The organism is Massiliimalia timonensis (assembly GCF_900186585.1).
In the GTDB taxonomy this organism is placed as follows: domain Bacteria; phylum Bacillota; class Clostridia; order Oscillospirales; family Ruminococcaceae; genus Massiliimalia; species Massiliimalia timonensis.
In genome coordinates this window covers 978,554-1,035,454 of record NZ_FYDD01000003.1, presented here as the reverse complement: position 1 = coordinate 1,035,454, position 56,901 = coordinate 978,554, and the positions used below count along the sequence as shown (strand labels likewise).

At 45.6% G+C, this 56,901-nt stretch carries 61 protein-coding genes, 1 tRNA gene and 2 pseudogenes (2 of these 64 only partly in view); 50 read left to right on the top strand and 14 right to left on the bottom strand.

Going from position 1 to position 56,901, the window contains the following annotated elements:
• The 6 genes in view from CIB36_RS07130 to CIB36_RS07110 are tightly spaced (at most 17 nt apart) and all read left to right on the top strand, a layout consistent with a single transcriptional unit that may run on beyond the window.
• Positions 1-223, top strand: the 3' portion of a protein-coding gene (locus CIB36_RS07130; protein WP_093988817.1) for a DUF551 domain-containing protein. It extends 125 nt beyond the left edge of the window; the window shows 223 of its 348 coding nt (coding positions 126-348); the start codon falls outside the window, past its left edge; the stop codon is at positions 221-223.
• Positions 216-659: a coiled-coil domain-containing protein gene (locus CIB36_RS07125; RefSeq protein ID WP_093988816.1), complete on the top strand. Its 444-nt coding sequence runs from the start codon at positions 216-218 to the stop codon at positions 657-659. The genes CIB36_RS07130 and CIB36_RS07125 overlap by 8 nt, the downstream gene beginning before the upstream one ends.
• A 17-nt stretch (positions 660-676) precedes the next feature.
• A complete protein-coding gene (locus tag CIB36_RS07120; protein ID WP_093988815.1) occupies positions 677-1,018 on the top strand; it encodes a hypothetical protein in 342 nt (113 codons plus the stop codon).
• Positions 1,015-1,410, top strand: a complete 396-nt coding sequence (locus tag CIB36_RS07115) for a hypothetical protein (protein WP_093988814.1) — start codon at positions 1,015-1,017, stop codon at positions 1,408-1,410. Before CIB36_RS07120 ends, CIB36_RS07115 begins: the two co-directional genes overlap by 4 nt.
• On the top strand, positions 1,397-1,519 hold the full coding sequence (locus CIB36_RS13610; RefSeq protein ID WP_267872657.1) for a hypothetical protein: 123 nt from the start codon (positions 1,397-1,399) through the stop codon (positions 1,517-1,519). The genes CIB36_RS07115 and CIB36_RS13610 overlap by 14 nt, the downstream gene beginning before the upstream one ends.
• A complete protein-coding gene (locus CIB36_RS07110; protein ID WP_093988813.1) occupies positions 1,519-1,917 on the top strand; it encodes a hypothetical protein in 399 nt (132 codons plus the stop codon). The genes CIB36_RS13610 and CIB36_RS07110 overlap by 1 nt, the downstream gene beginning before the upstream one ends.
• A 195-nt stretch (positions 1,918-2,112) precedes the next feature.
• On the opposite strand, the gene CIB36_RS07105 is transcribed toward CIB36_RS07110, so the two are convergent.
• On the bottom strand, positions 2,113-2,511 hold the full coding sequence (locus CIB36_RS07105) for a type II toxin-antitoxin system HicB family antitoxin (RefSeq protein WP_093988812.1): 399 nt from the start codon (positions 2,509-2,511) through the stop codon (positions 2,113-2,115).
• A 45-nt stretch (positions 2,512-2,556) separates the two neighbouring features.
• On the bottom strand, positions 2,557-2,745 hold the full coding sequence (locus tag CIB36_RS07100; RefSeq protein WP_093988811.1) for a type II toxin-antitoxin system HicA family toxin: 189 nt from the start codon (positions 2,743-2,745) through the stop codon (positions 2,557-2,559).
• A gap of 196 nt (positions 2,746-2,941) precedes the next feature.
• Here CIB36_RS07100 and CIB36_RS07095 point away from each other — a divergent pair, with 196 nt between their 5' ends.
• The 26 genes from CIB36_RS07095 to CIB36_RS06970 all read left to right on the top strand — a co-directional run bounded on the left by CIB36_RS07095 (position 2,942) and on the right by CIB36_RS06970 (position 26,123).
• Positions 2,942-3,343 (top strand): transposase, encoded by a 402-nt coding sequence (locus CIB36_RS07095; protein ID WP_407657458.1) that lies wholly within the window; start codon positions 2,942-2,944, stop codon positions 3,341-3,343.
• A complete protein-coding gene (locus CIB36_RS07090; protein ID WP_093988809.1) occupies positions 3,340-4,569 on the top strand; it encodes a PBSX family phage terminase large subunit in 1,230 nt (409 codons plus the stop codon). The genes CIB36_RS07095 and CIB36_RS07090 overlap by 4 nt, the downstream gene beginning before the upstream one ends.
• A gap of 4 nt (positions 4,570-4,573) precedes the next feature.
• Entirely contained in the window at positions 4,574-6,001 is a 1,428-nt protein-coding gene (locus tag CIB36_RS07085) for a phage portal protein (RefSeq protein WP_158662618.1), read from the top strand.
• Complete coding sequence (locus CIB36_RS07080; RefSeq protein ID WP_093988807.1) at positions 6,001-7,599, top strand: hypothetical protein; 1,599 nt, start codon at positions 6,001-6,003, stop codon at positions 7,597-7,599. The genes CIB36_RS07085 and CIB36_RS07080 overlap by 1 nt, the downstream gene beginning before the upstream one ends.
• 277 nt (positions 7,600-7,876) lie before the next feature.
• Entirely contained in the window at positions 7,877-8,041 is a 165-nt protein-coding gene (locus tag CIB36_RS07070; RefSeq protein ID WP_158662617.1) for a hypothetical protein, read from the top strand.
• The gene (locus CIB36_RS07065; protein ID WP_093988804.1) at positions 8,031-8,411 is read left to right on the top strand and encodes a YjcQ family protein; all 381 of its coding nucleotides are present in this window, start codon (positions 8,031-8,033) and stop codon (positions 8,409-8,411) included. The genes CIB36_RS07070 and CIB36_RS07065 overlap by 11 nt, the downstream gene beginning before the upstream one ends.
• Positions 8,412-8,587: 176 nt before the next feature.
• Positions 8,588-9,160, top strand: a complete 573-nt coding sequence (locus CIB36_RS07060) for a phage scaffolding protein (protein WP_093988803.1) — start codon at positions 8,588-8,590, stop codon at positions 9,158-9,160.
• Positions 9,161-9,163: 3 nt separating this feature from the next.
• Positions 9,164-10,108 (top strand): SU10 major capsid protein, encoded by a 945-nt coding sequence (locus CIB36_RS07055; protein WP_093988802.1) that lies wholly within the window; start codon positions 9,164-9,166, stop codon positions 10,106-10,108.
• Positions 10,109-10,127: 19 nt separating this feature from the next.
• Positions 10,128-10,502 (top strand): head fiber protein, encoded by a 375-nt coding sequence (locus tag CIB36_RS07050; protein WP_093988801.1) that lies wholly within the window; start codon positions 10,128-10,130, stop codon positions 10,500-10,502.
• Positions 10,503-10,515: 13 nt separating this feature from the next.
• Entirely contained in the window at positions 10,516-10,770 is a 255-nt protein-coding gene (locus tag CIB36_RS07045; RefSeq protein WP_093988800.1) for a hypothetical protein, read from the top strand.
• Between the two features lie 4 nt (positions 10,771-10,774).
• Entirely contained in the window at positions 10,775-11,134 is a 360-nt protein-coding gene (locus CIB36_RS07040; protein ID WP_093988799.1) for a head-tail adaptor protein, read from the top strand.
• Entirely contained in the window at positions 11,127-11,465 is a 339-nt protein-coding gene (locus CIB36_RS07035) for a hypothetical protein (RefSeq protein ID WP_093988798.1), read from the top strand. Before CIB36_RS07040 ends, CIB36_RS07035 begins: the two co-directional genes overlap by 8 nt.
• A complete protein-coding gene (locus CIB36_RS07030) occupies positions 11,462-11,824 on the top strand; it encodes a hypothetical protein (RefSeq protein ID WP_093988797.1) in 363 nt (120 codons plus the stop codon). The genes CIB36_RS07035 and CIB36_RS07030 overlap by 4 nt, the downstream gene beginning before the upstream one ends.
• A 4-nt stretch (positions 11,825-11,828) precedes the next feature.
• A complete protein-coding gene (locus tag CIB36_RS07025; RefSeq protein WP_093988796.1) occupies positions 11,829-12,401 on the top strand; it encodes a hypothetical protein in 573 nt (190 codons plus the stop codon).
• Positions 12,402-12,419: 18 nt separating this feature from the next.
• Positions 12,420-12,806, top strand: a complete 387-nt coding sequence (locus CIB36_RS07020; RefSeq protein ID WP_093988795.1) for a hypothetical protein — start codon at positions 12,420-12,422, stop codon at positions 12,804-12,806.
• Positions 12,807-12,828: 22 nt separating this feature from the next.
• Positions 12,829-13,032 (top strand): hypothetical protein, encoded by a 204-nt coding sequence (locus CIB36_RS13270; protein WP_158662616.1) that lies wholly within the window; start codon positions 12,829-12,831, stop codon positions 13,030-13,032.
• A complete protein-coding gene (locus CIB36_RS07015; protein ID WP_093988794.1) occupies positions 13,017-17,516 on the top strand; it encodes a phage tail tape measure protein in 4,500 nt (1,499 codons plus the stop codon). Before CIB36_RS13270 ends, CIB36_RS07015 begins: the two co-directional genes overlap by 16 nt.
• Positions 17,517-17,574: 58 nt before the next feature.
• Complete coding sequence (locus CIB36_RS07010; protein WP_093988793.1) at positions 17,575-18,546, top strand: hypothetical protein; 972 nt, start codon at positions 17,575-17,577, stop codon at positions 18,544-18,546.
• Positions 18,547-18,613: 67 nt separating this feature from the next.
• A complete protein-coding gene (locus CIB36_RS07005; protein WP_093988792.1) occupies positions 18,614-19,267 on the top strand; it encodes a phage tail family protein in 654 nt (217 codons plus the stop codon).
• Positions 19,267-20,907, top strand: coding sequence for a phage tail spike protein (locus CIB36_RS07000; protein WP_093988791.1), 1,641 nt, complete (start codon positions 19,267-19,269; stop codon positions 20,905-20,907). The genes CIB36_RS07005 and CIB36_RS07000 overlap by 1 nt, the downstream gene beginning before the upstream one ends.
• A complete protein-coding gene (locus CIB36_RS06995; RefSeq protein WP_158662615.1) occupies positions 20,907-22,892 on the top strand; it encodes a DUF859 family phage minor structural protein in 1,986 nt (661 codons plus the stop codon). The genes CIB36_RS07000 and CIB36_RS06995 overlap by 1 nt, the downstream gene beginning before the upstream one ends.
• A 12-nt stretch (positions 22,893-22,904) precedes the next feature.
• Positions 22,905-23,537, top strand: a complete 633-nt coding sequence (locus CIB36_RS06990) for a hypothetical protein (protein WP_093988789.1) — start codon at positions 22,905-22,907, stop codon at positions 23,535-23,537.
• A 6-nt stretch (positions 23,538-23,543) separates the two neighbouring features.
• Complete coding sequence (locus tag CIB36_RS06985; RefSeq protein ID WP_093988788.1) at positions 23,544-23,888, top strand: hypothetical protein; 345 nt, start codon at positions 23,544-23,546, stop codon at positions 23,886-23,888.
• Positions 23,889-23,901: 13 nt separating this feature from the next.
• Positions 23,902-24,162, top strand: coding sequence for a phage holin (locus CIB36_RS06980; protein ID WP_093988787.1), 261 nt, complete (start codon positions 23,902-23,904; stop codon positions 24,160-24,162).
• A gap of 3 nt (positions 24,163-24,165) precedes the next feature.
• On the top strand, positions 24,166-25,296 hold the full coding sequence (locus tag CIB36_RS06975; RefSeq protein ID WP_093988786.1) for a peptidoglycan recognition protein family protein: 1,131 nt from the start codon (positions 24,166-24,168) through the stop codon (positions 25,294-25,296).
• Positions 25,297-25,493: 197 nt separating this feature from the next.
• Positions 25,494-26,123, top strand: coding sequence for a hypothetical protein (locus CIB36_RS06970; protein ID WP_229408209.1), 630 nt, complete (start codon positions 25,494-25,496; stop codon positions 26,121-26,123).
• Between the two features lie 84 nt (positions 26,124-26,207).
• Here the strand turns inward: CIB36_RS06970 and CIB36_RS06965 are convergent, their stop codons facing one another.
• On the bottom strand, positions 26,208-27,041 hold the full coding sequence (locus CIB36_RS06965) for a DUF368 domain-containing protein (protein ID WP_093988785.1): 834 nt from the start codon (positions 27,039-27,041) through the stop codon (positions 26,208-26,210).
• 231 nt (positions 27,042-27,272) lie between these two features.
• Between CIB36_RS06965 and CIB36_RS06960 the strand changes: the two genes are divergently transcribed.
• From CIB36_RS06960 to CIB36_RS06885, 17 genes and pseudogenes are all read left to right on the top strand, one after another.
• Positions 27,273-28,139, top strand: a complete 867-nt coding sequence (locus CIB36_RS06960) for a sigma-E processing peptidase SpoIIGA (protein WP_093988784.1) — start codon at positions 27,273-27,275, stop codon at positions 28,137-28,139.
• An 18-nt stretch (positions 28,140-28,157) separates the two neighbouring features.
• Positions 28,158-28,871 (top strand): RNA polymerase sporulation sigma factor SigE, encoded by a 714-nt coding sequence (gene sigE, locus CIB36_RS06955; protein ID WP_093988783.1) that lies wholly within the window; start codon positions 28,158-28,160, stop codon positions 28,869-28,871.
• Between the two features lie 75 nt (positions 28,872-28,946).
• Positions 28,947-29,022 (top strand) — tRNA-Thr (locus CIB36_RS06950).
• A gap of 580 nt (positions 29,023-29,602) precedes the next feature.
• Positions 29,603-29,905: pseudogene (locus CIB36_RS13760) on the top strand (hypothetical protein); the annotation flags it as partial.
• Between the two features lie 898 nt (positions 29,906-30,803).
• Positions 30,804-32,231 (top strand): sucrose phosphorylase, encoded by a 1,428-nt coding sequence (gene gtfA / locus CIB36_RS06940; protein WP_093988781.1) that lies wholly within the window; start codon positions 30,804-30,806, stop codon positions 32,229-32,231.
• Positions 32,232-32,315: 84 nt separating this feature from the next.
• A complete protein-coding gene (locus CIB36_RS06935; protein ID WP_093988780.1) occupies positions 32,316-33,641 on the top strand; it encodes an ABC transporter substrate-binding protein in 1,326 nt (441 codons plus the stop codon).
• Positions 33,642-33,867: 226 nt separating this feature from the next.
• Positions 33,868-34,749: a carbohydrate ABC transporter permease gene (locus CIB36_RS06930; RefSeq protein WP_203226437.1), complete on the top strand. Its 882-nt coding sequence runs from the start codon at positions 33,868-33,870 to the stop codon at positions 34,747-34,749.
• Positions 34,749-35,609, top strand: coding sequence for a carbohydrate ABC transporter permease (locus CIB36_RS06925; protein WP_093988779.1), 861 nt, complete (start codon positions 34,749-34,751; stop codon positions 35,607-35,609). Before CIB36_RS06930 ends, CIB36_RS06925 begins: the two co-directional genes overlap by 1 nt.
• Positions 35,610-35,813: 204 nt before the next feature.
• Positions 35,814-36,806 carry a LacI family DNA-binding transcriptional regulator gene (locus CIB36_RS06920; protein ID WP_093988778.1) on the top strand — a complete coding sequence of 331 codons (993 nt, stop codon included), beginning with the start codon at positions 35,814-35,816 and terminating at the stop codon, positions 36,804-36,806.
• 59 nt (positions 36,807-36,865) lie between these two features.
• On the top strand, positions 36,866-37,966 hold the full coding sequence (locus CIB36_RS06915) for an ADP-ribosylglycohydrolase family protein (protein WP_158662614.1): 1,101 nt from the start codon (positions 36,866-36,868) through the stop codon (positions 37,964-37,966).
• Between the two features lie 94 nt (positions 37,967-38,060).
• A complete protein-coding gene (locus tag CIB36_RS06910; RefSeq protein WP_093988776.1) occupies positions 38,061-39,716 on the top strand; it encodes an alpha-glucosidase in 1,656 nt (551 codons plus the stop codon).
• 52 nt (positions 39,717-39,768) lie between these two features.
• Positions 39,769-40,371: a hypothetical protein gene (locus CIB36_RS06905; RefSeq protein WP_203226436.1), complete on the top strand. Its 603-nt coding sequence runs from the start codon at positions 39,769-39,771 to the stop codon at positions 40,369-40,371.
• A 173-nt stretch (positions 40,372-40,544) separates the two neighbouring features.
• Positions 40,545-42,113 (top strand): IS21 family transposase, encoded by a 1,569-nt coding sequence (istA, locus tag CIB36_RS06900; RefSeq protein WP_093987658.1) that lies wholly within the window; start codon positions 40,545-40,547, stop codon positions 42,111-42,113.
• Positions 42,103-42,846, top strand: a complete 744-nt coding sequence (locus CIB36_RS06895) for an ATP-binding protein (protein ID WP_093987802.1) — start codon at positions 42,103-42,105, stop codon at positions 42,844-42,846. Before istA ends, CIB36_RS06895 begins: the two co-directional genes overlap by 11 nt.
• A 141-nt stretch (positions 42,847-42,987) precedes the next feature.
• Positions 42,988-43,239, top strand: a pseudogene (locus tag CIB36_RS13655) (alpha-galactosidase); the annotation flags it as partial.
• Positions 43,216-43,707 carry a hypothetical protein gene (locus CIB36_RS06890; RefSeq protein WP_324612368.1) on the top strand — a complete coding sequence of 164 codons (492 nt, stop codon included), beginning with the start codon at positions 43,216-43,218 and terminating at the stop codon, positions 43,705-43,707. The pseudogene CIB36_RS13655 and the gene CIB36_RS06890, both read left to right, overlap by 24 nt.
• Positions 43,708-43,827: 120 nt before the next feature.
• On the top strand, positions 43,828-44,367 hold the full coding sequence (locus CIB36_RS06885; RefSeq protein WP_093989021.1) for a methylated-DNA--[protein]-cysteine S-methyltransferase: 540 nt from the start codon (positions 43,828-43,830) through the stop codon (positions 44,365-44,367).
• 71 nt (positions 44,368-44,438) lie between these two features.
• Here CIB36_RS06885 and CIB36_RS06880 read toward each other — a convergent pair whose 3' ends face one another.
• From CIB36_RS06880 to acgA, 8 genes are all read right to left on the bottom strand, one after another.
• Complete coding sequence (locus CIB36_RS06880; protein ID WP_093988774.1) at positions 44,439-46,259, bottom strand: ABC transporter ATP-binding protein; 1,821 nt, start codon at positions 46,257-46,259, stop codon at positions 44,439-44,441.
• Positions 46,252-47,982, bottom strand: a complete 1,731-nt coding sequence (locus CIB36_RS06875) for an ABC transporter ATP-binding protein (protein WP_093988773.1) — start codon at positions 47,980-47,982, stop codon at positions 46,252-46,254. Before CIB36_RS06875 ends, CIB36_RS06880 begins: the two co-directional genes overlap by 8 nt.
• A gap of 31 nt (positions 47,983-48,013) precedes the next feature.
• Positions 48,014-48,457: a MarR family winged helix-turn-helix transcriptional regulator gene (locus CIB36_RS06870; protein WP_093988772.1), complete on the bottom strand. Its 444-nt coding sequence runs from the start codon at positions 48,455-48,457 to the stop codon at positions 48,014-48,016.
• A 176-nt stretch (positions 48,458-48,633) separates the two neighbouring features.
• Complete coding sequence (locus tag CIB36_RS06865; protein ID WP_154825642.1) at positions 48,634-50,157, bottom strand: response regulator; 1,524 nt, start codon at positions 50,155-50,157, stop codon at positions 48,634-48,636.
• A gap of 13 nt (positions 50,158-50,170) precedes the next feature.
• A complete protein-coding gene (locus tag CIB36_RS06860; protein WP_203226435.1) occupies positions 50,171-50,332 on the bottom strand; it encodes a hypothetical protein in 162 nt (53 codons plus the stop codon).
• 9 nt (positions 50,333-50,341) lie between these two features.
• Entirely contained in the window at positions 50,342-50,920 is a 579-nt protein-coding gene (locus CIB36_RS06855) for a nitroreductase family protein (protein ID WP_093988770.1), read from the bottom strand.
• A 2-nt stretch (positions 50,921-50,922) separates the two neighbouring features.
• Entirely contained in the window at positions 50,923-51,954 is a 1,032-nt protein-coding gene (gene acgM, locus CIB36_RS06850; RefSeq protein ID WP_093988769.1) for a radical SAM/SPASM domain protein, ACGX system, read from the bottom strand.
• A gap of 117 nt (positions 51,955-52,071) precedes the next feature.
• Positions 52,072-52,215 carry an ACGX-repeat peptide gene (gene acgA / locus CIB36_RS06845; RefSeq protein ID WP_093988768.1) on the bottom strand — a complete coding sequence of 48 codons (144 nt, stop codon included), beginning with the start codon at positions 52,213-52,215 and terminating at the stop codon, positions 52,072-52,074.
• Between the two features lie 197 nt (positions 52,216-52,412).
• Between acgA and CIB36_RS06840 the strand changes: the two genes are divergently transcribed.
• Positions 52,413-52,736, top strand: a complete 324-nt coding sequence (locus tag CIB36_RS06840) for a winged helix-turn-helix transcriptional regulator (protein WP_093988767.1) — start codon at positions 52,413-52,415, stop codon at positions 52,734-52,736.
• A 267-nt stretch (positions 52,737-53,003) separates the two neighbouring features.
• Here CIB36_RS06840 and CIB36_RS06830 read toward each other — a convergent pair whose 3' ends face one another.
• The 3 genes from CIB36_RS06830 to CIB36_RS06820 form a co-directional block, all read right to left on the bottom strand.
• On the bottom strand, positions 53,004-55,007 hold the full coding sequence (locus CIB36_RS06830) for an ABC transporter permease (RefSeq protein WP_093988765.1): 2,004 nt from the start codon (positions 55,005-55,007) through the stop codon (positions 53,004-53,006).
• Positions 54,997-55,761 (bottom strand): ABC transporter ATP-binding protein, encoded by a 765-nt coding sequence (locus CIB36_RS06825; protein ID WP_093988764.1) that lies wholly within the window; start codon positions 55,759-55,761, stop codon positions 54,997-54,999. The genes CIB36_RS06830 and CIB36_RS06825 overlap by 11 nt, the downstream gene beginning before the upstream one ends.
• Positions 55,762-55,922: 161 nt before the next feature.
• Positions 55,923-56,901, bottom strand: partial view of a sensor histidine kinase gene (locus tag CIB36_RS06820; RefSeq protein ID WP_093988763.1) — the 3' portion only. Its footprint extends 41 nt past the window's final position; 979 of the gene's 1,020 nt are visible here — the last part of the coding sequence; its start codon lies off the right edge, out of view — the gene reads right to left on this strand; its stop codon occupies positions 55,923-55,925.

The window sequence follows — 56,901 nt, the reverse complement described above, 5'->3', positions numbered from 1 at the left end:
TTGGGGTGAAAATCTTTGGAGTAAAAATTTTTGTGGAACAGTCACCCACTGGATGCCATTACCCCAGCCGCCGGAGGAGGGAAAGCTGATGGAAGAATGCGTCTATAAAACAACTGAGGGCTATTGCACCCTGCACAGTGATGGAATAGGTCATTTCGAATATTGTGTTGAGGGCCCTTGTGATGATGAAGAAGTGGAGAACAGGAGGGCTAGTGATGTATGAGAAATTATCAGTAAAAGACCTATGGAAATATTGTCATGTTTGGCCAGATGATAATCCATATGATGTTCATAAATTGGTAGCAGAAGCCGCCGAAGCGATTGAGAAGTTAGAAGCCAAAAACAAAGAACTAGAAAGCAAAATGCATGATTCGTTTACGGAACATTTATTGAACCAGATTTCTCGTAAAGAAAAGCAAATTGACAAATTAAAAGTGGAAAAAAGTAAGTTGGAAAAAGAACTAGAACTGGTTAAGGCTGAGATGGGAGAAGCTGTGAGAGATATGGAAGCTATTATGTGGGTTAGCGGAGAAGGCTGTCAGATTTGCAAGCACTGTATAGAAATACATAAAGAACCTTATGTTCAATATGCCTGTAAAATTGAAAGCAGAGGGTGCGACCCGAAATGGCGAGGCGTGCAGGGAGGGAAAGATGATTAAAAAGGAGTGTAAAAAGAATGACTGAAATCGAACAGGCAATAAAAGAATATGATATTTTGATTAAAGGCTATGAAGATGATCTGCTCTCTGACCGATATAGCGATATTGTTAAAGAAGAATTTAAAAGACAGCGTGATATTTTTTTAATAGGCAGAGAAGCCCTGAAAGAGAAAGCCGAGAGGGAGAAAGGGTGTGAATATTGCAATAAAAATTTTCAACATAATTATAACTGGCTAATACGAGATTATATGTTGAATGATAAAGAACGTCCAAGAATTGAAATAACAGGTGACGGAATAGCAGTTATAGAATGTGATTACTGTCCCAAATGCGGGAGAAAGCTGATGAGTGAGGAATGAAAAGAACATTAAGAAATGTTTTACCAGCAATTTTCGTTTTAACAATTATTCTATGTGGTTGTTCCGAAAAAATCACAAAAGGCGAAGTTGTTAGTAAAAAGTATTCTCCTGCATATACTCAAATGCAAATGATACCTGTCATTTATTCGGACGGAAAAACTAGCCATACGAGTTTTATTCCTTATACATATTATTATTCTGAAAAATGGGAAGTAACAATACAGCAATGGAATCAAGACGATCAGAACATTCAAAAAGCTACTTATCGCATAACGGAAGAAGTTTATAACAATATAGAAATTGGTGCAGAATTTGTTTATTCAAAAGAAATGGAGCCGAATTATCCTGAATATACAAGAGAGCAAAATGATACTAGCCGTGAGAAAAATTAAAAAACTGATCGCCATTCCCATTGGCTTTATCGGGATCGGGGTCATCGTTCTGGGCGTTTTGATCGAGGGGCTGGCGGAAATGATTTTGAGCGCGGGGGAGGACAAGTAGTGCCAAACAAAAGAGATTTAAAGCTGGACAAATACAACATTGATAAATACCAATACCGGGAATTACATAACTTTTGTTTGCAGTACAGCAAGAAAAAACAAAAGGCTGATTCATTGCTGGGAGCGAAAGGCGTTGCTTATACCGGAATGCCCGGAAGTACTGAGCCGGGGAATCCTACTGCAAAAGCTGCCGAAATCAGGGCACAGCTAATATCAGACTGTAAACTGATAGAAGAATCAGCAAAAGAAGCGGAGCCATCTCTGTATAAACAAATTATTGCCAATGTTACTGAATGTGTACCATATGAATTTATGGGTGTCCCGTGCGGAAGAAGACAGTTCTATGAGATTCGCAGAAAGTTTTTTTATATCCTTGCTCAAAAACGCCATATGGTGTAGATGCAAGAAAAGGGTAACACAGAGGACGTACTTCCGGTATAAAATAATATCATGGGAAAAGTGAAAAGACATTTGACACTCCTTTTCAAAGATTACGCGGTACAGCCGCCGGGATAATCCCGTAAACATTAAGGACGCGCCGAAACAGGCGCGAGAAAGAAAAAACGCAGGGGAATTAATCCTCTGCGTTATATTTTAGCGATCAATATTTAATTGTTGTTTTAAAGCCGATTGAAGCACGCCGGAAAAATTGATATGCTGTTCTTCTGCTAAGGTGTTCAGCCATGATGGAATTGTTAAGGTTTTTTTGACTGATTTAGTATCATGCTTTTTTTGATAAGCGATCCAATCAAATTCAATTAAAGCGATAAAATCCTCTGGCTCACAGGTCACATTCTTAGGATTAGACGGCTGTGGTACTTCTTCTTGTCTTTCTGAAAATTCTTCCAAACACAATCCGATTGCATCCGTAACCATTTCAATCGCTTCTTCCAAGGTGTCGCCTTGAGAAAAGCAACCATCAATATCTGGTACAAATACAGAGTAGCCGGTATCTTCCGGGTGAAACACTGCTGGATAGAATAACTTTTTCATGATGATCCTCCATTCTAATATATATTATGCCGGGAAGCACGGGGCTTATTTCAGCCCCGCTTGCTTTAGGATTGCTTTTTCAATTCCCGGCTTTAAATCTTTTGCGTGATAAGGAACTGTGGTAGTTTTTCCGGTGACGGGATTCCTGTAAAAATGATGAGAACCATTTGACCGAACACATTCAAAACCATTTTGTTCCAGCAATTTCATCATTTGCTTTGATGTCATTGGCATTTGAGTGAATCTCCTTTCCTTATCTTGATTATATTATAACACGTGTTATACGTATTGTCAATGCTTTTCTAAAACTTTTTTAAAATATTTTCTGCACTCAATCATTCGGTTGGGTGCTTTTATTATGCCAAAATTACGAAAGGACTGATCAGCGATTGCAAAAGGCAAATACGAATACTGGCTGACAGAGGAAGGCTTGACCCTTCTAGAGGGCTGGGCAAGAGACGGCTTGACCGACGAGCAGATAGCGCATAATTGCGGAATTAATCCGGATACCTTATATACCTGGAAAAAGAAATATTCCGAGATTTCCGAGGCCCTAAAAAAGGGAAAAGAAGTCGTTGATTTAGAAGTTGAAAACGCTTTGCTAAAACGAGCGTTAGGGTATGAATACACGGAAGAATCGATTGAAATTACCCCAAATGGAAGAAAAGTAAAGCAGACGATCAAACATATTGCTCCGGAAACAACGGCGATCATCTATTGGCTGAAAAACCGGAAACCGGATAAATGGCGGGATAAGCCGATAGAAAATAATTTGGATGCCATAGAGGACGATCCGCTGACAAAAAGCATAGAGAAAGTGATAAAAGAATGAGTATAGGTTTATCAGAAAAGCAGAATCAAATATTAGGATTTATCCATACAGACTATACAGCCCTGATCTGCGACGGGGCAATCAGAAGCGGGAAAACTTCAATTATGTCTTTTGTCTTTATTGTATGGGCAATGTGGAAATTTGACCAGCACAGCTTTGCGATCTGTGGAAAGACCGTACAGAGTGCATACCGGAATGTAATTACCCCGCTATTAGGAGTGCGGTATTTCCATAAGCATGGATACGCTATGCAATGGGCGTGGTCTAAGCATTGCCTGACCGTTACCAGGGGAGGGAAAACGAATTATTTCTATGTGTTTGGCGGGAAAGACGAAAGTTCAGCCGCTTTGATCCAAGGTATGACGTTGGCGGGAGTATTTCTCGATGAAGTAGCGTTAATGCCCCGGTCATTTGTCGAACAAGCTTTGGCAAGATGCTCTGTGAGCGGCTCCAGATTTTGGTTCAACTGTAACCCGGAATCACCGAATCATTGGTTCTATAACGAGTGGATCAAGAAGCGGGAAGAAAAAAACGCGATGTATCTCCATTTTGAGATGGAGGATAACCCTTCTCTTTCATCTGAAATATTAAAACGGTATCAAAGTCTTTATTCCGGCGTGTTTTATGACCGCTTTATCAAAGGCCTGTGGGTGTTAGCAGAAGGGCTTGTATACCCGATGTTCAATGAAAAAGAGCATGTTGTGAGGGAAGTCCCGGAAGCCGGGCGGTATTTCATTTCTATCGACTATGGGACGCTGAATCCGTGCAGTATGGGGCTGTGGTGCCTGAACGGGAAACAGGCGGTAAGGATTGCTGAGTATTACCATTCCGGGAGGGACACGCAAAGGCAGCTGACCGACGAGGAATACTATCAGGCTTTGGAGAAGCTGGCAGGAGAGCGGTACATTGAGTATGTGGTGGTCGACCCGTCGGCGGCGAGCTTTATCACCTGCATACAAAAACACAGAAAATTCCGGGTAAGGAAGGCAAAAAATGAGGTAGTCAATGGGATCAGGGTGACGACCACGATGCTGCAAAACAAAAATATCCTGTTCCATGAAAGCTGCAGGAACACCATCAAGGAATTTGGCCTTTACCGGTGGGACGATAAGGCGGCGGAGGACAGGGTGATCAAGGAAAATGACCATGCGATGGACGATATCCGCTATTTTTGCAACACGATCTTAAAAGACCAGATAAATCCAAGACAGAACTATTCGAGGTGATATTTTGATACCAACATTTATTTATCAGGAGCTGATCGGGCCATATGGCTATGATACGCTGAAAAGGATTGGGAAGATCGAGCGGTACTATCATATTTATGAGTACGGAGCCGGTTTTGAGGTGGAAGAAACTGAGGACTATACTCCGGCTTGCCTGAAGTCAAAGCAGATCCGGGCGTTGATCAGCAAGCAAGCGCAGTTTGCCTTTGGGAAAACCCCGGAGCACAAAGTGACCTGCCCCTCTGAGCCGCAGGACCCGGAAAAGGGAAAAGTCAATGAATCCGCGATACAGGACTATCTGAATAGCGTATTGCGGAAAAATCATTGGAGCGGAAAATTGATCAAAGGGGCAAAAGATTGCTTCATTGGCGGAAAGGTCGCGCTCAAAGCAACGGTTTCCAATGACCGGATCCATATTATGTTTGTCCCCGCAGATGGGTTTGTTTGTGAAACAGATATCGACGATGTGGACCGCTTGGAACGGATCGTATTTTTTTATACTGTGAGGGACGATGAAGAACGGGAACGGCAAAGGATCTGGGTACAAAAATACTGGCTTGAAAATGGCCGCTGCTATATGAGCGAGCGGATCACGGACGGAAACGGGAAAACAGTTTCAGGTTCGGAAACGATTGAAAAACAAGACACCCATTTGAACCAGATCCCCGCTTATGTCATTTTAAACGATGGCTTGTCCGGGGATACTGACGGGGAAAGCGACGTAGAAACAGTCATGGCGGAGGACAGCTGGTATAACCGGATGCGTTCCAACAATCTGGACAGCCTTCGCAAAGGAATGAACCAGATCACCTATGGGATCAACGTTGACCGGGATTCAATCCAGCACTTTCAAATTAAACCCGGTGCTTTTTGGGACGTGCAGGGCGAACCGGATAAAGAACCGTCTATCAATACGATTTCCAATGATTTTACATACAACTCGGCTTTTCAGGACACGTTGTCCAATCTAAAGCAAGGGATGCACGACAGCCTGAGCGTGCCGGACCTGAATCTGGAAAGCATGAAATCCATTATTACTTCTGGAAAGGCAATGAAAGCGGTTTATTGGCCGCTGATCTGCCGGTGCGAGGAAAAAATGACAGCATGGAAGCCCGCGCTTATCTGGCTGAGCGAGCTGGTCATCTCTGCTGCGGAGATCTACCCAGATTTGAAAAAAGTGTACGGGGACTTTCAAAAGGCAGACTATAGCGTCACGATCGATAACCAATACCCACTGCCGGAGGACGAGGACGAAGAACGAACCCTTGATATGCAGGAGGTCACAGCACAGAGCCGTTCCAGAAAGTCCTATTTGATGAAATGGGGCGGCACCGCGCACCAGGGCCTGACTGCGGAGGAGGCCGATGCGGAGCTTGCCCAGATCGCGAAAGAGCGGGAAATGCTGGAGGACAGCTATGAAGGTGATTTGTAATGCCTTACGGACATATCAAGCAGTACCGGGACCTGGTGAAAGAAGCACAGAAAAAGCGGATACAGGTTACTAAGGAACAGCAGAAGGAAATCCGGAGAATTTATGCAGAACTTGTTGATGATCTTTCCTCCCGGTTACCCCGTCATTCGGACAAAACGCTGACTTATCGCTGGCTAAAAGACTATGCAAAGGAACTTAAACGCGAAAGCAAAGGGGTTTATCAGACGGTTCGCAATTTGACCGAAAAGAACATGCTGGAAACAGCGAACGCGGTTACAGATGCGGAGAGGAGCTTTTGGGGCGGGATCATGCCGGAGTTATCAGAGAGGTTTTCCGATGTGTTTTCTTCTATTCCCAAGGAGGCGGTAGACGAACTTTTAAGCGGCGGAATCTACAAGGATTTTTCGGGCTTGTCAGAACGGATTTGGAACTATCGGAAAAAGTTTGACCGGGATATTCAGTACATCATCAATCAGGGAATCATTGCAAAGAAATCAGCGTATGATTTGGCAAAGGATTTGGAGATTTACCTGAATCCAAAGGCAAAGAAACCGTTTGACTGGTCAAGGGTTTATCCCGGCGTACGTAAATCGGTAGATTATAACGCCCAAAGGCTGGCGCGCACCGCTGTGACCCATGCCTACCAGATGTCCTTCCAGCGAAGCACGAAAGACAATCCATTTATTGAAAAATACAAGTGGCTTTCTTCCAACGGCGGGCGCACCTGCGAGCTGTGTCGGCAGCGGGACGGGCGGCTGTTTGAAAAGGACGAGCTTCCCCTAGACCACCCGAACGGAATGTGTACGGTAGCCGCCGTGATCCCGAAAAGCTATGAGGAGATCGCCGGGGAGCTGGCTGACTGGGCGAACAACGGCGAAAACATGTCAATTTCTCAATGGGTAGGGGCGAACCTAGAATCCGATACTGCATTAGACAAAATTAGGCGAAAGGCCAAGGGAAAGCTGTATGGTGAAAAATTGATTAGTTATCAGGAACTTCCGAAATCAATTAAAGATCAATACGAAAATGGGCTGAAAAGAGCAAATGAACACTGTCGTAGAGTATTAGAACACTTTGCGGAAAAAGTTGATTATGCAGTTGACGGCAATAAAAAATCATCTTATAATAAAGCTAAAAATCGTATATGTATTAATCCTAATACTGATATTTCTACCATAGCACACGAACTATTTCATAAGGCGGATCAGGGAATTGCTGAGAAATATCATTTTTATGAAGCCCTACAGGAAGATTATGTCGATTTGCTGAGGCGTGCCGATGATGATGTTTTGCGATATATAACACAACATTTTCCTGGTGGTTTAACATATGATATTACTGGCGAAGCCTGCATTTCTGAAAAATATAGAGGGATATCTGACATTTTAGATGGAGTAACAAATAAATCTGTTTCATTGGGATTTGGACATCAACAGTCCTACTGGAACAGCAATAAAATGAATTTGCCCAGAGAAGCATGGGCACAGTTCGGAAGAATTTTATATATAAATGATCCGCAGGTAATTGAGATGATGAAAGACCTATTTCCTAAGTTTACATTACAAGCGGTTAAAGCATTGAAAGGACTGGCGAAATAAAATGGATCCTTGGAAAATTGAGGATACAGAGCTACTTAATCCTCTGATACTAGAGTATTACCATATTTTTAAAGAGAGGCCGCATGTTTTTGAAGAAATTCCATATGAGATCATAGATGAGAACAAATATGCTGAAGTCCTTAGATGGTGTATCGAATATAAAAAGCCGATCTATTATTATCCGGATTGGGATATCCGGAGCTTTCCAGATGAAGTATATTGAATCGGCGCAGATATGATCCTTATGGTTCTTATCCGGGAGATCGGGGGATCCAATTTGAAAAGGAAGAAGACGGATAAAAATATTTTATATGTCCACGATTTTGATTCTTCGAAAAAATACCCACCGGGAACTGAGTTTGTATTAAATGACGATATGTCGTGGATATTGGACGATTTAAAAAAAGAGATGGAACAAGAGGGTGAGAACAATGACGATTGATACCAAACATCAGGTTTTGTATGCTTTGTATTCTGAATATCAGAAGGATATTCCAGATATGGAATCTATAAATGCTGCGGTTTTGGATATGGAAGTACCGGTGTTCAATGCCGCTTTATTAAAACTGCAAAACGAAGGATATATACAAGGTTTTGATTGGCGGCCTCCTGAAACAATGGACGCTCGTAAAATCATCTCTTCATATAGAAAAAACATCTATCTTACCAGAAAAGGAGTAGAATATGTAGAGAAACTAGCAAGCATTGCCGAGAGTATGCCTGCACGTAAAAAAATTGCCGAACTCGCAAAGCAAGTTGGATTATTCGGAATGGATATCCTAAAATCATTTATCCTATCACAAATTACCTAGCCGCCTATTAAGGCGGTATTTTTATGCCCAAATTTAATAAATCAAGACACGAAGCGAAAGCCTAGTGTCTTTTTTTATACCCATTTTTAAAAACAGATAACCGCAATCGTGAAAATGCGGCGCAGCATTGGAGTGACCCATGTACAAAAAACGTAAGCTGCGAAGAAAGGAGCACTATGGATAGAAAATTTTTATCCGATTTGGGATTGGAAAAAGAAGCGATCGATAAGATCCTAGATCAGAACGGGTCGGAGATCACCACTTTAAAAACCCAGATCAAAACAAAGGAAGTCGAAATCGGGACCCTGCGTGCTGATTTGACGGATGCAAACAACAAAGTCGCAGACCTTTCAAAAGTCGACGTGGAAGACCTGCAAACCCAGCTAGCCAATGAAAAGGCGGCAAGGGTAAAGGATCGGCAAATCTGGAACCTGTCAAGCGTGTTGACAAAAGCTGGCTGCAAGGACACTGACTATGTGATGTATAAGCTGGGAGACAACGTGGAATTTGATGAAAACGGGGCGGTAAAAGACCCGGAGGCATTGCTTTCCTCTGTCAAAGAGGCCTATGCGTCACAGTTTGAAGCCGAACAGCCAGGCGGCACTGGCAGCATCGGGAATTTCCAGCGGAGTCGTCAGAACAACCGAACAGAACGGGAAATGCTGGAAGAGGAAGCCAACAATTTGAAGCTTCCATTGGCACAGCGGATTTTTGCAAAAGAAAGGTTATTTAATTTCAAGGAGGACTAATTTATGGCAACAAATGTAACAGGACAGGGCAACACATGGAATTTACCAAATTACGCAGGAGAATTGTTTACTGCGGATAGCACAAACACACCATTTTTAAGCGCAATCGGGGGGCTCACAGGCGGGATGCAGACAACTGATTTTGAATTTCCGACTGATAGCCAATACTCTTTCCCACAGGCGGCGCAGCCGGCTATTTCTGAACAGGCTTCCACTACAGCTCCAGAAGCGACAAGCTTTGTTAGAGAGCAGAAAACCAATGTGACACAGATTTTTCAGGAAAAAGTATCCGTTACCTATGTCAAGCTTTCCAATAGTGGAAGAATGTCTGGCCTGAACACTGCGGGACAGCAGAACAACGTGCCGGATGAAAAATCCTGGCAGATTGCCCGGGCACTGGAAAAAATCGCTCGGGATGTAGAATACACGTTTATTAACGGGGTTTTTGCAAAATCGACCGGAGTGTCTGTGGCCAATAAGACAAGGGGAATGCTGGAACTGTGCGCAAACGGAAATACTATTGCCGCGGGAAGCAAAAAGTTGACCAAAGAAACTTTACAGTCATTGTTTAAAAAGATGTACGATAACGGGGCGGTATTTTCCAATATGGTTCTGTGGGTTAATTCTGCACAAAAGCAGATTATCACAGATATTTACAGTTATGCGCCAACCGACCGGAATTTGGGAGGTACCAATATCAAACAGTTAGAAACCGATTTTGGGAATATTGGAATTTCCCTAAACCGCTTCATGCCGCAGGATACCGTTCTGGCAGCGGAAATGAGTGCCATCGCTCCGGTGTTCCAGCCTGTACCAGGCAAAGGGAATTTCTTCTATGAAGAACTGTCAAAGACGGGAGCGGCAGAAGAAGGACAGATTTTTGGGCAGATTGGCTTGGACCATGGACCTGCATTCCTGCATGGAACTATTACTGGCTTGACAGCTTAATAGGGAAGGAGGAAAAAGTATGGCTTTGACATCAGAATATATTCAGTCACTTAGCGGATTGTCTCCGGAATTGAGAGCACTATTGCTCCAGATGCTGGCAGAAATCCAGACTTCCGGAAGGCTTGGAGATGGCTCAGTAACTCATGCCAAACTGGCCGCAAATGCTGTGGAAACAGATAACATTAAAGATGGAAACGTTACAGCCGCTAAGCTTGCGTCTGGAGTGCTTCCAGAGCCGTACACCCTCCCGACGGCAACAACTGCGGCGCTTGGCGGAGTAAGACAGGCGGCCAAGGTTACAGACCCGGCGGAAGGCGCGGATGCGGCGGCGATTGTTACGGCAGTGAAAGCGCTGACCGCATCACTGAGGGCAGCGGGAATCCTGCAATCGTAAGGGGGGAACACAGATGGAACCTCTGAAAGAGTTAAAACTGATCCTCCGGGAAGCAGAAGTTCCATTCTTCTCTGACGAAGAGATAGGCTACCATTTGGAACGGGCCGGGGGCGACGTGGATACCGCCGCCTACCGGCTTTTGCTGATCAAGGCGGAAAACAGTACCTTACAGCTTTCCGGCTTAACGGTCGCCGATACCTCCGCATACTGGAAAAGGCTGGCCGCTATGTACCGCCCAAACGGTTCCTGCGTGCTGAAAGGCGGGTGAGCAGATGGGACTGGTACATCAGCTGTATTCTATCAAGCGCGCGGTCGAAAGGCAGGGGCAAAAAGCCCAGGTGCGGCGGGAAGGAACGAACGGCTTTGGAGAACCGTCCGGGGAACCGGAAATTGTGTGCGACCTCCGGGGGCTGTTTCACACCACAAGCCCCTATTTTGCCCTTTCTCATTTAGAAGCAGGACAGGTGCGAGTGAAAAACCAGCCTCAGTTTTTGATCCTGTATCGGGAGGATATCAGGGAAAAGGATCTGCTTTATCTAGGGGAGAAGCTATATACCGTTACTGGAATTGACGATCCGGGAAATCTTCATCTATACCTAGACCTATCTTTAGAGGAGGGAAATCATGTTTGATTTTTCAAAGTTGGAGCAGAACATTATGTCCCTGCCCCAGAGGATAGAAAAAGCGGCGGAAGCTTATGGGAGGACTGTCTCAGTAAAGATGGAGGGAGAGGCAAAGGAAAACCGTCCGTGGCATGACCGCACCGCACAGGCCAGACAGCGGTTAAAAGGCCGCTGTGAAAAGGAGCCGGGCAAGTTAAGGATCTACCTTTCCCATGGGGTGGATTACGGGATATACCTAGAACTTGCCCATGAAAAACGGTATGCGATTATCTATCCCACCTTACGCAAGGAGGCACCGGAGGTCATAAGCGGAATGAGGGGGCTGCTTGATAAGATATGAATTACCAAGACATTTATACCCACCTGAAGACGGCTGGATTTGACGTGTATTCGCTGGGACAGCACCAGGGGGAATGTGTTTCCCCTTACATTGTCCTGCGCAATAACGGGAGTACAGACGTACTGAGCATGACCGGGACGGAATATGAGCTTCTGCTTTATTACCCGGTCAAGCAATATTCATTGTTTGAGGATCACATTGAATCTGTCAAACAGCATATGAACCGGTTATTTCCGGCATTACGACTTGTCGACGGCCCTTCCGCCCATTATTTGGACGATGATGTGAAAGGGTACATGACAAGCCTTATTTATGAGAATTTTAAATTATCAAAAATAAACCAAATAGAAAGGACTTGAAACAATGGCAGCAACACCAAAAAAGGGGACAGAACTCTCTACCATTGATGTGAATATGATCGTTTTAACGACTGAGGAGGATTCTCCAAAAAGCATTGCTTCTACTACGCAGACCAAAATTGAAGTAGAACCACAGATTGAAACGACTGAAGCAGTAAAAAATATTGTAAAGGGTCGTCTGCTTGCGCAGAAATCAGAGATTCAGACTATTACTGGAAACACAATCACCCTGACCGACAACACTACGATCTTGGAATTGATCGAGATTTTGCAGGGCGGAACGATTACAAAGGACGAAGATCAGACGACCATCACTGGATATACTCCGCCGGCAGTCGGCAGTGAATACAAACCGGTGAAGTTTTCCATGGACGTATATTCCGCAGTCATGGACGAGGGCGGAAATATTACAAAATACGAAAAGATCACCTATCCGGGCTGTAAAGGCGTTATGGTTGGGCTGGGAAGCGAGGACAATGTATTCCGGATCAATACATACACCATCAATTCAGCGCCTGCCAAAGGGGAATCCCCGTACACAATCTCTTATGTAGAGGCGCTTCCGTCCATATCCTAACAGAAAGGTGAAAGAACAATGGCAGTAACTACACTGGAACAGTTAAAACAGTATTCCGAGGGCTCCGAAGTGGAGCTCCCGGGATTCGATCCTGATACCCCGTTTATCGTCCGTCTGAAACGTCCGTCCTTGATGATCCTGGCGCAGTCTGGAAAGATCCCGAATGAGCTTTTGGACAGCGCGGCCGACCTGTTTAAAAGAGGCTTGGCCGATTCTGTAAAGGGCGGGGAATCGTTTCAGCGGACAGCGCAGACCTTAGTGCAGATCGCAAAGGCAAGCTTGGTTTCTCCCTCCTATGAGGAATTGGAGGAGGCGGGGATCGCTTTGACCGATATGCAGCTGATCTACATTTACAACTTTACACAGACGGGGGTAAATGCGCTGAAATCCTTTCGTAAAAAGTAAACAGGTGATCTGGCTTATCAACATGTCGAACCACTATAAGAAAAGGCCAAGCGAATTATTGGACGTCTGCGACTCCTATACTGCCTTTTGTTTGGACGAAGCGTGCGAATATATCGAAGGCCGGATCCAAAGCGGGGACACCCCCGTATACCGGAAAAAGGCCAGAAGTTTTCATGAGATTTACCAAAACTTTGAGAAGGGGGCAGGGACATGGCAATCAATTTAGGGGTCGCGGAAGGATATATCGAACTTGATTTTTCAGCATTAAAGCAAGCCTGCGCCGGGGCGGTAAAGGAACTGGAAAAGATCGACCGGGAGGGTGCGCTTGCACAAAGTGAGCTGCGGAAATTGGAGGCGGCTTCCACTGGAGTTAAAGGAGCGTTTCAGGAGGCTGCGAACGCTTCCAAAAAACTGAGCGCCGAAATTGATTCCGCGAAGCGGCGGGTCGATACATACCAAAAGGGAATCCAGGAATTAAACAGCCACATCAGCCAATCTAAGCAAAAGCAGGAACAGCTGAAGCAGGAGATCGAGAAGGTCTCCGCCCAACAGGAGCGGTCGCAGAAAAAAGTGGAATCCATGTCTGACGCTTATCGTCAGGCGCAGAAAGAAATCAAAGCTGTCACCGAAGAGTATGGGAAAAACAGCGAACAGGCAAAGGCTGTTGCGGAGCAAAACAAGGATATTATCGACAGCTACGAAAAAGCAACGAAAAAGGTACAGGAGCACACGAATACGCTCAGCCAGCTGGAAGAACAGCAGGATATGCTGGCGAGGGGGATTGAGGAATCAGAAAACCGGATCGTTGATTTTAAAACACAAATCAACAATACGGAGGCAGAGATCTCCGATTTGACCAGAGAATTAAATGCTGCGCAGAACAAGGCGCAAGTGTTCGGAGCGGCGGCAAAAGAAGCTGGCGAAAAGTGGCAGGCGGCAGGACAGAAAATATCCGGAGTAGGAAATGCCCTGACGATGGGGGTATCACTTCCGATTGCCGGGATCGGAACGGCGGCGCTTAAGGCCGGAAATGATTTTGAGGCACAGATGAGCCGCGTTTCTGCTATTGCCGGAGCATATGGAAAGGATTTAGAAAAGCTGCGCGATCAGGCGATCCAGCTTGGCGCAGAAACTTCCTTTTCTGCGACGGAAGCAGCGCAGGCGATGGAGAATCTGGCATCTGCCGGCTTTGGAACTCAGGAAATTATGGCCGCAATGCCGGGAATGCTGGATTTGGCGGCTTCCTCTGGCGAGGATCTTGCTTCCAGTGCTGATATTGCGGCATCTACCCTGCGGGGGTTCCAATTGGAGGCCTCTGAAGCAGGACATGTAGCAGATGTATTGGCAAAAAATGCAGCGGATACCAACGCCGCCATTATTGACACCGGATATGCGATGAAATATGTTGCTCCTGTTGCCCAGTCGGCCGGCTGGTCATTAGAGGAGGTCGCGGCGGCGATCGGTGTTTTAGCTGATTCTGGGATCAAGGGCGAACAGGCAGGAACAACATTGCGAAGCGCTTTAGTGCGTATGATGAAGCCTACCGAAAAGATGGAAAAAGCCATGACAGACCTTGGCATAACGTTTTATGACGCAGAAGGGAAAATGAAACCGCTTTCTACGATCATAGACGAATTGCAGGACCGCACCAAAGAACTGACAGATGAGCAGCGGGACAACCGTATTGCAACGATCTTCGGGACGGAAGCACTTTCCGGTATGAAGGTTTTGCTTGCTTCCAGCAAGGAGGAGCTAGATGAACTGACCGAGGGGCTTGAAAATGCTGACGGGGCTTCCCGGAAAATGGCCGATACAATGTTAGATAATACCAAGGGAAGCATAGAGGAAATGAACGGTTCTTTGGAAACAGCCGGGATCACGATCCAAAGGCATTTGGCTCCATGGGTCACCAAGGGCGCCAAGGCGGTCACAAATTTGGCTAACAAGTTTTCTGAACTGGACGAGGACACCCAGGGGACGATTCTAGCAATTGCTGGAATTGCAGCAGCAACTGGACCGGTTGTAAAAATATTCGGAACGCTTACCTCGGGAGTCGGAACTGTCACCAAAGGGTTTGGCAAACTGATTGATAAACTGGGGAGTACCAGTAAAATTGATAAAGGGGCAAAAGCTCTTGGCGGGGTATCCTCTGTCATTGGGGGGATTCCTACCCCTGCAAAGCTTGCGGTTGGGGCTATTGCCGCATTAGGAGTTGGAGCCTTTGTAGCATTTCGACAGATGGAGAAAGCAGCAGTTGAAGCAAATTTGGAAGAACATTTTGGGAGTATCACTCTATCCGCCGAAGAATTGGAAGATGTGGCCAAACGACTGACTACGACTGATTGGACGATCCGGTTAGACGCTTATATCGATGCGCAGCAGACATTGGAAGAATACCAAGACACGCTGGAAAGCACCATAGAGGAACTGAATCAGGCAAAATGGAAAGTTGATGTTGGGCTTGAACTTTCTACAGAGGAAAAAGAAAGCTACAAGCAGACAATGCTTGATTATGCAACTCAGGTGAAAGATTATATTTCGCAGCAGCATTACACTGCAAATCTTGCTATCGACACCGTGTTTACACCGGGTACTCAGCTTTACCAGAACTATAAGGAGTTTTCGGATACCTATTATAATGGGCTAAGCGAAGATTTAACAAAACTAGGTACGGAACTTGCGGAGTTAGTGAATCAGGCATGGGAAGACGGAGTGCTTTCCCAGGAAGAAATTGACAAGCTGGACGAAAAGCAAGCTGAGATCCAGAAAAAGCTTGATGAAATTTCTCAAGCAAGATATGACCTTACTCTTGATAATATTCAAGCTGATGCTTTAGAGGGTGGCCTAACGGTTGAAAGCTTTCAAGGGCTTCAAAAGCAGATGACAGAAAATTTAGACCAAAGAAAACAGGAAATTGAAGACGGCACATTGGAATTGCTACTTCAATGGCAGGTTAAGTTGAATAATGGTGAGATTGATCAGCAGGGATTCGACTTAATAAAAAAGCAGGTCGATTTAGAGGCACAGGCTAGACTTGGGGAAGTTACACTGCAAGCGGTGGATGTCGAAATTGATACGATCAAAACTAATTACCATGATGAGCTCGATAAGGCAGCAGAAACATTTTATACTAACTTCCAAAAAACATTTGAGAACCATACTGATATATTAGAAGATGGGAACTGGTTATCTTTTACAAATATTTTAGGTAACACCTTATCTGGAGGGGTAAAAGAGGCCATTGGAGATTCTCAAGGTGCTATTAACGAACTAATGAAGAATATGGCTCCACAGACCAAAGATTTGGAGAATCTTGCATCAAAGTACCAAAATGCGGGGAAAAGTATACCGCAAAATATTTCAAAGGGCCTTTTAGACATTTATGAATTGGAAATCATGGCCGGAAATACTAGCCATATGTATGAGTTTATGGGCGCGCAAATGAGTAATAGCCCTGAATTTTTGAAAATGTATGAGCAATCAGTAGATGCCGGTGAAAAAGTACCTGAAGGAGTAGCAGAGGGGATTTATCTTTCAACAGGGAAAATCTATAAAGGAGCAAAAGAAGGCTGGCAACAGATTACAACGGCAACCGATGATTCTTTACCAGAAATTTTGGACTATTTAAATCAGGAAGGCATGAAGCCGGGCGATGAGCTTGCGGCAACTTTGACTGCCGGAACGGGCATTATTTATAATGAAGCAACTAGCCAGTGGGTATCGATTAAAGATGCGGCGTTAAATTCTGAAGAAGAGGTGAAAGGGGTTTTATCTCAATGTGGGATAGAAGCTTCCGATGCACTGGTAAATTCTTTAATGGAAAAATCGCCGGAAGTCCGTGCGCAGGCGGTTGATTTGCTGGCGCAAATGCAGAATGCTTCTGATGCGGAAAAGCCCGGGTTGTTGATGCAGTTTCAGAACCTTGGCATTGAAGTGGACGACAGTCTGAAAAACGGGATCATATCCAATTTACAGGTGGTCAAAGACGGCACCGGGGATATGGCGTACACCTTGAAGACCTCTTCCGACGAGGAGATCAAAAATATCACGCCGGAGTTTAAAGAGTTTCTAAAACAAATGGGGGTCAAGGGCGTCGATAAGCTAGAAGAAACTGTTTCCGGTACCAAAATAGATGCCCCGGATATGAAAGAAGCGGATTGGACAGATATTGCCAGTTCCGGAGCGAAAGCAATGCAGGCATATTTGAGACGTCACCCATTATCAGTGACAGCTAATATTTTTACTGCCGGCGTTTCTGCTCTTCGCGGTTATGCTACTGGTGGAATTATTGACCAACCTGAATTTGCGCTGGTGGGAGAGGCCGGGCCGGAAAGTATTATCCCGCTTTCCGCAGGGAAACGCAGCCGGGCTTTAAGCCTATGGGAAGAAACCGGAAAACGGCTTGGAGTGTCCGACATGGATTTAAGGGCGACGACTTTGTCGGCAGTTTCTTCTTCGTCACGGATTTCCCAGCAGCTTACCGAAAAAATGCAGCTTGAAATCCCGGTCACGCCGGTAATTGATTATCAAAGATTGGCGAAAACGTTACGGGAGCAGCTTCAGAAAAACCCTATCGTACTAGAGCCTGACATTCACGTCACCTCCTCTCCCCGGCTTATCGTGGACGGCCAGGAAATTGCTGTCACTATTGCGCCGGAAATGGACAATCAATTTGCGAAACTGAACAAAAAACGGGAACGCGGTGGATAAATGATTGAAAGCCCCTTTTGAAAATGGTATAATGCTGTTATCGAAAGGGGTTTTTGACATGAAAAAACTGTTGGCAATAACATTAATCCTAAGTTTAATATGTATATTATTAGTTGGATGCCACAAGGAACAGACAGAACTAGAAAAAAATAATAAAGTTAATTTACAGACGGTAGCAATCGAAGAAGTTACATTCCAAATTCCAAAAGAATGGATTTTAGCTTCTGATAAAACAACTGATGGAAAAATTGAAAAGTTATATTATATAGAGGAGAACTCGTGCTTTTATGTGTCTTATTTTAAATCTAATACTGCACAAAGTGTAGTGTCCGCAATCAAAAATTCTGAGAATTTCTATGATTTAAATTTTGAAAAGGAGTTTAAAAATCAGCAATTTTCTGCCTTATCGTATTCTTATGTAACTAACGAAAAATACGAATTGGCTTATTTCATTGATTGTCCTAATGGCTCTATGCGTTTTGTTCGTCAAGATACTGATTCTAAAAAGTTAAAAGCCGAAACATTAGAATCTATTCTTAATTCATTAGTAATTAGTGAAGAGTCAATTTCAAGTGATGAGAGTTCAATTTTGGAAACAGAAAGTAATATTTCGTCAGATTCTAACAAAACCGATTCAGATAGTTCATTTGATGAAAGTCTATGGTCAAACTCAGACCCTCTTGCTAGTTATTATCAGGAATTAGCAGAAATTTTCCATGCAGATGCAACCTATGAAAAAGCTGGAGAGGGCGAAGTTCGATTTATTATTCCTTGTGATGATATGAGTTTTGAATCATTTTATGATTTTTACAGCGATATTTTGGTTTCAACAATTGCTATGAGTCAAACCAATGTGTCCGGGACAAGTATTGATAAAATATATGTCCAGATACAAGACCCTGATAAAGAAGTTGTAATGGAAACTATGCTAGACTATTCTACAGAACCGGCTCAGGCCACCACTACACAAATCAACCCTAAATATCAGGACTTGTTAGAACAGGTGTTGGAAAAACGAAAATCAGAATAACCCCCAGCCACTACTCAAAACAGGGTAGTGGCTTTCTTATGCCCCAAAAACAGAAAGCAGGTGAAATATGACAGTCACAGAGATAACCTTTGGAGAGTATAATCAGTCCGAGTTTGGGCTTTTGCCGACCGGCGTGACGATCTCCCCGCCGGTAGTAAAAAAATATACGGTCAGCGTGCCGGGCAGGGACCAGGTGCTGGACTACACCGAATCACTCGACGGGCTGGTCCATTACGAAAACCGGACGATCACCATGGAGATGCAGTGCTTTGCAGAAGATGAGGAATATGCTTCTTTGGAGCATAAATGCCGCAATCTCCTGCATGGGAAGAAAATGAGCATACAGTTTGACAGCGACCCAGGGTATTACTACCTTGGGCGTTTGTCTGTAGATTGGCGCTCAGAACCGAATATTGATACAGCCTCCATCACGGCGGACAGCGACCCGTATAAATACAAAACGGAAAAGACAGTCGTGGAGTCAGACGTAGCCGGGAGTACCCAGGTAACTTTAACAAACGAAGGTATGCCGGCAGTGCCGAAGATCACGGCGGACGCCCAAATGCAGCTCGTTTTCACCCTGGACGGAACAGAACACACCGTCACAGTAGGCGCAGGTACACAACTGGTGCCGGACCTGTTATTGCAGGCCGGGACATATGAGATCACAGTCAACGGGACAGGGCATGTCAAATTCGAGTACCAGGAGGGGGCGCTTTAATGTACCAGGTATATTGCGATGATACCCTTTTGTACGATCCAAGGCTTAAGGAACTGGCGATAGAAGCCCCGGCCGTGGAGCTGGAGCTAAACAAAACGGGCAGCTTTTCCTTTTCCATTTACCCAGACCACCCCTACGCAGATAAAATCAAGCCGCTCCACTCTATTATTCTGGTAAAAAAGGAAGGACGGCTCCTGTTCCGTGGGAGGGTGATCGGGGAAGACGAGGGGTTTTACCGGGAAAAGAAAATATCCTGTGAGGGGGAGCTCAGCTTCCTGCTGGATTCCAGGATCCGCCCGTTTGAGTTTACCGGCTCCCCGGAGGATTTCCTGAAAAAGCTTTTGAGTGAACATAACGCCCAGGTAGAAGCAGAAAAACAGTTTTTGCCGGGGAACATCACCGTTACCGACCCCAACGACTACATCAGCCGTTCCAATGAATCCTGTGATACAACGTGGGAGAATATCAACAGCCGCCTAATCAAAAATCTGGGCGGCTATTTGTTTGTCCGGCATGAAGCGGACGGCAACTATTTGGATTATCTGTCTGACTTCCCATATATGACGACCCAAAGGATCACCTTTGGGGAAAACCTGCTGGATTATCTGCATAAGCGGAATCTCGACGAGATCGCCACAGGCTTGATCCCCTATGGGGCGAAATATATCGTTGAGGAAACAGACCCGGAGACCGGAACGGTTGAGGAAACCACTGCCCGCCTGACGATCGAAAGCGTCAATGACGGAAAAGACTACCTGGTAGATGAGGAAGCAGCAGAAAAATATGGGACGATCTTTACCACTGAAACCTGGGACGATGTGACGATTGCCGGAAACCTGCTGACAAAGGCGAGGGAACGGCTGACTGAGCTTACAAAAACAGAGGTCAGCCTGGATATTTCCGCGGCGGACCTTTCCCTGCTGGGGCATGAGTTTGACGAGTTCCGGCTGGGGGAATATGTATTTGTGGATTCCAAGCCCCACGGAATGGAGCATGAAAAGTTTCTGTGCTCCAAGCTCTCCATTAATTTGCAGGAGCCGGCGAATAACCAGCTGACCTTGGGAAAGGCATTCGCGACTTTCACCGATTCGCAGAACCAGCAGAACCACAGCACCGGGGAACTGGTGCAGGTGGTGGAACGGATCGAATCAGACTATGTGACTAATGAAGTGGTAAGCAGCGCGGTGGAAAGCCTGTATTCTAAGATCGACCAGTCATCGGAAGAGATCCTGATGGAAGTTGGGAGCCAGTACGTGACCGCGGAAGGGATCGAAGAGGAGCTGAACACCCGTTTCCAGCAGACAGAGGATTCCTTTGAGTTCCAGTTCAATGAACTGAAAACCTATGTGGAAAACCTGGAGGGGAACAGCGAAACCGGGTTCGAGGAATTTCGGAAATATATCCGGTTTGAAGACGGAAATATCATCTTGGGGCAGGAAGGGAATGAGATCACCCTGCGGATCGAAAACGACCGGATCAGCTTTTTGCAGAGCGGAGGGGAAACAGCCTACTTCGCAAATAATAAGCTGTATGTCACAGACGGGCAGTTTCTAAACTCCCTGCAGCTTGGAAACTTTTCCTTCCTGCCGAGGGATAACGGGAACCTGTCCTTTAAATGGATTGGAGGTCAAACAGTATAATGGCAAGCGGAAGAATAAACGGTTCGGTGTCCAAGAACTCTTCCGGATATGAGTTCTATCTGACTTGGAGCAGTAAAAGTAATGTAAGCGATAATACCTCTAGCGTAACGGCGACGGCATATGCCAGGGCAAAATCAAGCGCATGGGCGTCGGATACCGTGAACAGTAATTTCACTCAGAAGATCACCATCAACGGGAAATCCTCTTCTAAAAATGTCCGCGTCAATATCAAGCGGGACACGGAGCCGGTGAAGCTTTTTTCGTATACCACCACCGTTCCGCATAATTCAGACGGGACGAAAAGCATTACGATCTCAGCCAACTGCAAGCTGGGGACGGCCAGCTATTCCCCGGGGACCGGGACGGCTTCAGGGACTGCCAAGCTGGACACGATCCCGCGGGCTACCACGCCAAAGCTCAGTACCTCGAATTTAAAAATGGGGAATACCTTGACGATCAGCCTGCCCCGCGCGGACAGTTCCTTTACCCATACCGTGACCTGGAAGTTCGGTTCTAAAACAGGCACCATTAGTTCATCAGCCGGTACCTCCTGCACTTGGACACCGGGAAAAGAACTGGCAACACAGATTCCAAACAGTATGAGCGGAACCTGTACCATCACAGTCACCACCAAAAAGGGGAGCAGTACCATTGGCACCAAGACAGCGACCTTAACCCTGACTGTGGCGGACGATACGCTGCCAACAGTTTCTTTGTCAGTTTCCGAAGCGGTGGACAAGGTATCTGAACAGATCGGGGCGTATGTAAAGCTCCAGTCAAAATGGAAGATCACTGTAACTGGAAAAGGGATACAAGGAAGCAGCATCAAAAGCTATAAGGTGGTGGCGAATGGAAAGACCTATACTTCTGCCAGTGTCACGACCGGTGTGCTGAACACAGCGGGAAGCAATACCATCACCGCCACGGTAACAGACAGCCGTGGAAAAAGCAAGACAGTGACACAAAAGGTAACTGTCCTTGATTATGCATCTCCTGCTGTGACTAGTCTTTCAGCAGTACGGTGCCTTCAGGACGGGACAACGAACGAGGACGGAGAATATACCAAGGTAAGCTTTGGGTGGAAGATCTATGAATGTAATCAGAAAAATACCAAGTCCTGCAAGGTAAGCTATAAACAGAGGACCGGCAGCAGCTGGACGGACAAAACAGTGGCTTTGAATACATACAGCGGGTCAACAAGTGTGATCCTTTCAGGGATCAATGTCGACTATATTTATGACATCAAGGTCACGGTGACAGATTTCTTCGGCTCGGCATCACGGTCCTCGTATGTGCCGACTGCCTTTACCCTGGTGGATTACCGCAAGGGCGGAAAGGGGATCGCCTTTGGCAAGGTGGCTGAGGAGGACGGCTTGGATTGTAACCTGTCTGCCTTTTTCCGGAAGCCAATCAATTTTAATGGAAACCAATATTTTTCTCAAGGAAACTATGCCTCTAACTTTAATAATTCAGATGTAATTGGTTTTAATGGTATTTATTTTAATGACTCTGGAGATACAGATTTAGAGGGACTAAATTTTCCAAAATCAGGAGTTACTACTAGTAATTCATCTTATGTTTTTAAAGAAACAGATTTCTATACATTAAGAATAGACGCTAACGGTGAATTAAAAAAAGATGGTAACTTAGTTCCTGTATATGGCGAACATATAGGAAAAACATTATGGAGCGGAAGTTGGACATCAGGCTCGATCACGATCCCAAATCTAAAGAAATATCGTTTGTTCGCGCTGTTTGATTCCGAAAAAGGGACAGTCATTTTAGTACCTCGAACTACAAGTTGGTTTCGTGGATTAGGCGGGTATATATCTGATAGTGAAAATCTGTGGTGGTATGCGATCAACGCAGAAATTACGAATCTAGAAAATGGGACGGTGAAACTTATTAAACAAGGTGGATTTATGAATAAAGGTACAGGGGGAATGCAATCATGGACAACAACCAGTATCGTGGGTATAGTGTAGGAGAGTGAAAATATGCAGCTACAAGTAACAGACGGATACATCACCGGGTATGCAGTGGTAGGCGGGTTCCCGGACGGGATAGAGGTGCCAGACAGCTTTCTGGAAGAACTCGAGCCGGAAAAAATCGGCTTTTACAAATATGAGGGCGGAAAGGCAGAATTAGACGAGGAAAAATATGCTGCTTATCTGGCAGAGAAAGAACAGGGAGAGGCTTCCCAGTCTGAATATATCCCTAGCGAACAGGAATCTATGATTGTCATGGTGAAAGCGATGTTACCAACCATGGAAATCAAAGACGATAATACAAAACTTGCTGTTTCGGGCTTGTATGAAGTCTGGGCGCCGGGGAAATATGAGGTTGGGGAGATCCGCAACTGGTACGACCAGACCTGGGAATGCTTCCAGGCGCATGATAATGCGGCGTACCCGGACATCAAGCCGGATAACCCGGCATGGTTTACTTTCTGGAGGCCGTTGCACGGGAAGACGAAAAAAACGGCCCGGCCGTTCGTGCCGGTGCAGGGGGCGCATGATATGTACCATGCCGGGGAATACGCCTGGTATGAGGGTATTTTGTATGAGTGCGTACAGAATACGAACTTCTCCCCAAAAGATTACCCGCAGGGGTGGAAAAGCGAGGGATAATATGGTATGGCAAATTGTATCTTAGACCCGCAAAGGGACTGTCTTGGACTGCAAAAAGCGGAGATGCTGGAAAAACAGTTCGAGGAATACCGAAAGCAAGCACGGGAAACACATAGTGAAATGTATGCTAGGATCACTACACTGGAACGTATGGATTCAGCCCGAAACGAACAGTACATAGCAATTATGGGAAAGCTGGATAATATGGAAAAGCGGATCGATACCACGCTTGGGATCATCGAGGAGCTGAAGGCTAAGCCAGCCAGACGGTGGGATCAGGTTGTGGATAAAGTCCTGATCGGTGTGATCGGGGCGATTGTAGTGTACATCATGGCACAGATAGGATTCTAAAGGAGAGATACATATGAGCATTAACTGGAGAGTAAGGCTGAAAAATAAGACGTTTTGGCTGTCGCTGATCCCGGCCGTATTATTGCTGGTTCAGGTAATAGCGGCGGTGTTTGGGTACACGCTGGATTTAGGGGAACTGGGAAACAAGCTGTTAGCCGTTGTAAACGCGTTATTTGCGGTGTTGTCTGTCCTAGGGGTAGTAACCGACCCAACCACAAAAGGCGTGTCTGACAGCACGCAGGCTTTGTCTTATGAGGAACCAAAGGAGGGTTAAGCGATGAGCAACAGCAAATTAGTATCATACACCAAAATTTCCCCCAACAAAAACCCGAGAAAAAATTCAACCTATAACCCGACAGGGAAAATCACAAAGATTACAATTCATCATATGGCGGGAAACCTTTCCGTAGAAAGCTGCGGGAACGTGTTCCAGACAAGGGAAGCAAGCGCCAATTACGGCATTGATTCAAATGGCAGGGTAGGAATGTATGTAGAGGAAAAGGACCGTTCTTGGGCTTCTTCCAGCCGGGAAAATGATTATAAAGCTGTTACGATCGAGGTGGCGAACGACGGCGGGGCGGATACAGATTGGCATGTATCGGACAAGGCTTTAGCCAAACTCATTGATTTATGTGTGGACATCTGCCAGAGAAATGGGATTGATAGGCTGACCTACACCGGGGACAGCAAAGGGAACCTGACCCGGCACAATATGTTTGCTGCTACCACCTGCCCGGGGCCGTACCTGCAAGGGAAGTTTCCGTACATCGCGGAGGAGGTCAACAAGCGCCTAGGCGCGGACAAGCCCTTGTACCGGGTGAGGAAGTCGTGGAAGGAAGCTTCTTCCCAGCTAGGGGCGTTTGAAAAGTTAGACAACGCGAAAGCCATGGCGGACAAAAACAAGGGATATACCGTATTTGACGAAAACGGGAAGGAAGTGTATTCTACAGCCCCCAAAAGCACCAAGATCAACGTGATCTACTGCGTACAAGCAAACGGAAGATGGCTGCCGGAGGTAAAGAACCTTGAGGACTACGCGGGGAATGACAACCAGCCGATCACAGCCCTGATGGTAAAAGTGGACAAGGGCAAGATCAAATACCGGGTACACTTGGCAAAAGAAAACCGCTGGCTGAACTGGATCACTGGGTACAACAAAAACGACTTTAAAAACGGCTATGCCGGGAATGGGAAAGGCCACCCGATCGACGGTGTTCAGATCTATTTCTATACACCGGACGATGTGCGCCCGTACCAGCAGGCATATTACCGGGTGTCCGAAGTGGGGCGTTCCGGGTATCTGCACTGGATTGAAGATACCAGCACCGCCAATGGGTCTGACGGTTATGCGGGCAATCTGAACGGGAAAGCCATTGATAGAATCCAGATTCAAATTAAAGAGAGATAGCAAAAGTAATGCCGCTGAGGAATAACCCCAGCGGCGTTTTTTTATTTTATAAAGAAAGCTATTAAGATTTAATATTTTCGATCTAGCTTGTATCTTGCTCTGATAAAGACTGTATTGACCACCTGCGTGTATATTTCCCAGATACTGCACAGGCAAAGATCGAAGAGGCCAGCAGTGTAAAATGCAGGAATGTACAGGTGATCGACGTTTTGATGGATGTAGAATCGGTCCCGTTCAATAAGGGGTTCTACTCGGTTGACATGACATTTTATTTTGCAGTTCAGTTAGACGTATTCCAACTGCCTTGTTTGACGCCTACAGCAGTAGACGGATTGGCCACCTTTAACAAGAAGGTGATTCTGTACGGAAGTGAAGGGAATGTCAATGTCTTTACTTCTGATACTTCTTCTAGTTGTAATCCGGGCTGCAATTACGGAAAGGATGTTACCCCGCGTGCAACAGTTCAGGTGGTCCAGCCGATCTGCCTTTCCTGTAAGCTGCTGGATTGCTGCCCGCCGCGGGATTGTGCGATCAGCATCCCAATGGCTGTAGCCGGAAAATTTGACGGATGCTTCCGCCCGATGGAAACGACCAGAGTTGTTGAAGTGACATTAGGGGTGTTTTCCATTGTATCATTAGAACGGATCGTACAAATGATGATCCCGGTCTATGATTTCAGTATTCCGGATAAAGAATGTGTGCAGACCAATGACGACCCGTGCGAGCTGTTTAAACGAATCAAGTTCCCAGTAAATGAGTTCTTCCCACCTCGTTTAAATGAGGATGACTGTGAAGTAGAAGACGACGATTCATGCGGCTGCAACTAACGAACATAAGATCCTCCAGGAAACGGAAATCCGTTTCCTGGAGGATCATTTTTACGTGACAAAAAGTATTGACACTAGAATTTGTTATTCCTGCCGCTGTTTTATTTTTACCAGATCCATTTGGCGGGCTGTTAAAAATCCAGCGGCAAAACAGGCCATACTTAGCAGAAGTTGCTCTGTGCCGGCAAAAGAGGTTGGCGCGATCATCAATACAGAAGAGAGCACAAACCCCAGAATGATCCGGGACATAAATGTACCGTGCTCCTTTAACAGTTTGTTGACCACTCTGGAGGCAACTAAAATTGTAACAATAAACCCTATCGCCAGCGGAACTAACACTTGGAGATCCAGCCGGCCTATCCCCTCTGTCATAGGTTGGTAAAGCCCCATAAAAAGCAGTAGGGAAGAGGAACTCAGCCCCGGGATCACCATACTTAAACCCCAGATCAGCCCGCAAAACAGATACCAGAAAAAGTTTGCTTCAATATTGCTCTCGATCCCGGATTCCAGGATGCTAAAAAAGATAAAGGAAAGGACAAGCGTTAAAACAAAACAGGACCATCCCTTTTTGGGAGCGCTGGCCGATGATTTTCTCATCATTTCCGGCACAGTTCCGCAAATCAGCCCAGTAAATAACGCGATCGCAACCGTAGCGGAAGCAATAAAAAGACTTTCTACAACTCTGGCAAGCAAAACAAAGCCCACTAGGCCGCCTAACAAAATGGGAAGGAATAAGGTATACTGCTTGCGGAAAGAGCGGAAGGGATGGACTAAAAACTCCATCATAGGTTCGTAAACGCCAAAGGCAACGCAGAGCACGCCGCCGCTGATCCCCGGTAAAATAGCGCCGGTACCAATCAACGCTCCCTGTAAAAAATAAATCAGCATTTTTATAATTTTTTTTCGGTTTCTCTGCATAGGAAAGGGATCTCCTTTTTAAATAACGATAATATTTCTACTATATCATACCCTAAATGATGAGGAAAGATAAAAACAAAAATTAGTTTTTGTGTATAAAACAGGTAAAATTTGTAAAAGAAAAGAATTTGAAAGGATAAAAACCTGATATTGCCCCCCTGACTTTGACATTTTTTTTCGCCACATAGGGATAAAATAAGGATAGATTTTGGAATAGAGGACAGAACCGACATGGTGATTTATCTGGATGTTTTGGTGTTTATCAATATTTTTGTCACATATTTTTTATTGCTGTCGTCAGGTTTTTTATTACATAGGAAAGCAAAAAAGTGGAGGACCGCCTGCGGCGCCATATTTGGCGGGCTGAGCGCACTGGTGATTTTTCTTCCGCCTATGCCTGGTGTGTTTTTACTGCTGGAAAAGCTTTTGATCTCTGTTGTATTGGTTTTGATCGTGTTTGGATTTGAAAACTGGAAATGGTTTCTCAAACAAACAGCGTCTTTTTATCTGGTCAGTTTTGTGTATGCGGGAGCTATGTCGGCCCTTTGGTTTTTTATCACGCCGGCAGGGATGAGCTATCGCAACGGTGTGGCTTATTTCAATATTTCCGCGGCAATACTGGTGATATCCACTGTTGTGGTTTACCTTGTTTTGTGCCTAGCAGAGCACTTTTTGCACCGAACCCCAAAAGAAGGTCAGATGCTTTTTGTCCGGCTGGATTATGGCGGGAGGGAAGCTATGGTGCGGGCGTTTGTAGACACGGGGAACCAGCTTCAGGATATTATGAGCGGACTGCCGGTGGTAGTTTGCGAATTGAAGGCGTTAAAGGGCTGTTTGCCTGACGAGGTTTATTTTGCGCTCCAGCAGCACAAAGTAGAAGAGATTCAGGGGGAACAGTGGAAGGCTAAGGTAAGAGTCCTGCCGATGAATGCAGTGACCGGAACAGGAACACTTGTGGGATTAAAACCCGATCATATCTGGATAGAGCAGGAACATGCTTCCAAAGAAGTGCAGGCGATCGTCGGCTTTACCGACCAGCCGCTTTCTGACGGGGATTTTTCTATGCTGGTCGGAACATCATTATTAGAAAATACATAAAGAAAGGCTTGAGATAGAATGCAGATATTCCAAACAATTTATAAAAAGATAGACCAGGTACTATTGAAATTATACGCGAAGGGCTGGATCCATTATATCAATGGCCCGCAAACCCTGCCGGCTCCGCTTGGGAGGGAAGAAGAACAGGCGATTTTTGAAAAATTACAGACCCAGCCACAGTATGCAAAGGATATGCTGATCGTACATAATTTAAGGTTGGTCGTATATATCGCAAAAAAATTTGAATCTACAGGGATCAATGTCGAGGACCTGATCTCGATTGGAACGATCGGGCTGATCAAGGCGGTAAATACTTTTTCACCGGAAAAAAATATTAAGCTGGCCACCTATGCCTCCCGCTGTATTGAAAATGAGATTCTGATGTATTTAAGAAAGAATACGCAATGCAAAAACGATATTTCGATCGACGAGCCGTTAAATATCGACTGGGATGGGAATGAACTGCTGCTTTCGGATATTTTGGGCACGGATAATGACAGCATCAACCGGGACATTGAACTGGAAGTAGAAAAGGATCTGCTGAAAAACTGTATTTCAAAGCTGGATGACCGGGAACGGCAGATCATGGAGATGCGATTTGGCCTGCAAGGTGGTAAAGAGATGACGCAAAAAGAGGTAGCGGACTTGATCGGGATCTCCCAGTCTTATATTTCCCGGTTGGAAAAGCGTATCATCCGACACTTAAAGCAGGAATTAGAAAGTGTGATCTGAACGTGAGGAAAGTTGAGATTTTATACTTGACGAACGAGCCTTTTTCCTGTATAATTATATGCGTTGCAAACCTATGCTGGTGTAGCTCAGTTGGTAGAGCAGCGCATTCGTAATGCGCAGGTCACGTGTTCGAGTCACGCCACCAGCTCCAAAGAAAAGCCTTTAGCCATGCGCTTTATGGGCTTTTCTTTTTTTGCGCCTGTAACCGAAATTGTAGTTTTGGTCTTTGTTTGGTGTTTATGGTGAGATCATGGGGAGGGTAAAAATTCCGTTTTCAATTCTTTTTTGTTCGGATTTTCTCGTACTTTGCTATATGTCAAATGGTTTACAAGAGCAGGTCGGTATATAAAAAATAACCCGGTAGAGTTTCAACACCCTGCCGGTTTTTTTCTTTGTTCACTTTTCTTCAATTAAATGTAAGATATTTTTGATTTGATACCTTATTTTCTGCCCTTTTAAGAGCGGGCATATCATGCTGGTGTAAGTTGGGGTGAAATGGATGTGATGTAAAATCGCGATCCTGATCAATGTCATAAGCTCCGGGTTGTTTAGTAGGCTTCACTTTTTGTTACTATTCACTGTTTTTATCCAAATTTCATAGAATGGATCAGTTTGATAAAAATTGAGGGGGTGTAATCAGGTCTATGCCATATTCAGAAAAACCGGAATATTGCCGAAAATACCGTTTGGTTTTCCCGTGCCCCCCTTGCTGTGGCTTTGTTAGTGCGACAGGCCCGACCGGACCACAAGGACCAGCCGGGGATACTGGTGTGACAGGCCCAACCGGACCGCAAGGGCCAGCCGGGGATACTGGTGCGACAGGCCCAACCGGACCGCAAGGGCCAGCCGGGGATACTGGTGCGACAGGCCCAACCGGACCGCAAGGGCCAGCCGGGGATACTGGTGCGACAGGCCCGACCGGACCACAAGGACCAGCCGGGAATACCGGTGCGACAGGCCCGACCGGACTGCAAGGGCCAGTCGGGAATACTGGTGCGACAGGCCCGACAGGAGCGCAAGGGCCGGGGGGAGTTGTCCCACCCTCTTCCTTTGCCTCTTATTTTAATTACGCTATGATATTTGCAGATGGCGCTCAAATCCCTTTAAGTGTGATTACAGAAGATCCCACAGGACAGATTGCTTTGGCCAATGGGACCCAAATTACTTTAAAGCCTGGCTACTATCTTGTTTCATATCATGTTTCAGTCTATTTACGGTCGGCTGGATTCATGCAGGTCACCCCTTCTTACAATGGTGCACCACATCTTGAATTGGGGATCTATTCCCGTACGTCAGAGGCTTCTACTGTTGGCGGGTCCAATACGATCATTATTTCTGTGCCGTCTGATACAAATTTTACTTTGACTTATAATAGTAATGCAATGAGCGTAGAAGGCGCTGCTACGGTTTCGGTCGTAAAATTGCAGGCCTAAAACAGCTTGAGAAGAGAGAAGCCCCACAGATCAAATTCTGTGGGGCTTATTGCTGGGATCATAGAAGGGCTTTTACTTTGAAAATCAAGACTTTGTGTTAAATTGTGTTATTCGATTGACATATAGATACTCCTGTTTTTTGAAGTATTGACGTAAAAATTGCATTTTAAATGTTGAAAAAAATATTCATTATAACTATATTGGGTTTATAAAAACTGTAAAAATTCATGGGTAAAGTAATAATATGTTGTGAATAATGCAAAAAATATGTGTGTAAATATTGTGCAAAAAATAGAATTGCAAACTTTATTTATATCAACCGATTGACATGTTAAACGATAGATTATATAATATGTACATAAATTACAAGAGAAATACTACTTTTTCGTGCATAAAAAAGCGCCTATTTTAGGCGCAAAACAGGCGCTTTTTAAAGATTATTTTAGCATGCTCGAAAAATCAGCGATTATACTGCTGTGGCGGATAAAGGAGGCGTTCCATGAAAAATAAAATCATGCTGATCACCTATGCGGACAGTTTGGGGAAGAATTTGGGGGAACTGAAAGAGGTTTTAGATACCTATTTTTCTAAGGCGTTTGGAGGAGTTCACATCCTGCCGTTCTTTCCTTCGTCGGGCGACCGCGGGTTCGCGCCGCTTCGTTATGATGTGACCGATGAAAATTTAGGAACGATGGAACAGGTCCGTGAACTCAGCAAAGACTATTATCTGATGTTTGACTTTATGGTGAACCATATTTCCAAACAGTCCGAATATTTCAAGGATTTCCAGCAAAAGAAAGATGCATCTAAATACAAGGATCTATTTATCCGCTATAAAGACTTTTGGGAAAACGGGGAACCGACTCAGGAGCAGGTGGACAAGATCTATAAGCGGAAACCGCGCGCGCCTTATATAGATGTAGAATTTGCGGACGGAACAAGTGAAAAAATTTGGTGTACCTTTGGGGAAGAACAAATTGATTTAAATGTGGATACCCCTGTTACCCGGGAGTTTATTCGTGAAACATTAGTCGATATGTGTAAAAACGGAGCTTCTATCATCCGTTTGGATGCATTTGCTTATGCGGTAAAACGGCCGGACACCTCCTGCTTCTTTGTAGAACCTGAAATGTGGGATTTGCTGCAAGAGATCGAAGATACGGTAAAACCTTATGGCGTCACGATCCTTCCGGAGATCCACGAACACTATTCTATCCAAATGAAGATTGCAGCAAAGGGTTTTTGGGTGTATGATTTTGCACTACCGGTTTTGGTGCTGCACGCACTGTATTCGGGCAGGGGCGACCGTTTGAAAAACTGGATCGACCAATGTCCGAAGCATCAGTTTACGACCTTAGATACCCACGACGGGATCGGGATCGTTGACGTAAAAGACCTGCTGACAGATGAAGAAATTGAAGAAACGAAAAATAACATGTTCACAAAAGGCGCCAATGTAAAACGCATCTATAACACAGAGGCGTACAACAATCTGGATATTTATCAGATCAACTGTACTTATTATTCGGCGCTTGGAAATAATGACAAGGCTTATTTGCTGGCCCGTGCAATTCAGTTCTTTGCTCCGGGAATCCCGATGGTTTATTATGTTGGGGCAATGGCCGGCGAAAATGATTTGGAGCTTTTGGAAGCGACCAAAGAGGGGAGAAATATCAACCGTCATTATTACACCAAAGAAGAAATTGCGGAAAACTTTGCAAACCGGAAGATCGTAAATGATCTGCGTGAGCTGATGGAATTCCGCAATACCCATCCGGCATTTGCGGTAGAGGGTGAATGCAAAACAGAACTTCCACGGGAAAACGTACTTCGGATCACAAGAAGCAGCAAAGAAGGAACCGCCGTTCTGGAAGCTGACCTGAAGACCCATGAGTTCACCATCACTTGTTCGGAACAGGGAGAATGATCGTGTTTATAATATGGGTCGACAGCCCATATTACATAAAGCAAAGACTTAAAGCAAAGGCCAATATTTTTAGGAGGAATAGCTATGAAAAACAAAAAAGTTCTCAGCGTATTGCTGGCGGCTGCTATGGCGGCAACTCTTGTCGCAGGATGCGGCTCTGACGACGGAAAAGACAATGCTTCCGGAGATTCAGGAAAAACGGGAAGCGGCGATGTGACTCTTTCGATCGTTGGAATTAAATCTGAAATCTATGATCAATGGGAAGCAATGCAGGAAGAATATACTGATATCGCTGGCTTAAAAGGCTTTGAGATGCAGGTAACCGGCGACGAAACGATCTATTCTTATATGCAGAAAGCTTATGCGGCAGGGAACGAAACTGTATTGGCAATGTTTGACCCGACCAACGTATATGATTTTGGTGAACAATATGCGGTTGACCTGTCTGGCGAAAGCTGGGTGAAAGATACTGACTGGGCTATTTCTATAGGCGATAAAGTTGCGTCTTTCCCATTCTGCATCGAAGGCCGCGGTATTGTTTATAACAAGACTGCAATTGAAAAAGTCACCGGCGAAACCTTTGATCCAAAATCGATCACTTCTTTGGCTGATTTCACCGCTTTGTGTGATAAACTGGTAGCAGGCGGCATGAAATCCCCGGCAGCGATCGCTCAGGAAGACTGGTCTTTAGGCGCTCACCTGTTCACTCTTGCTTATGAACAGCAGGATTTCACAGAGGAAGGAACCTCTGCATTCATCCACGAAATTGTTGACGGAACCAAAGATTTTGCTACTAACGAACGCTACAACTCTGTTATGGATACAGTAGACGCATTGCGTAAGTACAACATTTATGCAAATGACCCGCTTTCTGCTGATTATGACATGATCGCTTCCTACATGGCAGACGGAACCATTGCTTTCTGGTTCAACGGTAACTGGGCTTGGCCAAACATCAGCGAATATGTAACTGATGAAAGCGCTGAATTTGGTATCATGCCACTGGTTCAGGACACTTCTGCTGATGATAAGGCAAACAGCATGATTTCTGGTACGGCAACAAAACAGATCATCATCAACAACACTGCTTCTGAAGCAGAACAGCAGGCTGCAAAAGACTTCCTGACTTGGCTGGCAGAAGATGATGCAGGAAAATCTTTCTTGGTAGAAAAAGCAAACCTGGTTTCTCCATTCAACAACAACACCCTGGAAAATAGCGACCCATTGAGCGTTTCTGTAAAACAGCACGTTGCTGATGGCACCATGTATCCAACTTGGAACCGTGCGCCTGGTGACCACCTGACTGTTGTAGGTGGCGCAATGCAGAAATATCTGGCTGATGGCAACCGTGATGCATTGGCTTCTTCTGTTGTTGACTACTGGACAAAGAACGTCGATAAAATCGACTAAGTTTTAATGAAATGTCATTCGCTATGACTTTGTTTTCCCCCGGCTCGTCCGGGGGAAGATTTATAAACAAAAGGGGCAGCATAAAACCTCTTTCCCCGGCTGTTTGTAATTTTTCTGCTTGATTAGTCTAAACGGTGACCAGCAGGGCAAAGCTTTGCCTTGCGGACGCCTTAGGCGGGATATTTGTTTTCCGCGAAATGGCATAAGAAAGGAAAGGGGCCTTATTATGGAAGAGAAAACATTTTTAGGCAAAACAAAACACTTTTTGATGTTTGCAGGCCCTGCGATGGTGGGGTTTATTGCAGTCGTTATAATTCCCTTCATCTATGGTCTTTACCTGACTTTTACGGATTGGGGCGGCATTGGAAACCATAAAAATCTGGTGGGATTTGCAAATTATATTACGGTATTCCAGGATGGCGCCTTTTGGAAATCGTTGCTGCTGACATTGGGTTATGTAATTGTTTCTGTCATCATGATCAATATAGTAGCGTTTATTTTGGCATATTTGCTGACCAGCGGAATGAAAGCGCAGAATTTCCTTCGGGCTGGATTTTTTACCCCGAACCTGATCGGCGGTATCGTACTAGGGTTTATCTGGGAGTTTGTATTCACAAGAACACTGCCGGTAATTGGACAGACACTGGGGATCCCATTGTTTGAAAAATCATGGCTTTCCGACCCGACTACTGCATTTTGGGCATTTGTCATTGTAACAGTATGGCAGTATTCCGGGTATATGATGCTGATTTATGTGGCGGGCTTTGTCGGCGTTCCAAAGGATCTGACTGAAGCGGCCAGTATAGATGGATGTACTGGTTTCCAAGTGACCCGTTATGTTACCATTCCATTGATGGTTCCATCATTTGTTATCTGTCTGTTCCTGTCGGTAACCCGTACTTTTATGGTTTACGACTTGAACCTTTCGTTGACAAACGGCGGACCGTATGAATCGACTAAGATGGCTGCAATGTATGTATATCAGATGGCTTTCAACTCACAGAGATATGGAGTTGGGCAGGCCGAAGCCATTATTTTGTTTGTTGTAGTTGCGGCAATAGCACTGACACAGACCTATCTGGGCAAGAGAATGGAGGTTGATGCGTAATGAGTAAAAGCGTGATCGGCGGAACCAAAGCGCGGGTCGGCCACATTGTGAAACTGGTGGTTTTGTTTATTCTTTTGATCGCGTATATGTTCCCATTCTTTATGGTCCTGATCAATTCCTTTAAGCGGAAGGTCAGTATTGTACGGAACCCGCTTTCTTTGATTGACACACAGGGCTTCTACTTCGACAACTATCCGGAAGCGTTTGAATCCATGCGTTTTCCGCTGTCCTTTATGAACTCGTTTTTGATCACAGTGATCAGTATGATCATCATCGTGCTGTTTGCAGCAATGGCAGCATATGTATTTGTCCGGACAAAATATCTGGCCAGCCGGATCTCCTTTGGGATGATGCTGGCAGCGATGATCATTCCGTTCCAGGCATTGATGATCCCGTTGGTCAGCATTTATGGAAACACCTTGAATCTGCTGAACAACCGTGCAACACTGATCTTTTTGAATTTCGGCTTTGGTATGGGTCTTGCGGTATTTATGTACCACGGGGCGATCAAATCCGGGGTCCCGATTTCGCTGGAGGAAGCGGCGTTATTAGACGGGTGTAATAAATACCAGACGTTTTTCCGGGTCGTATTCCCGTTGCTGAAAACAATGACCTCCACCCTGGTGGTGTTGGACGTTTTGTGGTTGTGGAACGACTATTTGATGCCGAGCTTGATTTTGACAAAACGCGATTTGTTTACCTTGCCTTTGTCAACTTACCGGTTCTATGGTACTTATACCTCAGACCTTGGACTGATCATGGCGGCGTTGGTTATGACGGTGACCCCAGTTATTATTCTGTATCTGTTCTTACAGCGCCATATTATTGCCGGCGTTGTTTCCGGGGCTGTCAAATCGTAATAGGCCTTTTGTAAAAAGGATTCTCTATCGTATCGCCTGTGCGATATGATAGAGAATTTGTGCCATTATGAACAATACGGGGGTACGACTGGTGAAACAGAGAAGCAAAATAGGGTCAAACAATTTTTTCGGAGGGATCATACTAGGATATTGAATGCGATTTAATAAATATTTATTATATTCCGAAGAAAGGTGGTTTTGGCCATGAGTACCTTAAAAGATGTATCTGAACGGGCAGGGGTCACGGTAACGACGGTATCGCGGGTATTAAATAACCGGGGATATATCAGCGAAAAGACCCGTGCTAAAGTATATCAGAGCATGAAAGAATTGAATTACCAGCCCAATGAGCTGGCACGCTCACTGACAAAAAAACATTCCAATATGATCGGGGTGATTGTCCCCACGATCCAGCATCCGTTTTTTAGCCAGTTAGCTTATTATTTAGAGCAGTACTGCTTTAAGAAAAATTTTAAGATCCTTTTGTGCAATTCCCAAGCTCAGGTAGAAAAGGAGCAGGAATATATTGACATGCTCAAATCTAATCAGGTTGCCGGAATGGTAATCGCCAGCCGGACGCCTGATGTAGAAAAATATGTAGAGCGCGATATGCCCATTGTCATGATCGAGCGCCAGTCCGGAGGATATGGAATCAATATCCGCTGTGACAACGAGCAGGGGGGCGAGCTTGCAACACGTCACCTGATCGAATGCGGGTGCAAAAAGCTTCTGCATATCAGCGGTGAATTTTCTAAAGGGCTTCCGGGCGATAGGCGTGCAGTTGCTTTTGAACGGGTATGCCAGGAAGCGGGGATCCCTTACCAAATCTTTGCAACCACGGAACAGGAATTTTACACACGTTCTTATACGCAGATTATCCAGGAAGTATTTGCGCAGATGCCTGATGTAGACGGAATCTTTGCCAGTAATGACACCATGGCCGCGCAGATCTTGCAGTATTGCCATGAGCATGGGATTAATGTTCCGGAGCAGTTGCAGGTCGTCGGGTTTGACGATGTGGAACTGTGCCAGCTGACAACTCCGCAGCTGACAACGATCCATCAGCCTGTCAAAAAGATGGCAGAGGTCGCGGTTAACAGCATTATTGGACGGCGAAGCAAAAAAGTGATTGCAACGCGTACAGTCCTGCCGGTCGAATTAAAGGTACGGGGAAGTACGCGTCCCAAATCTGTATAGCCTGATAAAACGGCCAATTTTGATAGAATCGGTTGATGTTTTCAGGGAGGAAAACAACGATGCATAAGAACGAACAAATTTTTGATAAGATATACGGCGCATGGACTGGAATGATCGCGGGAAACAACAATGGTTTGTTTTTTGAAAATAAGTATCAGGATCAGCCCGTCGAAGAACACATTGATGGAATATTGACCTCTGTAAATCGGTATCAGCACACCGACTGGGCGTTCAATGTATATGATATCTTGCTTAGATACGGTGGCATGGCTGACGATGATACTCTAATGGAATGGCTGATGGTAGAGGAGATCCTTAAATTAGGGCGTTATCCAACTCCAGAGGAATTAGGACAGGTATGGGTCAAAAACCTTAACTACCGAAACTTTGGGGAAGGCCGGCACGCGATCGAACAGTTTGCCAAAGGGGTTAAACCCCCGGAACATCTGGACATCGATTCGGGGATCCCGCTGACAGAATATTTTAAGGATTGGGGTATCTGCGCCCTGATTTATAATGAGATCCTTGGGATTTTGACCTATCGGCATCCGGAAACGGTTAGAAGCCGTGCGCTGGAATACGGCTCTATGGTGAATCGCAGAGAAGGCTGTGAAGGGGCTGTGTTTGGCGCGGCGCTTCAAAATGCCGCAATGAGGATGGACCGGGTGACCGATATCATTGAATATGCGCTGTCTGAGCTGGACCACGACACCGTCTTTTCACAGGAAGTGGAACGAGCCTATGCAACCGCACGTGCAAACACGGACTGGAAACAAGCCAGAAAGGACTTTCTTTCGGCCCTTCCGGAACATCATATAGCGGATGCGATTCCAAATGCGGGGCTGGTATTGTTGGCTCTGTATTTCGGAAAAGGGGATTTTGCAGAAACGATGAGCTTGTCTATCCAACTGGGGTATGATACCGACTGCAATGCCTGTACCGTTGGGGGCGTGATGGGCGCTGTTGTTGGAGAAAAGGCGATCCCGGAAAGCTGGAAAGAGTTCCTGAACGGGATCATGGTAAACATGATCTGGGACAAATGGGACCAGTACGACGGTTGCCAGAGATATGAAAAATATGCCTTTGAGCTGCCGGAGAAGATCAGTATCAAAGAACTGGCAGAAAAAACAATGAAGGCGGCAGAGATCGTATCAAAATAACGAGTTTCCTGTCGCTGGACAGACAGCCGGGGACAGACGGATCCCCGGCTGTTATTTTTATGATACGGAAGGACACGAAGGGAGGAAACTGTAGATGAAGCAAGATTGGTGGAAAGAGGCGGTCGTATATCAGGTATACCCGCAAAGCTTTTGCGATACCAACCACGATGGGATCGGGGATTTTAATGGGATTCGCAGCAAGCTGGATTACTTAAAGGAACTAGGGGTCAACTTAATTTGGATCAACCCCTGCTATCAGTCCCCGATGGTGGACAATGGCTATGATATTTCCGACTATTATCAGGTCAACCCGATGTTTGGAACAAATGAGGACCTTGACGCTCTGATTCAGGAAGCGAAGGAAAAAGGGATCGGTGTTTTACTGGACTTGGTGGTCAATGACTGTTCAGACGAACATCCGTGGTTCCAAAAAGCAGTACAGGACCCGGAAAGCGAAGAAGCGGATTATTTCATCTTTAAAACAACAGAGGACGGCCAGCCGCCTAACAACTGGCGTTCAAACTTCGGCGGTCCGGCATGGACACAGGTTCCGGACGGAAGATGGTACCTGCATACCTTTGACAAACGCCAGCCGGACTTTAACTGGGAGAACCCAGACCTGCGGGAAAAACTTTATAATATGGTAAACTGGTGGCTGGATAAAGGGATCGCGGGGTTCCGGGTGGACGCGATCACCTTTATCAAAAAGGATCTGACCTTTGCCTCCGTTCCAACGCCGGACGGTTCGCTTTACCAGATCGAAAACTACCAGAACTACCCGGGGATCGGTGAATTTCTGACCGAGCTGCGGGACCGGACCTATGGCAAACGGAACGCCATGACAGTGGCGGAAGCAGTCGGCGTTTCAATGGACTACTTCCCTGATTATGCAGGGGAAAACGGATATTTCTCTATGATCTTTGATTTTAACTGGTACGATATGAAGGGGGAGGCGGACAAATCCTCCAAAGAAGCAGTGCACCGCTGGCGGCAGAAGATGTTTGATTCCCAGGAGCAAATCTCAAGCTTAGGCTGCTGGAGCGGGGGCGTTTTGGAAAGCCATGACGAGCCGCGCGGGATCAATAAGTTTTTGGAACCGAAAGACCAAAGCCGTACCTCCGCGGCATGCCTGGGAACGATCTATTTCTTCCTGCCGGGGACGCCGTTTATCTACCAGGGACAGGAATTGGGGATGACCAACAGCGTTTGGAACAGCATTGAGGATTTTAAAGACGTTATGGTGCATAACCGTTACCGGGAATGTGTGGAAAACGGAGGAGATACCGAAGCACTGCTGCAAGAACTGAGGGAATACAGCCGGGACAACGGACGTACCCCGATCCAGTGGGATGACAGCGAATATGCAGGCTTCAGTGATACTGAACCATGGATCCCGGTCAATCCGAATTATCCGCAGATCAATGCGGCCGCTCAGCAGGGAGATCCAAGCTCAGTGCTGTCCTATTATAAAAAGCTGGTAGCACTGCGGCGTGATCCGAAATGGAAAGAGATTTTCTCTGAAGGGAAGTTTATCCCGCAAAGAGAGGCGGAGGACTATTTGATTGCATACCGCAGGGTGCTGGAGGACAAGACGGCAGGGATATTCTGCAACTTCACAGGCAAGGCGCAGACAGTTCGTGTAAGTGAAGAAGTAGAAGAGATTTTGCTGAATAACTGTGATAATTTGGAGCAGGAGGCCGGAACGCTGACAATGGCTCCTTATCAGGCGGTGGTCCTTTCCTTGAAATAAGGGGAGAATACCATAGGACAAAATGTGCCTGTTTTGAGAAAGGAAACGGAATATGAAGAAAGATCATGCGGCTTTACGGCCGCCTATGGGCTGGAACAGCTGGGACTGCTACGGCCCGGCGGTAAATGAGGAACAGCTTCTGGGAAATGCCGAATATATGGCGAAATACTTAAAGCAGTACGGCTGGGAATATATCGTTTGTGATATCCAGTGGTCTGAACCCAACGCTGGAAAGGTAGCATCGGGCAGGGAAGTCCCTTTTTATATGCCTTTTGCACAGTTGGAGATGGACGAGTACGGCAGACAGTTTCCTGCACCGGAACGGTTTCCATCAGCGGCAGGAGGAAAGGGCTTTGCGCCGATTGCTGAAAAGATCCATGATATGGGGTTAAAATTTGGAATCCATATCATGCGCGGGGTCCCGCGGCAGGCAGTGCACCAACACTTGCCGGTGAAGGGAACAGGTACTACCTGTGACAAGATCGCTTCCAGTACCTCGATATGCTGGTGGAATGCGGATATGTATGGTATCAATGCCGATCTGGAGGGCGCGCAGGCTTACTATGACTCTATTTTTGAATTGTATGCCTCCTGGGGCGTGGATTTTATTAAGGTAGACGATATTTGCAATACCAGTGAATATTTCACGCTATGAGGGCCATCGATACGCTTTTGAGATCCACCAGTACACATAAGTGATCCACCATTGATCAGTTCATGCAATAGATCCGCCCCGATGCCGAGAGGCCAGGTTTTTACTTCAGCTATTCTTTTGTAGAATCTTTATTGGAGAAATAGTCTCCGATTCTATGAAAGGAGGCCGAAAACATGGCCAAAAAGATTAACGTGAAGCTGATACTGGAGCTTCGCAGTGCCGGGATGGGGCGGAATGCAATCGCCGCCAGCAGGCACATTTCAAAGAACTCTGTCGGTGATGTGTTCCACATCGCTGACAGGATGGGCATATCCTATGAGGACATCGCCCAGATGGATGAGGATACGGTTTACCGCAAGTTTTATCCGGACAAGTTTGCCCTGGAAAGCTTGTATGACAAGCCGGATTACGAGTATGTCCATCAGGAACTGAAACGTACGGGCGTGACGCTGAAGCTCCTTTGGCAGGAATACCAGGACAAATGCAGGGCGTCTGGCAACATTCCCATGGGATATACGAAATACTGCCAGGGCTACAGCGAATACACGATTGTAAACAAGCTTACGAACCACCTGGAACATAAGCCCGGCGTTGCTGTGGAGGTAGATTGGTCAGGGCCTACCATGACCTATGTCGACACTTCCACAGGGGAGATCGTAACCGTATACCTGTTTGTAGGGACACTGCCCTACAGCCAGTACTCCTACGTGGAACCCTGCCGGGACATGAAGATGGACAGCTTTATCCGCGCCCACATCCACATGTATGGGTTCTTCGGCGGGGTTGCCACGCGTCTTGTCTGCGATAACCTGAAGACGGGCGTTGTATCCCATCCCAGAGAAGGGGAAGTTGTCCTGACTGCGGATTATGAAGCCCTGGGCAGCCACTACCAGACAGCCATCATGCCGGCAGGCATCTGTAAACCCAAACAGAAAGCTTCCGTGGAAGGCACAGTGGGGAAGATTGCAACAGCGATCATCGCACGGCTGAGGAACGAGACTTTTTACAGCTTTGAGGATCTGAAAGCTGCCGTTGCAAAAAAGCTCTACGGCTTCAACCACGATAGTTTCCAGAAACGTGAAGGGAGCCGCTATGACGCTTACCTGGATGAGAAGCCGTTCCTGCATCCACTGCCGTCTGTCCCTTATGAGATCGCCACGTGGGTCTATGGCAGGAAGGTAAACATCGACTACCATGTCGTCTTTGAGTATAACCGGTACTCTTGTCCTTACCAGTACGCCAGGAAGAGTGTTGACCTAAAGGTTACGGACAGCACCGTGGAGATCTACAGCGGTTCTGCTCGCATAGCCACGCATAACCGCTTCCCGGCTGGCCGGAGGAACCAGTATTCCACCCATCCGGAAGATATGCCGGATAAGTTCAAGTTTTCCCCATGGGATGATATCCGGATCAAAAACTGGGCACGATCCATCGGCGATTATACGGTACAGGCGATTGACCGTATCTTTGAGGGGGTTCCCATAAAAGAACAGGGCTATAACCCTGCGCTGGCCGTCCTGAGACTGAGCAACAAATACTCCGAAGCGCGCCTGGAAGCTGCCTGTGAGTTTGCCATCACCAGCGGGATTAAAAAGCCCCGTTACCACCATCTTAATTCGATCCTTGCATCCAATCAAGATGAGATTTACGTAGAGCGCAAAAAAGCAAATGCAAAGGACCATTCCCAGATGGGATACCTGAGGGGAAGCAGCTATTACGGAGGTGGCAGAGATGATCAATGAAGAGACCAGGCGCAAGCTGCGTGAAATTAATCTGGGCGAGGCAATCAAAGGGCTGGAGGTACAGCAGGCGGATCCTGCGACAATAGCCCTGCCCTTCGATGAAAGGATGCAGCGGCTGGTGGACTACATTTACCAGGAGAAATACAATGGGAAGATACAGCGGCTGATCAAGTCAGCAAAGCTCCGTTTTCCGCAGGCAAACCGGCAGGGAGTCATCTATGCCAGCCGCGGATTAAACAGGGAGCTCATTGAGAACCTGTTCAGTGGCCAGTACATCGGTTTGCACCAGAGCATCATCCTCCAGGGATTTACCGGTTCAGGGAAGACCTACCTGGCCTGTGCCCTGGGAAAAGAAGCCTGCCTGAACCATGTCAGGGTACGGTATGTCAGGCTGCCTGATCTGCTAATGGAGTATGGGGACTCCACCGTAGTTGCCGGGAATCAAAGGAAGCTGCTTGAACGTTACAGCCGGATACCTCTCCTGATACTGGATGAGTGGCTGGTGTCTGACATATCGGATGCGGAACTCTACTTCCTGTTTGAACTTATGGAAAGGCGCTCGGATACAACCTCTACCATCTTCTGTACACAATACCGCAAGGATGACTGGGTGAAACGTCTGGGCGAAGGAGTACGGGCAGAAGCGATTGTAGACCGTTACGCATACACAGCCTTCTGGATTGAAACTGGCAGCACCAATATGAGGGAATACTGTGCCAAGCATAAAAGGTAAAAAACACACCGGTGGATCCCAAAAGCGTATTGCTGGGTCTGAGAGAAAAATCAGTGGGTCTGAGCAAAGCTCAGACCCGGATCCCTTGGCGTGAAATAATCAACCAGTGCGTATCCGGATACCCCATACTCGGCGGAAAAAGAAATTGAGATGATCCGCCGGGCAATCGATCAATGCGGCCGGGAAATGGTATTAAGCCTTTCCCCGGGACCGGCGGTGATCGAAAAATCATGGCACCTGCGGCAAAATGCCAATATGTGGCGCCTTACAGACGACTTCTGGGATCGGTGGGATCTGCTTTTAGCCATGTTTGAACGCTGTGAGGTGTGGGAACGACAGGTGTCTCCGGGAAACTGGCCGGATTGCGATATGCTCCCGCTGGGAAGCCTGCGCCTGTATTTGAATGACTGGAAAGATGCCGCAGGCTTGGAATTTGACACCACCTGGACAAACTTTACCAAAGAGGAACAATACACCATGATGTCCTTGTGGAGCATTTTCCGCTCGCCGCTTATCATGGGCGGGGAGATGAGAAATAACGATGACTTCACCCTGTCTTTGCTCACCAACGCAGAGATCCTTCGGATGCAGCGCTTCGGAACAAACGCGCATCAGGTATACCGTACGGAAAAAGCCTGTGTATGGAAAAGCACCGATCAGGAGGACGGCAGCGTCTATGCGGCGCTGTTTAACCTGTCTGATTCGGCGGCACAGGTTACGGCCTGCTTTGAGGAATTGGAGATCGCCGGTACTTATCAGGTGCGGGATCTTTGGGCCAAGGAAGATAAAGGCACAGAAACCGAAAAGCTTTCAGCATGGATTGCCCCGCACGGAGCTGTCGTTTATCGCCTAAAAAAATAAGATAGATAAAAACCCCCTTGTCCTATTAGACAGGGGGATTTTTTATTTAGGCATTGTGGGGCTGGCGGAACTTGCCATGGGATGATATAATGGGGTTATTATGGAAGAGGGGGGAGGATGATGATATACACAACGCATTATCCATCGTCGGTCGGTGATATTTTGCTTGCCGAGCGGGAAGGAGCATTGATTGGCCTGTGGATAGAAGGGCAAAAGTATTTTCTTGGATCTTTGCGGGAAGAGGTAGCTGTTTGTGATGACCGTCCAGTTTTTTCCCGGGTCAAAAATTGGCTGGATCGTTATTTTGCAGGGGAAAAACCCGCTGTTTCCGCAATTCCTCTTGCACCGGCGGGCAGTGAGTTTCGCAGGCAGGTTTGGGATATTTTGTGCGAGATACCGTATGGGGAGGTAACGACCTACGGAGAAATAGCCAAGCAAATCGCCCGAAAACGCGGCGTTTGGAGAATGTCGGCTCAGGCAGTGGGCGGCGCTGTGGGACATAATCCAATTTCCATTATCATACCCTGCCATCGGGTGGTCGGAACGAACGGTAGCCTGACAGGCTATGCGGGCGGGCTGGATAAAAAAATCAAATTGCTTACCCTAGAAGGGGTGAATATGGAAGGATTTTTTTTGCCCAAAAAGGGGACGGCTTTATAGCGCGATCGTTTTTAGTTTTAGCGCAAAAAAGGACCTCAACCGTTTTTTCGGTTGAGGTCCTTTTTTGCGCTTTATTGGAACTGGCTGTAATAAAGCTCTGCATATGCGCCTTTTGCCTGAAGTAAGGTTTGGTGGTCGCCTTGCTCGATGATATTCCCGTTTTGCATGAACAAGATCAGGTCGGCATCAACAATAGTGGACAGGCGGTGGGCGATCACAAAGCTGGTGCGGCCTTTCATCAGCGCTTTCATCGCTTTGCCGATCTCCATTTCCGTGCGGGTATCCACACTGGAGGTCGCTTCGTCCAGAATGATGACAGCGGGATCGCAAAGGAACACCCTGGCAATCGTTAAAAGCTGACGCTGACCGACAGAAATATTTTCCGCATCGTTAGAAAGCACCGTATCATATCCGTGCGACATGGTGCGGACAAAGAAGTCCACCCGGGCGGATTTTGCGGCCGCAACGATCTCTTCTCGGGAGGCATTCGGCCGGCTGTAGGCGATGTTTTCCGCAATCGTTCCGCCAAAGAGCCAGGTATCCTGTAAAACCATTCCAAAATTGCCCCGCAGATTCGCGCGGGAAAGCTGCCTGGTATCAGTTCCATCCAGCAAAATACTTCCACTGTTGACCTCATAAAACCGCATCAGGAGGTTAATCAGGGTGGTCTTTCCGGCGCCGGTACTGCCGACGATCGCAATTTTCTGCCCCGGTTTTACATGAAAGCTGATGTCCTGCATGAGGACCTGCTCCGGAGTATATCCAAAACGGACGTTTTGAAATGTAACAGCGCCCTTTGCTTGTTCTATCACAGCAGGGCAGGCCGGGTCGGGGGAGTCTTCCTCTTCATCCAGCATGTCATAGATCCGTTCCAGTGAAGCCAAAGCGGACTGCATGCTGTTTACCATATAGGCGACCTCTGTCAGTGGTTCCGAAGCCTGGTTCACATATTGGAAAAACGCCTGGAACACCCCAACGGTCAAAGTGCCGTCCAACAGCATTTTCCCTGCAAACACAGCGATCAGCACCTGACCGAAACGGTTTACCAGCCGGATCGCCGGGTTGATGGCGTTGATCATAAATTCCGATTTTCGGGTAGCCGCAGCCAGTTCTTCATTGGCCTTGTGCATTGCTTTGGAACTATTGTCTTCCTGATTGAACGCCTTGATAATGACCCGCCCGCTGTATGCCTCTTCCACCTGGGCGGTCACATTGCTGACACACTGCTGCCGTTGGATTGCATACTTTAAGGTTTTGGCAGAGAACAGATTGGTAAAAAATAGGGCAAGGCCTGTAAATACCAGAAAGATCAAGGTGAGTACCACGCTGAAGCGAAACATCATGATCAAGGAACCCACCACCATGCCCGCGGCGGTAAAGAGCTTTAACATCCCAGTTTGCAGGGCTTCCGCCATTTTATCCAAGTCATTTACCGTTCGGCTTAAAATCGCCCCGGTTTTTGTCCTGTCAAAAAAGGAGAGCGGCAGCCGGCTCAATTTTAGGCTGATCTCTGTCCGCAGGCGAAGGCTGAGCTTTTCAGCAAAGCTGGACATCAGGTAAGACTGAAGTGTGTAGAATAAAGCAGTCGCCAGATAGATGAGCAACAGGAAAAAGATGTCCCGTCCGCCGTATTCCCAAGTGATCCGAAATGCGGCTCCCTCGGTAAACGCGGCCTTGATCCCATCCCACAGCAGGTCGATAATATAGGCGCTGTACACTGGAGCGGCAATAGAAAGCAAGGTGTACAGAATTACGGATACTAAAACGACTGCCAGCCGTTTATACTGGTCACTGACTGAGCGCCAAAGCCGCCCAAGTGTTTTCCCGGTATGGCGGGGCGTTTCAAAATCCATCCCATCGTCAAGCAATTCGGGATTATTGTTTTCACTCATTCGGTTCAGCCCCTTTCATCTGTGATTTTGCAATATCCTGATAAACAGGACAGGTTTCCAGCAGGGAAGCGTGGTCGCCGATCCCAACGATTTTTCCATCCTCCAGTACGACGATCTGTTCGGCGTTCATGATAGTGCTGACCCGCTGCGCAATGATCAGTACCGCCGCGTCTTTTGTTTCCTCTCTCAATGCTTTTCTGAGCGCGGCGTCGGTTTTAAAATCGAGGGCGGAAAAGCTGTCATCAAAAATATACAAATCGGCCTTTTTCATCAGCGCCCGTACTATGGATAGACGCTGTTTCTGACCGCCGGAAAAGTTCGTGCCTCCCTGCGATACCCGGGAATTTAACCCTTCCGGTAACTCCTCTACGAACTGGGCCTGTGCAATAGCCAGCGCATGTTTCATTTCCTGTTCTGAGGCTTGGGTGTTTCCGTGGCGTAGATTGTCGGCGATCGTTCCGGAGAACAGCCATGCTTTCTGCGGCACATAGGCGATGCGGTCCCGAAGCCGGGCCTGTGGCAGTGTGCGGATATCAGCGCCACCTAGCAAAACAACACCGGAAGTCACGTCGTGAAACCTTAAAATCAGTTTGGCGATAGTGGATTTTCCGCTTCCGGTACTTCCGATGATAGCAGTAGTCTGTCCGCGCTTACAGGTGAAATTTAAGTTGGACAGGGTTTCTTCATCCGCGTCGGAAAAGCGGAATCCCGCGTTTACAAAGCGTGCGACCTCCTCGTTGTCAGCTTGTATGGAGGAAACTGTGTTTCCATCTTTGATTTCGGGCTGGTGGGACAGTACAGCAGAAATACGACGCACGCAGATCATTGCCCTTGGGATCATGATAAAGACCATCTGTGCCATGATAATGTAAAACAGGATCATCACCGCATATTGGGTCAGTGCGGTAATATCACCGATCTCCATAGCGCCAGCGCCGATCCGGTTGCCGCCTACCCAAAGGATCAGTACGATACACAGATTGATCGCAAGCAGCGCGGCACTTTCCAGCCCGGCAAACAGCCGGTTTGCCTTGATGGCCGATTCCGCGTAATCTTCAAAGGACTTTTTCATCCGTTTCTCTTCATATTTTTCTTTATGGAAAGCACGGATCACCCGTACCCCTGTGGCATTTTCTCGCAGAACAACATTCATCCGGTCCAAAAATGCTTGCAACTTGTCAAAGATGACAGAGGCCTTCCTGGTAACAAACACTGCCAGTAAAATCACAAACAGGGTAGCGCCGATCAATAGAAACCCCATTGCCGTATCAATGGAAAAAGCCATGATGATCCCCATGATACAGACTGCTGGAACAGGCAGTACCATTTGAATGAACCACACGACTCCTTGCTGGACGATGTTGACGTCGTTCAGGGTTCGGGTGATCATGGAACCTGTTCCGAATTGTTCAAAATCATAAGCAGAAAAGGAAAGAGAAGCGTCGTAAAGCGCATTGCGCATATCCCGTCCGATCCGCGCGGAAAGGTCGGCGCTGAGATAGCTTCCCAGCAAAGCGCCCATGCTCGTGATCAGGGTGATAGCCAGCATAAGAATACCCTTGCGGATGAGGTACTGCATATCGCCGTTATTGACCCCTACATTGATCATATCAGCTGTGATAGTAGGGATCAGCAGCCCTCCTGCAACATCCAGTACCATAACAAGTAAGGTGAAAATACATAAACGCTGATACGGTTTAAGAAACCGTAAGATCGTTTTCATTGTGGAATATCCTCCTAAATAAAAAATTGATTCATGCTAAAAAATTTTGTGCTTTTGCTTTAAATCCAGCTACATATTTTTTAAAGATGCGCAGGCATTGTTGTCGTTCCTCAAGCTCCAGATCGCAAAAAGCATCGTTTTCCATTTGGATTACGGGGAGGATGTGCCTGCGTGCAAACTCCTTTCCAAGCTCGGTCAGGTAAATGTGTTTGTCCCGGCCCCGGCCCTGCTGCAAATAAAGATAGCCCTCCCGTTCCAGCTTGCGAATGGAGGAGTTGATCGTCTGCTTATTTGCAAACGCTTCATAACAAATATCCCTTTGCAGGCAGCCGTCGCCCCGCTCACAGATGATGTAAAAAACCGTAAAGGCACTGTCTGAAATCCCTATTTTTAAGGCAATATCATGATACAGATCGTTTAATTCCTTATCAATCCGGTTAAATTCCCGGACCATGTCTTCTGCTTTTTCCGGCATAAAAGGACCTCCTTAAGTATGAATTCGGACTTATTTCAGACAATAGTATAGTATGATTTCATACTAATGTCAAGTATGAAATCATACTTCATAAAAACTTAACACTTCTCCTCATTTCAGTAAAGGAGGGGAAAGCTGTATTTTAAATGAACACTTTTTTCAGGCACGGCAATATCTCAGTGCTGAAATGACCCGTAGGTTTTTGACAAAGCCGTTATGTATTGCTGCGGGGAAGAGCCATACTTCTTTTTAAAGCATTTGCAGAAATATGAGGGATCGGTGTATCCCACCGAAGAAGCAGCTTGGGAAATGCTTGTATTGCCTGCGTCAAGGGCAGATTTTGCCTGTTCAAGACGAAGCTCGGTAATATAGTTATTGATCGTTGTGCCGACATGTTTTTTAAACATAGTACAAAGATAACCGTAATTCAGACTGAAATGGCTAGCAAGCAGGGCAACGCTTAGGTTGCTTTCCCGGTAGTGTTCATGGATATATTCTAGGATCTGGCTAATATAGCCGTTATGAGTTTCTGCGGTACAGAACATTTGGCATAGCTTTTCTCCCGTTTCCTTCAGGCTGTCCAAAAGCTCCTTTACAGGGCGGATCTGACCAAGCTGTTCATGGAATTTTGTAAAGGAACCAGCCTCTTGCTCCAGATGATGCTTCCGAATCAAAGCAGTCATACTATGATAAACTGGGATGTACAGCATTAGAAAATCATAGTATCCAAGCTGAAGACGGGCGCACTCTTTTTCTAGCTCTTCAAAAAGGTGGGTGGTTTTCTGGGCGTCGCCGGAGGTGACAGCAAGCGTCAGCTGTGGACAAAATTTGGAAGCGATTTCTTGGGAGCCCTTTGCTTCCAGAGTATCGTGATACAAGGTGATTTTTTCATTTCCCAGATAGTTGGCAGAGATCATTGCCTGATAATAGGAATGGTGAAATTCGGATAAGTTCTTGTAGGCTGCCCCTATCCCAATTTTGCAGTTGATATGCCGGATGACAGATGCGATATGCTCTGTCAGAGCGTGGAAAGCCTCTTCTGTGCTGTAATTGAGCAGGTAACACAGTTTGTCCGGATAATAGGAAAATTTTTCTATGATCAGGTCCTCAATATTGGTATGGATGCATTTTTCGGCAATATTATCCTGAATGAAAGCTTGGTCGCGTTGAGGATAACACAGGATGATGCAGCGGTAAACGGGGAAATGCCAGTGGTTGGTTATAGATTGGCAGCGTGACACCTCTGTTTCGTTCCAGCAAAGGAACAGATTTTGAAATAGAATATTTCTTTGCATCCTGTTCATTTTTTGTTGAACAGAGTTCTGTGCCTCGATCGCCTGAAGCGTGCGCTGGATCGCCTCGACCAATTCTTCCGGGTCAACGGGTTTTAAAATATAATCATCAACGCCGATCCCGACCGCCTGCTTAGCATAGGCAAACTCTGCATAGCCGGTCAGCAGGATAAAATGACAGGAAGCGCCCGTTTGGACATACTGCTGGATCATTTCCAACCCGCCTAGTACCGGCATGTTGATGTCTACGATCGCAAAATCCGGAGAGGCTTGGGAGATTAGTGAAAGCCCGGCCTCCCCATTGTTAGCTTCCCCAACACATTCAATATCCAGTTCTGTCTCCGACAGGATGACCTTTAACGATTGTCTGAAATAATATTCATCATCAATGATTACAAAACGTGCCATATAGACTTTCTCCTCACTTTTGAACTGTGGTGGTATGACGGATAAGGTAGAGTTTATCCGGTTCATAGTGAATGGCGCTAACACACCGTATCTGTGGCGTTCCGTCCAGTCCCACAGTAGCAAAATTTAATACACCTACATATTCCAGTTTTTTCAAACAAGTTTGTGCGTCCATATCATCACCTCATTCGACAATCAAACTGCGGTTTTCTTTTCTCGGCTTGTCCTGTGGGTATTCTCCCTCACAATAACCCAGCAAAACGAAACAACGGGCAATATAGTTGTCTGGAATTTCCCATTCTTTCAAGAGTTCTGCACCGATTTCATTCTCAAAGGTTTCCTCTCCTCGTGCCACAATACAGGATGCAAGCCCGCACTCCGCGGCAGCCAGTACCATATTTTCCGCACAACAAAAAGTGTCGGGAATACTATATAAAAAATTCTTTGGAGCGAAAACCGCACAGACAGTAGGCGCGCCATAGAAACCGCTTTTTATCGTAGGGTCGTCGATCAAGCTGGGCTGTTCCTTTGATACATAAGAGCCTGCTAATTTGCTCCTATCAAATTTTGTAGCATTGCATTTTCCGATTGTTTCACACAATTCTTTGTTGTGAATGGCAACAATGATTGTCCGTTGACCGCCGCCGGCGTTAGGAGCATAAAGTCCCGCTTCTATAATTTTTTCTAAATCCTCTCGTTCGATCTGCTTGTTCTGATATTTTCGGATAGAACGGCGAACCTTTACCAAATTAAAAAATTCCATATCTACACCTCTTTCCAGCATTGGGGATCTGCCGCATAAAAGTTACCATCTTTTCCACTGGCAACCGCAGGACACCCCCGGCAATAAGGTAACAACTCACATTTTGAACACTTTTCAAATTTACTGTAATCGCGGTACTGCTCCATTTGACAAATCCACACATCAGCGATCCGGTCTGTAAACACATTGCCAACCTTGCTGTTCTGGACGCGGCGACAGGCATAAATATCGCCGGTAGGCAAAATTGTCATGTGACAGTTTCCACAGTTGCAGCCCCCGTAAATCATACCGTCCTGTCTGTCCTCTGGGATTTTGAAAATGCCCTTTTCATATTCATAGAGCGTCCAAAGGTGGTCTTTCTTGTTGAAGTAGGTAGTACAGCCTGCGGATTCATACTGCTGAAATTTTTGATAACAGGTATCCAGTAGTTCCCGATACTCCTGTGGAGTCATTCCGGCATCCTTTTCCTCACTGGTGGGGCAATAACGTGCAAAAGCGAATACATCAACGTCTGCCTCTACAACAGTATCAATAATATCTGGAATTTCTTTACTATTTGTGCCGGATACCGTTGTCATAATGACTGAACGGATCCCAGCATTTTTAATACAACTGATTTTTTCAAGGGTACAGTCGAAAGAACCGGGTTTCCGGAACCAGTCATGGGTTTCTCTCATTCCATCAAGAGAGAGCTGACATTTCTGGCAGCCGTACTCTTTCAGCTTTCTGCAAATTTCATTTGTTAAATGAAATGGATTTCCCAAAATAGTAAACGGAATATCATATTCTTTTAACAGGGCAAGCAGCATCCAAAAATCCGGGTGTAAAATGGGGTCGCCGCCTGTAATATAAAAATAGGGCAGACGGTCATACACCTTGCAGAAATCAAGACAGTTATAAAAGGTTTCCTGTACTTGATCCCAACTCATGGCGTCTAGCTTTTTGCAGTTATCTTCCGAAAAAATGTAACAATGTTTGCAGCGTTGGTCGCACTCGTCTGTAATGTGCCACTGAAATGCAAAATATTCTTTCATATCGTTTTCCTCACTTTGGAATCATTAAAATATCTATATAGACCGGTGAACCCGGATCATTTTGAAATGGTTCCCGGTAAACAGATTTGCTTACCGGGAACGGTTGATATATGTTGCTTATTTGTCGCCAGCACCGCAGGCAGAGCCGCAAGCGGCAGGCTTTTCTTCCGGCTTGTCGCCAGCACCGCAGGCAGAACCACAAGCAGAGGCCACGACCTCCTCATTTTTCTTTGCCCAACCAAACAGATTAGAAAGTGCCATAATGATTACCTCCATTTTTATTTTGGGAACATTTTCTGTTCCTTGACTGTATTATATCGCAGAGCAATCGGAGAAAAAAGTACGCACCTTTTTATTACATAGTCACTTTTTTGTAACCCATGCTTGCAGGAAAACCTCCTTTGTATTATAATTTGAATGTAACATTCATTTTTAAACTATTGGAAAGGGGTACGCCTATGTTGACAAAAGAAGAAATGCCCGCTTGTCCTGTTGCAACTACCGTTCAACTGATCGGAAGCAAATGGAAATTGCTGATTATACGAAATCTGTTACAGCGGCCATGGCGTTTTAATGAATTACGCAGAGATTTAGAGGGAATCAGTCAAAAAGTGCTGACTGACAGCCTTCGTTCTATGGAAGAAGATGGAATTATTACTCGCACAGTCTATCCAGAAGTACCGCCCCGCGTTGAATATGCGTTAAGCGATTTGGGAGAATCTATGCGCCCTATTATGAACGCTATGGAAGAATGGGGAAAGAACTATTTGCTGTTGCACTAATGCCTTTTTCGCTTCCATGTCGCCATAATGGGGTTTGTCCGCGTAACGCTGTAAGATCATCTTCTGATGTTGCATGCTTCCGGTTTCTCCGGTCTGCATGTCCTCCTGAATTAAACGGCAGTTTGAATTTGTTGTTATTTTAGTGAATATAAACTAATTGCAAATGTATATCGTAGTTATCAGAATAACAACAGATCATTCTGGTTTGGATAACGGATAGATATACCAAAGCCTACCGAATATTTTTCGGTAGGCTTTGATTGGAAATTATTTTTTGACAATATTTTTGCTGCCTACATAAGTTAAAATAAAATAGGCTCCGTATATTACAATGATAAAAGCTGCTGTTGCAATAATACTTGAAAGAACGTTAATATTTCCAAATTCATTTAGCATAGTATAAACCACTTTTAACCCAACAAGTGAATGAACGATAGCTAAAGCAAGAGGTATTAGAAAATAACAGAGGATTTGAGTAAATAAGGCTTTGTTCATCATTTTTTTTTCTGTACCTAATTTTCTCAACAGCTGATAGCGCTCCTTATTGTCTGCCGCTTCCGAAAGCTGCTGTATTGCTAAAATAGCGGCACAGGTAATCATAAAAACAAAGCTGAGATAAAGCGATAAAAAGGAAGCTAATGCTTTATCCGAGACAGAACTTGCGTAAATATCCTGTTTGCTGTCATAGCGGACAACGACCTGTTTTTCGTCCTGATTATTGATAAATTCATATATTTTCTTTTGCAAAGCAGAAGCTGCTGCTTCGTCCTTGCAGTTGATATTCAGGACCCGTCTTTGTATCTGCAGAGCAGATGTCCAATCGTCGTTCACGACAAAAACGATTCCTCCAAAATATCGGTTCCCAAAAGTGAAACGCTCCGCTTCCATTTTGGCATTCATTGTGTTTGTTCCAATCGTTATGGCTATCTTTTTATCAACAAACTGATCGGCAATTACAGACAAATCGCTGTCCTCATAAGCAATCAAATATTCGTTATCCGGCAAACTGCAAGGAGTTGCCCCGTTTATCTGCCGAAGCTGATTATAGTCGGACAATTTCATAAAATACAATGAAGAGCCGCTAATGTCTGAATCCAGAACGGATAGATCCAAATTATAGTCCCCATATTCACCGCCAGATCCCTCCATATTGAAGAAAGTATATTCCGCATGGTTCTTGATTTCACCGCTGTTTTGAAGTTCTTCCGGTAAATTGTTGAATATCTCCGGTATCCCTTCTTCTGTATCCGATTCCGGATGATAAGGTACTCCCTCTAAACTAAAATCATATGCCGCTTGCTGCTGCAATTTTGCAGACAAGATGTTTTGTGCGCTGTATCCGGCTGAAAAAACAACAATAACAAGGAACAGGACAAGACAAACCATTGAAACGGAAATAAAGTTCGTATTCATCTTACTGCTTAGCTGCCGGACAACAAATATATTGAGGTTCTTGTAGTAGAGCTTTTTTCGGCTTTGCAGTAATTTGATGAAAAATCCGGCAAGAGCAAAGAAGAACAGGAATGTCCCGATTGCGCCTAAAATAATCGCTCCTTTGAGATATTTGCTATTTTCAGTCGGTCCGAAGTCAAATTTGAAAATCAGACAATACGCAATAATAAGCAGTATAACAGAAACAAGAAAAAGCCCGGCTGATAGCATAGTATTTTTTATTTTGAGCGTTTCATTTTTTCTGCCGCCATACAGCAAGTCAATCAGTTTTACCTTGTTAATCACAATAACGTTGAATAGGGCAACAACGAAAAATATGACGACAAAATACAGAACGCTTTTCAGCGCCGCGTCAAGAGAAAAAATAAATTTGTATTCGGTCAAATCGACCTCAAAAATGTTGGCGGTAAAAATTGACATGAACTGTGAGCCAAACACCCCCAAAATAAGTCCAACAGCTAATGCGAAAATTGCCATCAAAGAGGTTTCAAGAAGAAATATAATAGATATACTTTTCCGCGTCATACCAAGCGTCATGTAAACGCCTAGCTCTTTTTTTCGCCGTTTTATAAAAAAGTTATTCGCATACACAATCAGAAAACCTAATATGACAGCAATAAACGCTGAAATATAGGACAACAGCTCGGTCATAGAACTGATTGCCAACACGGTGCTTTCTGACAGTTTCATAAGCTCCTGTTGAGCGTAAATAGAATTGAACATATAGAATATACTGACGCCTAAAACCAGAGTGAGGAAATAAACAGCATAGTCACGCACACTTTTCCCTAGGTTTTTGAAAGCGAGTTTAGTCAGCATTCAGGTCACCTCCAAGCAACGCGATTACTTCCACAATGCGGTCAAAAAAGTTTCTGCGGCTTTCGGAACCACGAATAATTTCATTGAACAGCTTTCCATCCTTAATAAAAAGGATTCGTTTACAGTAGCTTGCAGTAAATGCGTCATGGGTAACAAGCATGATAGTAGCATTAATGGTTTCATTCAGCTTTCTAAAACTCTCCAGCAGCATTCGGGCTGATTTGGAATCCAGAGCACCGGTCGGCTCATCCGCCAAAATCAGACTTGGATTTGTAACGATTGCACGAGCCGCTGCCACCCGCTGTTTTTGACCGCCGGAAATTTGGTACGGGTATTTCTTCAAAATATCCGCAATGTTCAATAGTTCGGCGATTTGCTGTACCCGTTTGTCGATTTGATCGACAGGGATTTTGGTAATCGTCAGTGCCAGTGCTATATTTTCAAACGCTGTGAGCGTATCCAACAGATTGAAATCCTGAAAAACAAATCCCAGTTTTTCCCGGCGGAACTGCGACAGCGCCGCTGTTTTCATAGAGGTAACATCTTTTCCGTTTACATAGATGTGTCCGGAAGTTGCGGTATCTATGGTGGACACGCAGTTGAGCAGCGTTGTTTTGCCGCTGCCGGACGCCCCCATGATACCGACATACTCTCCTTCAGCAATTTCAAAGCTAATGTTGTCAACAGCTTTTGTGATGTTTCCCTTGCCTCCGTAATATTTTTCAAGGTTTTCCACTCTCAAAATCGTATTCATTGCTATGTTCCTCCCAATGATATAATCGGACAGTTGATATCATCATTATATCAACGAAAAGCTGTTGCAACCATTGATGTGCCTTACAGGAAACGAACATTTTTGTCACATAAGAAAACAGACCACACAGCAGATGATCCGCAATGCGATCTGTCGTCTTTCTATTTATCTTCCCGAAATGATGTCAAGCTGTCTTTTGGAAAAACAATCGTCATAGTGGTGCCGATGCCTGCTTGGGAATCAGCATAAAGATTCAAATACATTTTATTACAAAGCTGCTTACAGAGATAAAGCCCAATACCGGTCGATTTTGTAAAGTTTCTTCCGTTTTGTCCGGTGAAGCCTTTATCGAAAACCCTATTAATATCACTGTCTGGGATACCGATTCCGTTGTCCTGAACATGGAGCAATACGCTGTCTTTGTTTTCCTCTGCCCAAAACAAAAGGGTAGGAGCATCACTTTTATACTTGATACTGTTGGAAATTAGCTGCCCTAAAATAAAGTCCAGCCATTTGGAGTCGCCGTAAACTGTTTTTTCCAAACCATCAAACTGTAATTGTATATTACAGACAATCAGTTGTTTCGCATATTTTTTTACAGCCGATTTTACGATTTGTTCCAGAGAAAGTTTCCGCACAAAATAGTCTTTTTCTACATTCAGGCTTCGGACATAATAAAGCGTCTGTTCTACATAGCGGTCAATCCGGACCAGTTCTTCCTGAATACTGTTTGTGACATCATTTTTGTTGTTTTCGCAAACTAAGTCAATGCAGGAAATCGGTATTTTAATTTCGTGAATCCAAGTTTCCACATAATCGTGATAGTCCTCGTTCAGATGACGGTAGGCGGCAACCTCATCATTCATTGCTTTTTTGGTTTGACTTAAAACATCATATAAGATTTCACCCTCTATGAAATCCGGCGGTTCCAAAACAGAAACAAGCAGATGCTTTTTATCCAGCTTTTCTAGCGAATCATACAGTTTCTTGTAATAACTTCTTTTTTTGAAATACTCCCATAAAAGCGGAACGAGCATTGCTAATAACCAACAGATACCAATAAATACAATACCGCTGATGTTAAAGTTCAAACCAAATAATAAGATCGAAACCGCAGCAATCATAACTGTCTGACAAGTG

Coding starts and splice junctions, on each gene's coding strand:
- CIB36_RS07125 (WP_093988816.1), top strand. CDS start 216: ATGTATGAGAAATTATCAGTAAAAGACCTATGGAAATATTGTCATGTT.
- CIB36_RS07120 (WP_093988815.1), top strand. CDS start 677: ATGACTGAAATCGAACAGGCAATAAAAGAATATGATATTTTGATTAAA.
- CIB36_RS07115 (WP_093988814.1), top strand. CDS start 1,015: ATGAAAAGAACATTAAGAAATGTTTTACCAGCAATTTTCGTTTTAACA.
- CIB36_RS07105 (WP_093988812.1), bottom strand. CDS start 2,511: ATGAAAAAGTTATTCTATCCAGCAGTGTTTCACCCGGAAGATACCGGC.
- CIB36_RS07100 (WP_093988811.1), bottom strand. CDS start 2,745: ATGCCAATGACATCAAAGCAAATGATGAAATTGCTGGAACAAAATGGT.
- CIB36_RS07090 (WP_093988809.1), top strand. CDS start 3,340: ATGAGTATAGGTTTATCAGAAAAGCAGAATCAAATATTAGGATTTATC.
- CIB36_RS07080 (WP_093988807.1), top strand. CDS start 6,001: ATGCCTTACGGACATATCAAGCAGTACCGGGACCTGGTGAAAGAAGCA.
- CIB36_RS07065 (WP_093988804.1), top strand. CDS start 8,031: ATGACGATTGATACCAAACATCAGGTTTTGTATGCTTTGTATTCTGAA.
- CIB36_RS07060 (WP_093988803.1), top strand. CDS start 8,588: ATGGATAGAAAATTTTTATCCGATTTGGGATTGGAAAAAGAAGCGATC.
- CIB36_RS07055 (WP_093988802.1), top strand. CDS start 9,164: ATGGCAACAAATGTAACAGGACAGGGCAACACATGGAATTTACCAAAT.
- CIB36_RS07050 (WP_093988801.1), top strand. CDS start 10,128: ATGGCTTTGACATCAGAATATATTCAGTCACTTAGCGGATTGTCTCCG.
- CIB36_RS07045 (WP_093988800.1), top strand. CDS start 10,516: ATGGAACCTCTGAAAGAGTTAAAACTGATCCTCCGGGAAGCAGAAGTT.
- CIB36_RS07040 (WP_093988799.1), top strand. CDS start 10,775: ATGGGACTGGTACATCAGCTGTATTCTATCAAGCGCGCGGTCGAAAGG.
- CIB36_RS07035 (WP_093988798.1), top strand. CDS start 11,127: ATGTTTGATTTTTCAAAGTTGGAGCAGAACATTATGTCCCTGCCCCAG.
- CIB36_RS07030 (WP_093988797.1), top strand. CDS start 11,462: ATGAATTACCAAGACATTTATACCCACCTGAAGACGGCTGGATTTGAC.
- CIB36_RS07025 (WP_093988796.1), top strand. CDS start 11,829: ATGGCAGCAACACCAAAAAAGGGGACAGAACTCTCTACCATTGATGTG.
- CIB36_RS07020 (WP_093988795.1), top strand. CDS start 12,420: ATGGCAGTAACTACACTGGAACAGTTAAAACAGTATTCCGAGGGCTCC.
- CIB36_RS13270 (WP_158662616.1), top strand. CDS start 12,829: ATGTCGAACCACTATAAGAAAAGGCCAAGCGAATTATTGGACGTCTGC.
- CIB36_RS07015 (WP_093988794.1), top strand. CDS start 13,017: ATGGCAATCAATTTAGGGGTCGCGGAAGGATATATCGAACTTGATTTT.
- CIB36_RS07010 (WP_093988793.1), top strand. CDS start 17,575: ATGAAAAAACTGTTGGCAATAACATTAATCCTAAGTTTAATATGTATA.
- CIB36_RS07005 (WP_093988792.1), top strand. CDS start 18,614: ATGACAGTCACAGAGATAACCTTTGGAGAGTATAATCAGTCCGAGTTT.
- CIB36_RS07000 (WP_093988791.1), top strand. CDS start 19,267: ATGTACCAGGTATATTGCGATGATACCCTTTTGTACGATCCAAGGCTT.
- CIB36_RS06995 (WP_158662615.1), top strand. CDS start 20,907: ATGGCAAGCGGAAGAATAAACGGTTCGGTGTCCAAGAACTCTTCCGGA.
- CIB36_RS06990 (WP_093988789.1), top strand. CDS start 22,905: ATGCAGCTACAAGTAACAGACGGATACATCACCGGGTATGCAGTGGTA.
- CIB36_RS06985 (WP_093988788.1), top strand. CDS start 23,544: ATGGCAAATTGTATCTTAGACCCGCAAAGGGACTGTCTTGGACTGCAA.
- CIB36_RS06980 (WP_093988787.1), top strand. CDS start 23,902: ATGAGCATTAACTGGAGAGTAAGGCTGAAAAATAAGACGTTTTGGCTG.
- CIB36_RS06975 (WP_093988786.1), top strand. CDS start 24,166: ATGAGCAACAGCAAATTAGTATCATACACCAAAATTTCCCCCAACAAA.
- CIB36_RS06965 (WP_093988785.1), bottom strand. CDS start 27,041: ATGCAGAGAAACCGAAAAAAAATTATAAAAATGCTGATTTATTTTTTA.
- CIB36_RS06960 (WP_093988784.1), top strand. CDS start 27,273: ATGGTGATTTATCTGGATGTTTTGGTGTTTATCAATATTTTTGTCACA.
- sigE (WP_093988783.1), top strand. CDS start 28,158: ATGCAGATATTCCAAACAATTTATAAAAAGATAGACCAGGTACTATTG.
- gtfA (WP_093988781.1), top strand. CDS start 30,804: ATGAAAAATAAAATCATGCTGATCACCTATGCGGACAGTTTGGGGAAG.
- CIB36_RS06935 (WP_093988780.1), top strand. CDS start 32,316: ATGAAAAACAAAAAAGTTCTCAGCGTATTGCTGGCGGCTGCTATGGCG.
- CIB36_RS06930 (WP_203226437.1), top strand. CDS start 33,868: ATGGAAGAGAAAACATTTTTAGGCAAAACAAAACACTTTTTGATGTTT.
- CIB36_RS06925 (WP_093988779.1), top strand. CDS start 34,749: ATGAGTAAAAGCGTGATCGGCGGAACCAAAGCGCGGGTCGGCCACATT.
- CIB36_RS06920 (WP_093988778.1), top strand. CDS start 35,814: ATGAGTACCTTAAAAGATGTATCTGAACGGGCAGGGGTCACGGTAACG.
- CIB36_RS06915 (WP_158662614.1), top strand. CDS start 36,866: ATGCATAAGAACGAACAAATTTTTGATAAGATATACGGCGCATGGACT.
- CIB36_RS06910 (WP_093988776.1), top strand. CDS start 38,061: ATGAAGCAAGATTGGTGGAAAGAGGCGGTCGTATATCAGGTATACCCG.
- CIB36_RS06905 (WP_203226436.1), top strand. CDS start 39,769: ATGAAGAAAGATCATGCGGCTTTACGGCCGCCTATGGGCTGGAACAGC.
- istA (WP_093987658.1), top strand. CDS start 40,545: ATGGCCAAAAAGATTAACGTGAAGCTGATACTGGAGCTTCGCAGTGCC.
- CIB36_RS06895 (WP_093987802.1), top strand. CDS start 42,103: ATGATCAATGAAGAGACCAGGCGCAAGCTGCGTGAAATTAATCTGGGC.
- CIB36_RS06890 (WP_324612368.1), top strand. CDS start 43,216: ATGCTCCCGCTGGGAAGCCTGCGCCTGTATTTGAATGACTGGAAAGAT.
- CIB36_RS06885 (WP_093989021.1), top strand. CDS start 43,828: ATGATATACACAACGCATTATCCATCGTCGGTCGGTGATATTTTGCTT.
- CIB36_RS06880 (WP_093988774.1), bottom strand. CDS start 46,259: ATGAGTGAAAACAATAATCCCGAATTGCTTGACGATGGGATGGATTTT.
- CIB36_RS06875 (WP_093988773.1), bottom strand. CDS start 47,982: ATGAAAACGATCTTACGGTTTCTTAAACCGTATCAGCGTTTATGTATT.
- CIB36_RS06870 (WP_093988772.1), bottom strand. CDS start 48,457: ATGCCGGAAAAAGCAGAAGACATGGTCCGGGAATTTAACCGGATTGAT.
- CIB36_RS06865 (WP_154825642.1), bottom strand. CDS start 50,157: ATGGCACGTTTTGTAATCATTGATGATGAATATTATTTCAGACAATCG.
- CIB36_RS06860 (WP_203226435.1), bottom strand. CDS start 50,332: ATGGACGCACAAACTTGTTTGAAAAAACTGGAATATGTAGGTGTATTA.
- CIB36_RS06855 (WP_093988770.1), bottom strand. CDS start 50,920: ATGGAATTTTTTAATTTGGTAAAGGTTCGCCGTTCTATCCGAAAATAT.
- acgM (WP_093988769.1), bottom strand. CDS start 51,954: ATGAAAGAATATTTTGCATTTCAGTGGCACATTACAGACGAGTGCGAC.
- acgA (WP_093988768.1), bottom strand. CDS start 52,215: ATGGCACTTTCTAATCTGTTTGGTTGGGCAAAGAAAAATGAGGAGGTC.
- CIB36_RS06840 (WP_093988767.1), top strand. CDS start 52,413: ATGTTGACAAAAGAAGAAATGCCCGCTTGTCCTGTTGCAACTACCGTT.
- CIB36_RS06830 (WP_093988765.1), bottom strand. CDS start 55,007: ATGCTGACTAAACTCGCTTTCAAAAACCTAGGGAAAAGTGTGCGTGAC.
- CIB36_RS06825 (WP_093988764.1), bottom strand. CDS start 55,761: ATGAATACGATTTTGAGAGTGGAAAACCTTGAAAAATATTACGGAGGC.